The 56,662-nt window shown below is 71.4% G+C and carries 45 protein-coding genes and 3 pseudogenes; 21 read left to right on the top strand and 27 right to left on the bottom strand.

The genetic code is table 11. The features are described from left to right. Positions 1 to 700: 700 nt before the first annotated feature. The 4 genes from AB7J25_RS11605 to AB7J25_RS11590 all read right to left on the bottom strand — a co-directional run bounded on the left by AB7J25_RS11605 (position 701) and on the right by AB7J25_RS11590 (position 4,260). Positions 701 to 1,624: a copper resistance D family protein gene (locus AB7J25_RS11605; protein ID WP_428508031.1), complete on the bottom strand. Its 924-nt coding sequence runs from the start codon at positions 1,622 to 1,624 to the stop codon at positions 701 to 703. Between the two features lie 208 nt (positions 1,625 to 1,832). Beyond that, positions 1,833 to 2,702: a DUF2182 domain-containing protein gene (locus AB7J25_RS11600; protein WP_428508029.1), complete on the bottom strand. Its 870-nt coding sequence runs from the start codon at positions 2,700 to 2,702 to the stop codon at positions 1,833 to 1,835. Positions 2,703 to 2,755: 53 nt separating this feature from the next. Further along, positions 2,756 to 3,559 carry an IclR family transcriptional regulator gene (locus AB7J25_RS11595; RefSeq protein WP_428508027.1) on the bottom strand — a complete coding sequence of 268 codons (804 nt, stop codon included), beginning with the start codon at positions 3,557 to 3,559 and terminating at the stop codon, positions 2,756 to 2,758. A 50-nt stretch (positions 3,560 to 3,609) separates the two neighbouring features. Continuing rightward, entirely contained in the window at positions 3,610 to 4,260 is a 651-nt protein-coding gene (locus tag AB7J25_RS11590; protein ID WP_428508025.1) for a YcnI family protein, read from the bottom strand. Positions 4,261 to 4,616: 356 nt separating this feature from the next. Between AB7J25_RS11590 and AB7J25_RS11585 the strand changes: the two genes are divergently transcribed. From AB7J25_RS11585 to AB7J25_RS11570, 4 genes are read left to right on the top strand one after another with little or no spacing between them, the layout of a single operon-like run. Next, positions 4,617 to 5,408 carry an IclR family transcriptional regulator gene (locus tag AB7J25_RS11585; protein WP_428508023.1) on the top strand — a complete coding sequence of 264 codons (792 nt, stop codon included), beginning with the start codon at positions 4,617 to 4,619 and terminating at the stop codon, positions 5,406 to 5,408. Beyond that, a complete protein-coding gene (locus AB7J25_RS11580; protein WP_428508021.1) occupies positions 5,405 to 6,568 on the top strand; it encodes a CaiB/BaiF CoA transferase family protein in 1,164 nt (387 codons plus the stop codon). The genes AB7J25_RS11585 and AB7J25_RS11580 overlap by 4 nt, the downstream gene beginning before the upstream one ends. Further along, positions 6,565 to 7,272 (top strand): enoyl-CoA hydratase/isomerase family protein, encoded by a 708-nt coding sequence (locus tag AB7J25_RS11575; RefSeq protein WP_428508019.1) that lies wholly within the window; start codon positions 6,565 to 6,567, stop codon positions 7,270 to 7,272. The genes AB7J25_RS11580 and AB7J25_RS11575 overlap by 4 nt, the downstream gene beginning before the upstream one ends. A 13-nt stretch (positions 7,273 to 7,285) precedes the next feature. Beyond that, positions 7,286 to 7,855 carry a hypothetical protein gene (locus tag AB7J25_RS11570; RefSeq protein WP_428508018.1) on the top strand — a complete coding sequence of 190 codons (570 nt, stop codon included), beginning with the start codon at positions 7,286 to 7,288 and terminating at the stop codon, positions 7,853 to 7,855. On the opposite strand, the gene AB7J25_RS11565 is transcribed toward AB7J25_RS11570, so the two are convergent. Then, positions 7,801 to 8,775, bottom strand: a complete 975-nt coding sequence (locus tag AB7J25_RS11565; RefSeq protein WP_428508016.1) for a LysR substrate-binding domain-containing protein — start codon at positions 8,773 to 8,775, stop codon at positions 7,801 to 7,803. The genes AB7J25_RS11570 and AB7J25_RS11565 overlap by 55 nt on opposite strands. A 117-nt stretch (positions 8,776 to 8,892) precedes the next feature. Between AB7J25_RS11565 and AB7J25_RS11560 the strand changes: the two genes are divergently transcribed. Beyond that, positions 8,893 to 9,861 carry a YeiH family protein gene (locus AB7J25_RS11560; protein ID WP_428508033.1) on the top strand — a complete coding sequence of 323 codons (969 nt, stop codon included), beginning with the start codon at positions 8,893 to 8,895 and terminating at the stop codon, positions 9,859 to 9,861. 45 nt (positions 9,862 to 9,906) lie between these two features. Here the strand turns inward: AB7J25_RS11560 and AB7J25_RS11555 are convergent, their stop codons facing one another. The 14 genes from AB7J25_RS11555 to AB7J25_RS11490 form a co-directional block, all read right to left on the bottom strand. Next, positions 9,907 to 10,860, bottom strand: a complete 954-nt coding sequence (locus AB7J25_RS11555; protein ID WP_428508014.1) for a hypothetical protein — start codon at positions 10,858 to 10,860, stop codon at positions 9,907 to 9,909. A gap of 32 nt (positions 10,861 to 10,892) precedes the next feature. Continuing rightward, positions 10,893 to 12,347, bottom strand: coding sequence for a CoA-acylating methylmalonate-semialdehyde dehydrogenase (locus tag AB7J25_RS11550; RefSeq protein WP_428508012.1), 1,455 nt, complete (start codon positions 12,345 to 12,347; stop codon positions 10,893 to 10,895). A 222-nt stretch (positions 12,348 to 12,569) separates the two neighbouring features. After that, a complete protein-coding gene (locus AB7J25_RS11545) occupies positions 12,570 to 13,196 on the bottom strand; it encodes a DUF1326 domain-containing protein (protein WP_428508010.1) in 627 nt (208 codons plus the stop codon). Between the two features lie 55 nt (positions 13,197 to 13,251). Then, positions 13,252 to 13,932 carry a DUF1326 domain-containing protein gene (locus AB7J25_RS11540; protein ID WP_428508008.1) on the bottom strand — a complete coding sequence of 227 codons (681 nt, stop codon included), beginning with the start codon at positions 13,930 to 13,932 and terminating at the stop codon, positions 13,252 to 13,254. Positions 13,933 to 14,140: 208 nt separating this feature from the next. Further along, a complete protein-coding gene (locus AB7J25_RS11535) occupies positions 14,141 to 15,265 on the bottom strand; it encodes a zinc-binding dehydrogenase (RefSeq protein WP_428508006.1) in 1,125 nt (374 codons plus the stop codon). Between the two features lie 179 nt (positions 15,266 to 15,444). After that, positions 15,445 to 17,109: a hypothetical protein gene (locus tag AB7J25_RS11530; RefSeq protein ID WP_428508004.1), complete on the bottom strand. Its 1,665-nt coding sequence runs from the start codon at positions 17,107 to 17,109 to the stop codon at positions 15,445 to 15,447. Between the two features lie 224 nt (positions 17,110 to 17,333). After that, positions 17,334 to 18,218 (bottom strand): LysR family transcriptional regulator, encoded by an 885-nt coding sequence (locus AB7J25_RS11525; protein WP_428508002.1) that lies wholly within the window; start codon positions 18,216 to 18,218, stop codon positions 17,334 to 17,336. Between the two features lie 139 nt (positions 18,219 to 18,357). Then, on the bottom strand, positions 18,358 to 19,890 hold the full coding sequence (gene mmsA, locus AB7J25_RS11520; RefSeq protein ID WP_428508000.1) for a CoA-acylating methylmalonate-semialdehyde dehydrogenase: 1,533 nt from the start codon (positions 19,888 to 19,890) through the stop codon (positions 18,358 to 18,360). A gap of 159 nt (positions 19,891 to 20,049) precedes the next feature. Then, on the bottom strand, positions 20,050 to 21,291 hold the full coding sequence (locus tag AB7J25_RS11515; RefSeq protein WP_428507998.1) for a molybdopterin molybdotransferase MoeA: 1,242 nt from the start codon (positions 21,289 to 21,291) through the stop codon (positions 20,050 to 20,052). A 5-nt stretch (positions 21,292 to 21,296) separates the two neighbouring features. Beyond that, positions 21,297 to 22,358, bottom strand: coding sequence for a GTP 3',8-cyclase MoaA (gene moaA, locus AB7J25_RS11510; RefSeq protein ID WP_428507996.1), 1,062 nt, complete (start codon positions 22,356 to 22,358; stop codon positions 21,297 to 21,299). A gap of 59 nt (positions 22,359 to 22,417) precedes the next feature. After that, the gene (locus AB7J25_RS11505) at positions 22,418 to 23,071 is read right to left on the bottom strand and encodes a GPR1/FUN34/YaaH family transporter (RefSeq protein WP_428507994.1); all 654 of its coding nucleotides are present in this window, start codon (positions 23,069 to 23,071) and stop codon (positions 22,418 to 22,420) included. 86 nt (positions 23,072 to 23,157) lie between these two features. Beyond that, a complete protein-coding gene (locus AB7J25_RS11500; protein ID WP_428507992.1) occupies positions 23,158 to 24,309 on the bottom strand; it encodes a 4Fe-4S binding protein in 1,152 nt (383 codons plus the stop codon). An 88-nt stretch (positions 24,310 to 24,397) separates the two neighbouring features. Beyond that, positions 24,398 to 26,554: a molybdopterin-containing oxidoreductase family protein gene (locus AB7J25_RS11495; RefSeq protein WP_428507990.1), complete on the bottom strand. Its 2,157-nt coding sequence runs from the start codon at positions 26,552 to 26,554 to the stop codon at positions 24,398 to 24,400. A 478-nt stretch (positions 26,555 to 27,032) separates the two neighbouring features. After that, positions 27,033 to 27,824, bottom strand: a complete 792-nt coding sequence (locus AB7J25_RS11490; RefSeq protein WP_428507988.1) for a GntR family transcriptional regulator — start codon at positions 27,822 to 27,824, stop codon at positions 27,033 to 27,035. Positions 27,825 to 28,087: 263 nt separating this feature from the next. Here AB7J25_RS11490 and AB7J25_RS11485 point away from each other — a divergent pair, with 263 nt between their 5' ends. From AB7J25_RS11485 to AB7J25_RS11460, 6 genes are all read left to right on the top strand, one after another. Then, entirely contained in the window at positions 28,088 to 28,366 is a 279-nt protein-coding gene (locus AB7J25_RS11485; RefSeq protein ID WP_428507986.1) for a DUF202 domain-containing protein, read from the top strand. A gap of 398 nt (positions 28,367 to 28,764) precedes the next feature. Beyond that, the gene (locus AB7J25_RS11480; protein WP_428507984.1) at positions 28,765 to 30,312 is read left to right on the top strand and encodes a SulP family inorganic anion transporter; all 1,548 of its coding nucleotides are present in this window, start codon (positions 28,765 to 28,767) and stop codon (positions 30,310 to 30,312) included. A gap of 70 nt (positions 30,313 to 30,382) precedes the next feature. Beyond that, the gene (locus tag AB7J25_RS11475) at positions 30,383 to 30,535 is read left to right on the top strand and encodes a hypothetical protein (protein ID WP_428507982.1); all 153 of its coding nucleotides are present in this window, start codon (positions 30,383 to 30,385) and stop codon (positions 30,533 to 30,535) included. 297 nt (positions 30,536 to 30,832) lie between these two features. Beyond that, a complete protein-coding gene (locus AB7J25_RS11470; protein ID WP_428507980.1) occupies positions 30,833 to 32,362 on the top strand; it encodes a 4Fe-4S dicluster domain-containing protein in 1,530 nt (509 codons plus the stop codon). Between the two features lie 58 nt (positions 32,363 to 32,420). Next, positions 32,421 to 35,321 carry a molybdopterin-dependent oxidoreductase gene (locus AB7J25_RS11465; protein WP_428507978.1) on the top strand — a complete coding sequence of 967 codons (2,901 nt, stop codon included), beginning with the start codon at positions 32,421 to 32,423 and terminating at the stop codon, positions 35,319 to 35,321. Further along, positions 35,318 to 36,454 carry an Mrp/NBP35 family ATP-binding protein gene (locus AB7J25_RS11460; protein ID WP_428507976.1) on the top strand — a complete coding sequence of 379 codons (1,137 nt, stop codon included), beginning with the start codon at positions 35,318 to 35,320 and terminating at the stop codon, positions 36,452 to 36,454. The genes AB7J25_RS11465 and AB7J25_RS11460 overlap by 4 nt, the downstream gene beginning before the upstream one ends. A gap of 94 nt (positions 36,455 to 36,548) precedes the next feature. Here AB7J25_RS11460 and AB7J25_RS11455 read toward each other — a convergent pair whose 3' ends face one another. From AB7J25_RS11455 to AB7J25_RS11425, 7 genes are all read right to left on the bottom strand, one after another. Beyond that, a complete protein-coding gene (locus tag AB7J25_RS11455) occupies positions 36,549 to 36,707 on the bottom strand; it encodes a hypothetical protein (RefSeq protein WP_428507974.1) in 159 nt (52 codons plus the stop codon). A gap of 217 nt (positions 36,708 to 36,924) precedes the next feature. Next, entirely contained in the window at positions 36,925 to 37,242 is a 318-nt protein-coding gene (locus tag AB7J25_RS11450) for a transposase (RefSeq protein WP_428507972.1), read from the bottom strand. A gap of 853 nt (positions 37,243 to 38,095) precedes the next feature. Beyond that, positions 38,096 to 39,316, bottom strand: coding sequence for a tyrosine-type recombinase/integrase (locus AB7J25_RS11445; protein WP_428507970.1), 1,221 nt, complete (start codon positions 39,314 to 39,316; stop codon positions 38,096 to 38,098). Positions 39,317 to 39,401: 85 nt separating this feature from the next. Next, complete coding sequence (locus tag AB7J25_RS11440; protein ID WP_428507968.1) at positions 39,402 to 39,770, bottom strand: hypothetical protein; 369 nt, start codon at positions 39,768 to 39,770, stop codon at positions 39,402 to 39,404. 55 nt (positions 39,771 to 39,825) lie between these two features. Further along, the gene (locus tag AB7J25_RS11435; RefSeq protein WP_428507966.1) at positions 39,826 to 40,011 is read right to left on the bottom strand and encodes a hypothetical protein; all 186 of its coding nucleotides are present in this window, start codon (positions 40,009 to 40,011) and stop codon (positions 39,826 to 39,828) included. A 215-nt stretch (positions 40,012 to 40,226) separates the two neighbouring features. Next, positions 40,227 to 41,129: a DNA methyltransferase gene (locus AB7J25_RS11430; RefSeq protein ID WP_428507964.1), complete on the bottom strand. Its 903-nt coding sequence runs from the start codon at positions 41,127 to 41,129 to the stop codon at positions 40,227 to 40,229. Beyond that, complete coding sequence (locus AB7J25_RS11425) at positions 41,126 to 41,623, bottom strand: hypothetical protein (RefSeq protein ID WP_428507962.1); 498 nt, start codon at positions 41,621 to 41,623, stop codon at positions 41,126 to 41,128. The genes AB7J25_RS11430 and AB7J25_RS11425 overlap by 4 nt, the downstream gene beginning before the upstream one ends. A 768-nt stretch (positions 41,624 to 42,391) precedes the next feature. Between AB7J25_RS11425 and AB7J25_RS11420 the strand changes: the two genes are divergently transcribed. The 8 genes from AB7J25_RS11420 (at position 42,392) to AB7J25_RS11385 (ending at position 53,261) form a co-directional block, all read left to right on the top strand. Further along, positions 42,392 to 43,516 carry a sigma-70 family RNA polymerase sigma factor gene (locus AB7J25_RS11420; protein ID WP_428507960.1) on the top strand — a complete coding sequence of 375 codons (1,125 nt, stop codon included), beginning with the start codon at positions 42,392 to 42,394 and terminating at the stop codon, positions 43,514 to 43,516. Continuing rightward, positions 43,513 to 43,887, top strand: coding sequence for a pilin (locus AB7J25_RS11415; protein ID WP_428507958.1), 375 nt, complete (start codon positions 43,513 to 43,515; stop codon positions 43,885 to 43,887). Before AB7J25_RS11420 ends, AB7J25_RS11415 begins: the two co-directional genes overlap by 4 nt. A gap of 268 nt (positions 43,888 to 44,155) precedes the next feature. After that, complete coding sequence (locus AB7J25_RS11410) at positions 44,156 to 45,868, top strand: hypothetical protein (RefSeq protein ID WP_428507956.1); 1,713 nt, start codon at positions 44,156 to 44,158, stop codon at positions 45,866 to 45,868. After that, the gene (locus AB7J25_RS11405) at positions 45,865 to 46,974 is read left to right on the top strand and encodes a PrgI family protein (RefSeq protein WP_428507954.1); all 1,110 of its coding nucleotides are present in this window, start codon (positions 45,865 to 45,867) and stop codon (positions 46,972 to 46,974) included. Before AB7J25_RS11410 ends, AB7J25_RS11405 begins: the two co-directional genes overlap by 4 nt. Next, complete coding sequence (locus tag AB7J25_RS11400) at positions 46,971 to 48,851, top strand: VirB4 family type IV secretion system protein (protein WP_428507952.1); 1,881 nt, start codon at positions 46,971 to 46,973, stop codon at positions 48,849 to 48,851. Before AB7J25_RS11405 ends, AB7J25_RS11400 begins: the two co-directional genes overlap by 4 nt. Further along, positions 48,848 to 51,172, top strand: coding sequence for a type IV secretory system conjugative DNA transfer family protein (locus tag AB7J25_RS11395; protein ID WP_428507950.1), 2,325 nt, complete (start codon positions 48,848 to 48,850; stop codon positions 51,170 to 51,172). The genes AB7J25_RS11400 and AB7J25_RS11395 overlap by 4 nt, the downstream gene beginning before the upstream one ends. Before the next feature lie 70 nt (positions 51,173 to 51,242). Then, positions 51,243 to 52,238 carry a replication-relaxation family protein gene (locus AB7J25_RS11390; protein WP_428507948.1) on the top strand — a complete coding sequence of 332 codons (996 nt, stop codon included), beginning with the start codon at positions 51,243 to 51,245 and terminating at the stop codon, positions 52,236 to 52,238. Positions 52,239 to 52,355: 117 nt separating this feature from the next. Next, on the top strand, positions 52,356 to 53,261 hold the full coding sequence (locus AB7J25_RS11385) for an NlpC/P60 family protein (protein ID WP_428507946.1): 906 nt from the start codon (positions 52,356 to 52,358) through the stop codon (positions 53,259 to 53,261). Between the two features lie 921 nt (positions 53,262 to 54,182). Here AB7J25_RS11385 and AB7J25_RS11380 read toward each other — a convergent pair. Next, a pseudogene (locus tag AB7J25_RS11380) lies at positions 54,183 to 55,362 on the bottom strand (IS1380 family transposase); the annotation flags it as partial. A 123-nt stretch (positions 55,363 to 55,485) separates the two neighbouring features. Between AB7J25_RS11380 and AB7J25_RS11375 the strand changes: the two are divergent. Next, positions 55,486 to 55,821, top strand: a pseudogene (locus AB7J25_RS11375) (helix-turn-helix domain-containing protein); the annotation flags it as partial. 130 nt (positions 55,822 to 55,951) lie between these two features. Next, positions 55,952 to 56,536 (top strand): annotated as a pseudogene (locus AB7J25_RS11370) (IS1634 family transposase); the annotation flags it as partial. Between the last annotated feature and the right edge of the window lie 126 nt (positions 56,537 to 56,662).

Below are 56,662 nucleotides of genomic sequence, written 5' to 3'. Positions count from 1 at the left end.
TGCCCGCGGCGGCCGGCCGCCCGCGTTCGACCCCGCCGTCTACGCCGGCCGCAACGTCGTGGAGCGCTGCTTCAACCGGCTCAAACAGTTCCGCGGTCTGGCCACCCGCTACGCCAAACGCGCCCGCCACTTCCCCGTCGAGATCATCATCGCCACCACCGTGTCATGGCTACACCGACCTGCAGGACAGGCCCTACCCGCCCGCTATCGGGTGGGTCGCCGTCGTCACCGGAACGGGCGCCATCGTCGCCGGCACCACCAAGTTCCTCGGTCTGGACGTCGTCCCGATGCCGCTGCTGTTCGGGGGATTTCGTCATCCCGTCGATGCTGTGGCTCGTCGTCCTCGGCCTCCTCACCTGGCGGCGGGCCGGCTCGACCGTGCCCACGACGTCGCAGGGGTGAGACCCGACTGCACATCGCCGACGGCGACCCTGGGGTCGAGTGTCCGCCCAACTGCCGCTTCCGACCACGCCTGCCCATTCGCACACCCCGCCAACGATCAAGGTGTTGCGACAAGTACTGGAACCCACGCGCCGCCAAGGGGTCAGTCTGGGCCAGTTCGGTTCACACAGAGCGTCACCCGGCGGCCCTTCACGTGCTCAGCTGCATTGCCGAGGCCGCGGAGCTGCACCACTACCTGGACGCAACCGGATCAACCGTCCGCGAACTCGAGCCACCGGCTCACGGCGAAGCCGCAGCGTCAGAGCGTGGGCGACGCTCCGGCGAGCAGCGCCGCGATGCCGAAGACAGCTCCCATCGCAGCTACCTCGACGAGGATCCAGCGCACCGTTGTCCCCACGCGTCCTTCCCTCAAACCGGGAAGGAAGGTGAAGCGGATTCTCGCCCCTAGCGCGACGACGATCAGCAGTCCGGCGAGCTTCGCCAGCACGAGCAGGCCGTAGGGATCGGTGAGCACTTCGGTCCACGAGGTTTCCGCGCCGGCCTCGGCCGTGAGGATCACCGCGGCGCTTAACGAACCCGTCAGCGCGACGAGCGCCGCACATCCTCCGGCGAACCGCGAGTACCGTGGCAGAGTCCGGGCGAGCGCCGACGGGTAACCGCGCAGCACGGCGGCGAGGACGGTCAGCACACCTACCCAGCACATGGCACCGAGGACGTGCCCGGCCATCGCGAGAACCATGGGTCCCCCGAAGTCGGCCTCCACGTGACTTGCGTGCCCCGACAAGCTGACGGGCAGCACGCCGACGAAGGCGATCATGATTCCGGCCGCCGCGTCTCGCCGGGGAAGGAAGCCACGCCTGCCGGCCAGAATGAGATAGGCGAGGCCTGCCATCGCTGCCGCAACGAGGGCCTTGCCGACGGTGAAGGTCGCCACGTAGCGCAGCACGAGCACCGGTCGGAGGCCAGCTCCGGGCGCGATCTGGTCCACGCGGGCGAGGAGGTGCCCGATGGACGACCCCACCGCGAGCCCGGCCCCAAGAAGCCCCAGCCGGCGGGCGGCGGCCCACACCGGGGCATCGCCCTCGTCCGGTCCGAGCAGCGGCGGCAGGAGGCTGACACCGACCATCACCGCGAAGCCGGTGATGATGCCCGCTCGCGTCACCGGCAGGAGCGCGCCGAGCGCGGGGCCGTCCGGCCCCGCCGAACCCAGCGCGACGCCCACTGCCGACGCCACTGCCAGGGCCACGATCGCGAACAGGCCGCCACCTCGCCCGACGCCGGTCGTCGCATGTCCGGCCCGCGGTCGGGCGAACGCACGTCCCGGCCGAGCGCGCACTCCACGAGGCGCCCCGTCGGGAGACGGGCGTCCGGGATCGGACGACTTCACCGTCATCGACATCTGCCGACCCTCCCGATCGGCGGTTCCGGGCTCACCCGAGGTGTGTGTGAGCGCCGGAGCCGAGGAACAGGACAGTGACCGCAGCCACCGCGAAGGCGATGCCGACGGGACGCACGACCTTTTCGCCCCACGGCATGGCCTTCTCCACGAACATGATCAGCGCCAGGATCCCCATCAGCGCGAGCTGCGCGGCGCCGGAGACGACCATCACCAGCATCAGCGCCCAGCAGCACCCGACGCAGAAGACGCCGTGCCGGATGCCGAGCTGCCATCCGGCGCTGCCACCTCGTCGGTAGTAGCGCAGCAGGAAGGAGACCGGGTGACGGCACTCCTTCAGGCAGGCGTCCTTCAGCGGAGTGAGCTGCCAGATGGCGCCCATGGCCAGAGCGGTGGCCACCACGACCTGCCAGTTGTCGGCGAGCCATGGCCAGGCCTGCGCCAGCGCGTTCACCCCGAGATCGACCCCGAACGCCAGCATCCCGAACCCGACCCAGACGGTGAAGTACCCGAGCAGGAAGTAGCAGAAGGAGAGTCGCCATCCCGGCACCTTCTGCGCGGTGGCCACGAACAGGGTGATCATCGGAACGGAGGAGGGCAGCATCATCGCAGCCGTCATCACGATCCACGCCAGGGCGACGAGGGCCAGCGCCGCGGCGAGCCCGAGCGTGCCGGCGGCGACGTCCACGGCCACGGCGTGGCCGTGCCCGCCGAGTGCCCACAGCGCGGCAACCGCCCTGCCCTGAGCACCGGACGCCAGTACGGAGGCGACGACGGCCACCGCCCAGGCGCCGAGGATGACGGCGAGCAGCCCGGTAAGGACACCGCGCCGACCCTCCAGACCCAGGCGGGCGCGCAAGCGTGCCATCCGGCTCGCGCCGGGGCGATCCACGACCTCCGTCATCACATCCTCCGTCCTTCTCGGGCCCGGGACGGACGCCACCGACCCCACCTTCGTCATGTGCTTCCGGCGAGTGAAGGCTCGTCGCTCGCCTCGCCCCCCACCGTGTGCATCTGCTCCACCGCGGTTCTCAGTGCATCGAGCAGGACTGTCCGTCTGCGCAAGAGCCGGTCGGCAGGCCCTGAGAAGCCGATGGCGGCCGCTGCGCGCCCGCGGGTCGACGGGACCACCACGGCGATGCCGCCGATCCCCGCCCGCCACTCACCGCGGTTCACGGCGAACCCCTGGGATCGGATCCTCTTGAGCTCACGGCGGAGCAGACGAACGTCACACAGGGTGAGAGCGGTATGGCGGACGAGTGGGCGCTCGAGCACCGCCCGCTGCACCCGGTCCGGCTGGTGGGCGAGCAGCACCTTGCCGGTGGCGACGCTGTACGCGGGCGCCCTTGCCCCGACCGCCGTGTACGACGTCAGTGGTGGGACACCGTCGGCCTTGGCGACGTACACGACCTCGCCACGGTCGTACACCGACAAGTGCACGGTCTCCTTGAACCGGGTGGCGAGGGCGTGCACAGCGCCGGCACAGATCTCCGGCAGTGGTGGTTCGTCGCCGGAGCGCATGGCGATCTCCCACAGTCTGCTGGCAAGCCAGTAGGTGTCGTCGTCGGGTTCGCGGCGGACCCAGCCGAGCGCACAGAGCGTGTGCACGAGCCGATAGGTCGTCTGGCGTGGCAGGCGGACCATCTCGGCGATCTCCCGGATGGTGCACGGACCATCGGCCAGGACCTCGACGACCTGCACACCGTTGGCCAGGGTTCCGAGCATGCCCGTGGCGGCGGGCCGGGCCCTATCCTCGCTCATGTCGCCACGCGATCCATTCGGCTGCTCGCACCGACCACCCGGTCTCCCCGTCACGAGCGTGTCTCCGACGGCGTGCGGTCCTCGGCCCGCGCACCGGCGTGTCGCCGCCGCGTGAGGGCGACACCGAGGAGAGCCGATAGAGCCACGACGAGCGCACCCACGCCGAGCCAGCGTGCGACGTTGTCGGAGTTCGGCGCATCCACCGTGCTACCCGTGGTCTGGCCATGGTCGGCCGCGGTCGTCGCGCCGGCCGGCGCGAGCGTCACGGACGGCGCCGGCCGCTCGGGCTCGGCGTTGCCGGGGCCCGGGATCTCGTTCCAGGCGACGACCTCCCCGTCGTCATAGGTCTGGATGGCGGGGAAGACGAGTGAATCCGTGTCGGTCGGCAGCGGACCGACCGAGAGCGGGAAGTCGACGAACTCGCCGGGGCCGATGCGCGTCCCTGGGTCCGCCGTCCATGTCACCGCGCTCACGGCCTCGGTGAAGGACCGTTCGCCGCGCTGCACTGGTGACGGCAGCGTGCTGCGGGTGACGACTGCGGTCCATCCCGGTTGTTGCGTGGTGCGCGCGGAGGTGATCGGGTGCTCGAGCGGCAACGAGATCTCGACCTTGATGGTTCCCGCCGTGTCCGACTCGTTCGGGACCCGGAAATTGATCACCGTGTAGCCGCCCTGCTCCGCGGTGCCCGGCTGCGCGGTCACGTGGGCGGAGGCAGGTGCGACACCCGACAGGGTCAAGGCGGCGACCGCGACTGCGACCGCAACACCGCGGAGGGCAGGACGGAGGGCGGTACTCATCGGGCTCTCCCCATGGCCGGGATGCAGATAGGGAGCACGGCGAGCGCCGAACCCGATCAGTCGCGCCGGGTGCCGGCGACCGGATACAGCTTGTCCTGATATTTAGGACGCGTGCTCAATTAATGATATGGATGACACCAGATCGCCCCATCGGTGTCAAACCTCGGGAGCGGTGCCAGCTGACCGGCGCTCGGTTTGACGATCGGCCGAGTCGCCCATACGCTCGAACTACGGAACAGCGTCACGTATGTTGGGACACGATGGACAGCACACTGCTGAAGGGGCTGCGCGTACTCGAGACGGTGGCGCGCAGCGGCACGCCGCGAGGAGTCAGCGACCTCGCGCGAGAACTCGACCTCACCCGGAGCAACGTCCATCGCACGCTGCAGACGTTGCTCGCGGCCGGGTACGCGCGGCAGTCCCCGGACGGCCGGGGGTACGAGTGCACCCTCAAGCTGTTCGAGCTCGCGAGCGCGATCATGGAACGGGTCGACGTGCGACGATGCTCCGGTCCGCACATCCGCAGGCTGGCCGAGCTGACCGAGGAGTCGGTACACCTGTCGGCCCTCGACGGCACCGATGTGGTCTACCTCGACAAGGTGGAGAGCCCGCAGCCAATCCGTGCGTACTCCTCGGTCGGCGGCCGGGCTCCGGCCCATTGCGTCGCGTCCGGGAAGGCCCTCCTGTCGTGGGCCTCCGAGGAGGTTCTCGCCGAGGTGACGGCGACCCTCATCCCGCACACCAACCGCAGCATCACGGATCCCGATGCGCTGCAGCGCGAGCTGGCGCAGGCCCGCCGGGCCGGATGCGCGATCAACCGCGGAGAGTGGCGGGGCGCTGTCGGAGGCATCGCGGCTCCGGTGTTCAACGCCGCGGGGCACGCGGAGGCGGCGGTCGGCGTGTCCGGCCCCGTCGAACGGATCCTCGAACGCGAAGGCTTCCTTCGCGGTGCGGTGCTCGACACCGCACGGGCGATCTCGTCGGAACTCGGCTGCCGCAGCTACCCGGCCCACGATGTCGGGGAGATACGCGAAGGGACGTCGATCGGATGAAGGCGCCACTGGACGGCCTCCGGGTGATCGAGATCTGCAGCGTGGCCGCGGGCCCGTTCTGCGGGATGCTCCTCGGCGACATGGGTGCCGACGTCGTAAAGGTGGAGAGCCCCCATGGAGGGGACAGCATGCGGGCCTGGCCCCCGCTGACGGGGGGCTACAGCGAGAACTTCGCCTCGCTCAACCGCAACAAGCGCTCCGTCGCTCTCGACCTCAAGTCCCGCGCGGATCACGAGGCGGCGCGCGCCCTGCTGGCCGAGGCGGACGTGCTGATCGAGAACAACCGGCCGGGCGTCATGACCCGGCTCGGCCTGGACTACGCAGCGGTCAGCGAGCTGAACCCGCGGATCGTCTACTGCTCGATCTCGGCCTACGGCCAGACCGGGCCGCGCGCCAGCGAGGGTGGATTCGACCTCACGATCCAGGCGATGAGCGGGATCATGAGCGTCACCGGCGAGCCCGGGCGCTCCCCGGTCAAGTGCGGGGTTCCGATGGCGGACTTCGCCACGGGGTTGTACGCGGCGTTCGCGGTCGCATCGGCGCTACGGGCGACTGCGGGGTCGGGCAAGGGCACACACATCGACGCGTCCATGTTCGGCTGCACGCTGGCCGTGTCCGCCTTGCAGACGAGCGAGTACTTCGGCTTCGGCATCGATCCCGGCAAGCTGGGCTCCGCTCATCCCCGCAACGCCCCCTACGAAGCGTTCCCCGCCGCGGACGGCCACCTTGCGGTCGCCGCGGGCAACGACTCGCTTTTCGCCGCGGCATGCCGGGCCATCGGCAGGCCGTACCTCGCGCACGACGCGCGGTTCGCGACGACGACCCTGCGGGCAAGCAACCAGAAGGCACTGAAGGAGATCTTCGAGAACTTCTGTGCCGAGCGAACGGTCGCCGCTCTGATGGAGGTCTTCGGCGCAGCAGGCGTCCCGTGCGCGCCGGTCAACAGCTACTCCGATGCCCTCGCTGATGCGCAGACCGCCCACATGGGCTGGGTACGGCCCCTGACACTGCCCAACGGCGAGCGGACGAAGACCTTCCTCTCGCCGCTGCGCTTCGACGGGGAGAATCCTGCACTGCGCTGGCCGCCGCCCGGTCTCGGCGAGCACACCGACGAAGTACTGGACGCACTTCCGTTCACCCGGAGGCGAACAGCATCGTGACCGTCCTGCGCTCGCAGCGGCAGGAGGGTGTGCTGACGCTGGATCGGCTGGATCGCTACGACGCGTTTTCGGCCGAGCTCGTGGAGGATCTGCTCGCGACGGTGGACGAGGCCGAACCCGGCACCGCCGACGTCCTCGTGGTGTGCGGGGCAGGCCCCGGGTTCGGTGCGGGTTTCGATCTCGGCGACGCCGACGCTGCGCCCGACGGGGAGGGCGAGCTCCTCCGCCGGTTCGTCCGGATCGAGCAGTCCCTGCGGGCGGTCGACCACGCGCCGTTCGTCACCCTCGCACTCGCCCACGGCGTCGCAGCGGACCTCGTCTGCGCCTGCACCCACCGCGTCGCCGCACCCGGCACCCGGTTCCGGATGCCGGGTCTCCGGTTCGGCGTCGTACTCGGCACCCGCCGGCTTGCCCGGCGCGTGGGCGCCGACGCCGCCCTTGCCATCCACTCCGGCGGCCGGGTGCTCGACGCCGAGGAAGCACTGCGCCTCGGCCTGCTGACCGCGGTCGTTCCTCAGGATGGCTGGGATGCCACCGTCGCCCGCATCACCGCCGAGGTCGCGGGCGCGGAGAGGTCGCGCGCGCAGCGTTCCACCGTCGCTCCCTCACCCCGGACGACCGGGACCAGGACCTGGCCGATCTCGTGCGCTCGGCGACTGCGCCGGGCCTCGCCGCCCGTCTCGCCGCCCACCGCTCGTCCGTGAGGAGGACAGCTCGATGCCAAGTACCGAGTCCACTCAGACCTATGACCTCGACGCCTTCGTCGCTGACCTGGAACGCGTCGTCGCCACCGCCACGACCGAACGTGAGGTCACCGAGCGAGTGGCCGAGCGGCTGCGCGTGCTGCTGACCTCCGGCCTGCAGCTGCCCGAGGAGACGACCACCCCGTTGCCCGACAGGTACGTGATGCGCCCGTTGTATGTCGCCGCCGACGGTCGGTTCTCAATCGCCTGCGCGGTGTGGAACGTCGGGCAACGGACGCCGGTGCACGGGCACGAGACGTGGGGGGTCGTCGGCATCCACTCCGGTGTCGAGCACGAGGTGCCCTACGTCAAGCCCACCCGTCCTGACGAGCCGCTGCGATCGCTGCCCGCACACGATTGGACGCCGGGAGAGGTGACGGTGTGTTGCACCAAGGACGACGACGTGCACATGGTCGCCTGCGGTGGGGACGTCCCTTGTATCGGGATCCACGTCTACGGCGCGGACATCGGAACGCTCTCTCGCCGCACCTACGACCCGGACACCGGAGCCGTGTCCTGGTTCGTCTCGCGCTGGGGTGGCTGACGGTGGACCGGCCTGCGTAGCGGCGCGTTCAACGCCCGGGCTAGAAGCTCCCCGGCGGCACCCGCCGGCCGCGCCCCGGCCCGCCACACCGCTCGCAGCTCTCGAGAGAGTGCGACGCCGTCGGTGGGAACCTCCACCAGAGTTCCGGACGCGAGGTCCGGGGCGACGACCAGCTCGCTCAGCAGGGCGGGGCCGGCCCCCGCGGTCACAGCGCTGCGCACCGCCGTCGACGATCCGAGCTCGAGCAGCGGGGCGGCCGCCGCGACGCCACCCGCAGCACTGATCGCATGATCGGCCGTCTCCCGGGTCCCCGATCCCCGCTCGCGGCTGACGAGCGGTGTGGCGGCCAGCTCCGCAGGGCCGACCGGACTCCTGCGCCGCACCCACGGATGGTCGGGCGCCACCACGAGGACCAGGCGGTCCCTCGCGACCGTCCGCGTGCGGAGCCCGGCCGACCGCCCCGGTGACTCGATGAAACCCAGCTCGACGGTTCCCTGCCGAACCAGCTCCATCACCTGCGCCGAGTTCGTCACCTGCAACCCCACCGGCAGAGCCGGATGACGCCGGCGCAGGTCACCGATCCACGCCGGCAGCAGATGCTCGGCGACGGTCAGGCTCGCGGCCACCGTGAGCTGTGCCGCGTTCTGGCGCCGGAGGGCCTCGACGCCGTCGAGGAGGCCACCGACCTCGTCGAGGACGCGTCGCGCCCAGCCCGACACGAGTCCGCCGGCCTCCGTGAGCGTCGAGCCGCGGCGCGTGCGGTCAATCAGGCGCACACCGAGTGAGCGTTCCAGCGCCGACATGCGCTTGCTGGCCATGGGCTGGCTCACATCCATGGCGGCGGCGGCGAGCGTCAGGCTGCCCTGCTCCTCGACCAGCGTCAACAGCCGGAGAGACTCGAGATCCGGGAGCCGCGTCATTCCGTCAGGTTATGACGCGGTCGTTGATCGACGGGTTCACGGGCCCACCTCGTGGGGATCACGATCGATGACGTGACGAGTACACGAACAGACAGCGCGACCCGCTGGCTTCCGAGGATCCGCGCCCTCGCACCCGGCTTGCTCGCGGTGGGTGTGGGAACCGGTGTCGCCTTCGCGGTCAACCTCGTCGCTCCTGTCATGAGCGCCCTGACCGCCGCCGTTCTGTTCGGTGTGCTCATCGGCGGCGCCTTGCCGGCGAGCGCGCAGGAGGGCACGCGGTGGGCGACGAAGAAGCTCCTTCGCCTGGGCGTCGTACTGCTCGGTCTGCAGCTCGGATTGAGCCAGGTGTTCGGACTCGGGTGGGCGACGGTGCTGGCCGTCGTCGCGACCGTGCTCGTCGCGTTCTGCGGGACGCTGGTCCTCGGCCGGATGCTCGGGGTCTCCCCCGGCCTCCGGCTCATGGTCGCCACCGGATTCTCGATCTGCGGTGCGTCGGCGATAGCGGCGATGGACAGCGTCACCGAGGCTGACAAGGAGGAAGTGGCGACCGGGATCGCGTTGGTGACGCTCTTCGGGAGCCTGGCGATCGCGGTCGTGCCCGCGATTGGCGGGGGGCTCGACATGGAGCCGGAACGCCTCGGCGCATGGGCCGGGTTGAGCGTCCACGAAGTGGCGCAGGTCGTCGCGGCGGCGTCGCCCGCCGGTGCCGCGGCAGTGGCGATCGCGGTCGTCGTCAAGCTCACCCGGGTTGTGCTCCTGGCGCCCATGGTCGCCGCGGTCAGCATCGGCAGGCGCCGCCGCGGCGTGGGCAGCGGCACGCGCCCACCGCTCATCCCCCTCTTCGTCGTGGGTTTCCTCGCGATGATGGGCGTGCGCAGCACCGGGATCGTGCCGCAGAGCATCCTGGCGGCCGGCCAGGTCCTGGCCACGCTCCTGTTCGCCGCCGCGCTCTTCGGCCTCGGAGCGAGCGTGCGGATTGGGGCGCTGCTCCGGACCGGACGGCGCGGCATCGCGCTCGGTGCGCTGTCGACACTGCTCGTCGGTGGAGCCGGCCTGGCGGCGCTGTCCTTCACGAGCTTCGCGTGACGGCCGGTTCCGGGCCGTTGACGACGGCGGGCGCAGCACTGACGCCTACCCGCCTTCGCGGACCGCAGGACAGCCCCCGACGCGCTCAGCGGCGCGCAGCACCGCGAGACGGCCTGCGAGAACGGCCTGCGCCGCCGGCACGCGATCCTCGTTCCCCGCCCATGTGCACAGCGCCTCGGCGAGGATCGACGGACCCGCGCACCAGGTGCCGCGGCGCAGGCCGGACAGATGCAGGGCGGCGGGCGGCTGCCCGTCGAGGGACGGAGCGACGGTCGTCAGGTCGAGAACGACGCCGGCTATCTCGCGCGGCACAGCCACCGCGAGGGCGGCAGAGGCCAGGGCTGCGGAACCCGTGAGGTCGCCGGGAGCTGGACCGATGAAGCACGCCGGCAGGTCCGACGCCAGGACGACCGAGCGCGGATCGACTCCGGCGAGCTTCAACTCCTGCACGGTGACCACCAGCGCGGCGACTGCGGCGTCCGGGGCGGTGTTGGGAGCCTCGTCCCCCGGATCGGTCGTGACGACCTCGATCACGGGAACCAGTCCGGCCGCCTGGCACATGAGCGCGGAGCTCGCCGCGACGCGCGCAGTTCCACGGGCAGCGCCGGGGCCCGGCGCCCGGCACCGGGCGAACAGCGCACCTCGCGCGCGACAGCCGCGCAGCCGGTCGGCGAGGATTCGCTCGACCGTCGGCCGCACTGCGAACCCGGGAAGAATCCGTTGGGCCCCGGCCGTAAACGCCGGAGACGTCCCGTCCTGATGCCCGTCGAACGCAGCAGCATCCAGTATGGCAGCGGCCACCGTCCGCGGGAGCCCCGGCGTCGACAGCACCCACCGGCGCACGCTCTGCTTGGCGGCCAGGCTCGGCAGCACGTCGGCGACGAGTAGCCGTGACGACAGCGCCCCGTCCACGTCGGAGAGGTCGAGAAGACCCCGACCCGGCGCGACGAGCCGCCGCGCCAGCACGAGCAGCGGTGGCGGAAGTGCCCCGTCCGGCATGCGCTACGCCCGGTGGACGAGGTGCTCGCCCGTCACCATCGGGCGGTCACGACCTTCTGGCGGGTGAAGAAGCGCACCCCGTCCGGTCCGTACATGTGTGAGTCGCCGAACAGCGAGGACTTCCACCCGCCGAAGGAGAACCACCCGACCGGCACGGGGATCGGCACGTTCACGCCGACCATGCCGATCTTGGATTCCCGCTCGAAGCGCCGGGCGGCTCTGCCGTCGCGCGTGAAGATCGCTGTCCCGTTCCCGTACGGGTTCTCGTTGACCATGCGAAGCGCGTCGTTCAGCGTCTCGACACGCAGCACCGAGAGGACGGGGCCGAAGATCTCGTCCTGGTACGGCGTCATCCCGGTCGTGACCCGGTCGAGCAGGCTGGGGCCGAGGAAAAAGCCGGGTCCGTCGCAGACCGGGTGGGTCCGGCCATCCACCACGATCTCCGCGCCCTGCTCGTGCGCGAGGTCGAGGTAGGAGGCCACTCGGGCGCGGTGTGCGGCGGTGACGAGCGGGCCGTAGTCGACCTCCTCGGTGCCGGGTCCGACCCGGAGCCGTCCGAGCCGCTCGGCGAGGGCCGCGACGAGCCCGTCCGCGGCGGGTCCGACCGCGACGACGGCGGAGACCGCCATGCAGCGCTCGCCCGCGGCGCCGTAGGCCGCGCCGATCGCCGCATCGGCCGCGGCAGCGAGGTCGGCGTCGGGCAGGACCACCATGTGGTTCTTCGCCCCGCCGAGTGCCTGGACCCGCTTACCGGCCGCGCTCGCGCGCGTGTAGATGCTGGAGGCGACCGGCGTGGACCCGACGAAGCTGATCGCGTCGATCGACGTGTGATCGAGGATCCGGTCGACGGCCGACTTGTCCCCGTTGACCACGTTGAGGACCCCGCGGGGCAGGCCCGCCCCCTCCATCAGCTCCACCAACCGCAGTGGCGCCGACGGGGCCCGTTCGGAGGGCTTGAACACGACTGCGTTGCCCACCGACAGCGCGTTGGCGAGCATCCACAGCGGAACCATGACCGGGAAGTTGAACGGCGTGATGCAGCCGACCACCCCGAGCGGCTCCCGCAGGGAGTGCACGTCGACACCCGACGCGACCGAGGTGCTGTGGGTGCCGGCCGTGTTGGCAGCCAGACCACAGGCGAACTCGACGGACTCCAGGCCGCGGCGCACCTCGCCGAGGGCGTCGGCCAAGGTCTTGCCGTTCTCCCGGGTGATCAGTTCGGCCAGCTCGCCGATGCCGCGGCGCAGGGCGGCCCGCACCTCGAACATCACCTCGGTCCGCTGGGCGAGCGGCGCCCGCGCCCAGCCCGGCGCAGCCCCGACCGCGACATCGACGGCCCGGTCGACCTCCTCCGTCGACGCCAGCGCGACCTGGCAGACCACCTCACCACGTGCGGGGTCGAACACCGGCGCGCTCCGGCCGGAAGTCCCCGCGACCCGGCGACCAGCGATGTGGTGCCCCACTGTGTCCCGGCTCTTCTCCCGCACGGTCGTACCGCTCCCGCAGGTGCACGCACCGGCGCTGCACGAGCAACGCGATCCACATCCGCACCCGCTCCGGCTGCGGTCGACGACGGGCAACTCCTGTCCCATGACGTGTCCTCCGCCTGCTCGTCCGTCGCGTCCGGCTCAAGATGCATGGCCGGACACGGCCGGGGACGCGTTGGCGAACGCGCCCCCGGACCGTCAGCTCGGTGACCCGGCCCAGGGTCAGTGCTCGAACCGGAACGTGCCCTGGATCGCGTTGCGGCCCTCGAACTCCCACACCAGGTCGTGCTCCGGGATGTTGACCTTGTGCACGGTCGCCTTGCTAACCCAGGCCGGCCCGCCGGGAATCGTCGAGAAGACGGTGTCGTGCAGCGTGGTGGTCTCCCCGTAAGCGCTCTTGAAGGGCGTCATATAGCTCTCGAGACGCCCAGGGATCACCAAACTGCCCTCGCCGTTAACGACCTTGTGCTCGATCGGGGCGTCGTAGACGCCGCGCACCTCACCGATCAAGCCGGCCAGGTCGCAGAGCGGTCCGCCGAGCGCACCGTTGAACAGGGCGAGGAGCTTCTCCTTCTGCTCCGCCGTCGCACGTTCGTCGACGAAGTACACGCAGATCCAGCTCTTCTCCTTGAGGACGTTCCCGGGAATGCGGGCGATCTTGACGATGTTCAGCCCCGAGACGTCCACGCCGTCGATCTGACCGTTCTCGATCGCATAGGCGTTGAAGCTGTCGCAGTTGCCATTGTCGGGGTTCTCCCCGATCCAGCAGGGGCACAGGACACCGCACTCGCAGGCCTCGAGCAGAGTGCCCTCGAGCATGTACGTGTGCTTGACCTCAGTACTGGTCATGTGTGGAACTCCTTCCGGGTCGTCGGTTGTCTGCGGACGAGGTCGGCTGCCGGTGTCAGACCGCGGCTGCCGCCATTCCGGCCTCGTCGGTCGCGGGCGGCTCGCTGGACCACGTGAACTTGGTGCGGCCCGCGTGCACGCCCGACCACGCCTTCATGTCCGGGTCCCGCCACTCGGTCCCCGCGCCCCTGCTGATCTCGAACCGTTGCACGGACAACGGTGTGAGCAGCGGCGGCTCCATCAGCAGCGCCTTCTCCCCCCGATGGTCGACCACCGGCTCGGCCACGATCTGCCCGAAGTCACCCACCGTGACGGTGCGGGTCGTCTCGCCGTCCTCCACCGTGATCGGGGCGTACTTCGTCTCCAACCACTCCTTGACGATGCCCGCCAGCACCTCCCACACCCCCCCACGCTTGCCGTGGAAGATCGGCTCCAATGCCTCGCGCTGTTCCTGCGACGCACCGTCGTGGATGTACAGCCGCGCCATCGCGTTCCCCGCCGTGAACGCACCGGGCAGGTTCACCGTCCACACGACCGGGATTCCGCCGACATCCACGCCGTCCACCTGGCCCGAAGTGATGTGGAAACAGAACGCAACGTCACAGTTGCCGTACGTCGGATCCTCGTTCAGATTGCACGGACAGGTGATGCTGCAGGTGCAGGACTCGGTCCACACCCCGTCGAGGTTCCAGCCCATCTCCACTACCTCCTCGTAGCCGAACGCATGATTGATCACGCCCATCGTGATCGCTTCGCAAACGCCGCGGGACCGGCGGGCGTTGATCCGGTCGCGAGGCCCACCGAGCCGTAACCTCGGGTATTGAGAAAATTGTTTGGGAGCCGCCGGGGTAGGTCAAGGCGCTCATCGATATGTGTAATCGCATCTGCGACGCTCCGGCTCCGGCCTTCGGGAGCAGGGAACACGCCGCGTTTGGCCCGTCGTGTCAGGAGCCGTCGTCGGACAGGTCGACGACGGCCCTGCCGACGATCTGCCCCTGTTCGAGAGCATCCAACGAGTCGTTCAGGTCTTCGAGAGCGACCCTGCGCGTGACGACGTCGTGCGACCTCACAGCGCCTGACCCGAGCAGTCGCAGGAGTGCGGGCATGTCGGTCCGCGTGCGCGCGCCGTAGGAGCCGAGTACGGCCACGCGGCTCCGGACCACTCGGTTGATCGGGACCTGAGCGGACTCCGTCGAGAGCCCGACAGACACCATGCGGCCGCCGTCGCGTACGAGCGAGATGGCCTCGGTGAACGTGGCCGGGTGGCCGAGTGCCTCGAAGGCGACGTCGACGCCCAATCCACCGGTGAGGTCCCGCACCGCTGCCTCGGCACCGACCTCCCGGGAGTTCACGACATCCGTCGCACCGAGGCGCCGGGCAGCCGCCAGTTTGTCGTCGCCGACGTCCACCGCGATGACGCGCGAGGCGCCGAACGCCCGGGCGAGCTGGACGATGTTGGATCCGACACCGCCTGCGGCGACCACGGCGACGGTCTCACCGACCCGCAGGTCGGCCGTGCGTCGCACGGCGCCGTACGCGGTGAACATCGCACACCCGACCACGGCCGACTCGACCAGGGGCAGGGCTGGTGGGAGTGTGAAGACGCTCGAGGCCGGGATGACGGCATACTCGGCCATGCCGGACATCGAGAACATCCACAACGCAGTGCCATCGGCACGCCGGAGGCGCGACGTGCCGTCGTAGAGGACGCCCAGGGCCCGGTTCTCCGCGAAGAACCGGCGGCAGAGGTCGTCCCTTCCGGCCGCGCATTCGACGCACGTGCTGCACGGCAGGACGAATGCGCTGGTGACCATGTCGCCCACGGCGGGAGCGGCGTCGTGGACCCCCGGGCCGTGCTCGGCGACGACTCCTGACACCTCGTGCCCGGGCACGCACGGACGCCGCACCGGGATGTGTCCCCGGACGACCGACAGGTCACTCCGACAGATCCCGCATCCGGCTACCTTCAGCAACACCTCGCCGCGCCCCGGCTTGGGCCGCGGCACCTCTTCGATCTTCACGGAGTCGGCGCCCTCTTCGAGGATCGCGGCCTTCATCGTGGGAGTCATGAGCCCCTCTCGTGATCTCGTCCGGCCCGGGGCGTCGACATCAGGTACCGACGACCCGGCTGCCAGGTCCCCGCGATCGCCGGTCCCGGCCGTGGTGGTTGGCTGCTCGCCGTCAGCTGAGAACGTGCTCCCCGCCGGTCCGCACCGGTTCAGCCCGGACCGACGGAGATCGACGGTGGCTAACGTCCGGCGCAGAAGCACGACGCACGGGTCGCCGAGATCGAACGGTCTGCCCTGGCGAGCGCGAAGTCGAGCGAGGGCCTGATCATGTTCGCCTCGGTCGTCCGGCCCAGGCGGACGTAGCACTCGTGCAGACCCAGCAGAGCCCACACGTTGTTCGGGTGCCGGTTCGCCCGGATCACCGAGTCATTGAGCCCGAGGTCGGCTTCGTATGCCTCGCACGCCTCCTCCACGTGACCCTGCTCGAGCAACAGCGCACCGAGGGCGTGGCGGCTCGGCATCATCCAGCCCCATGGCTCGTCGTACGCAAGCGCGTCCTCGAGAGCCACCGCTCGCCGCAGCCGGTCGAACGCGACCTCATGATTGCCCTTCTGGTACTCGATCTCACCGGCCAGCATCTCGCTCCCGACGGCCAGGATCGGCAGGCACTGCACCACGTGCAGGTGCCGTGTCGGTGGCACCTTGGCCACCGCCTCCTCGTAGAGGCGCTGAGCCTCCGCGGCCTCGGCGTGCTGCTTGAGCGCGGCATGGGCGACACCCTTACCGTAGTAGTTCATCGCCGTGGTCACGCAGTACAGGTCGACGTCCTCGGGAAGGGGATCGTCGATGAGCTCCTGCCATCGGCCGAAGCGCACGAGCACGTGCGTCCTGACCGACATGTAGGCTTCGATCCAGTCCGCCATGGGTGGGCTCTGCACCCGGACGAGCTCGTCGGGAATGGTCTCGAGCATCGTGCGCGCGGCTTCCATGGCGGGCTCGAACTGCCCGAGGAACATCGCCCCGTACATCTTGAAGTGGTAGTTGTGGACCCGGTACATCGAGTAGAAGTTGAGGGCGCCCGCATACTCCCAGTACTTGACGTCCTTCTCGATGCCGATGTGGTTCCAGTCCACGACGTCCTGGTAGTTGCCGCAGAGCACGTCGATGTGCGTGGGCATGTGAGGCAGATGTCCGGAGTCGGGGACGAGGCGACGGAGCTCGTCGCCGACCTTGAGGGCGGCCTCGGGTGTCGAGGACATCTCCATGAGGTGCACGTAGAGGTGCCACAGGCCGGGATGAGCCGGCTCGCCGCGATCCCGGACCTGCTGGATGGCGGTCTCGAGAACCTCGCGGGCCTCGGTGCTGTTTGCGCCTTCCGTCGGCTCGCCAGTCCGCACGTCCCACATGTTCCACGGCGTGCGGTTCATCATCGCCTCGGCGAAGAGCACTGCGACGTCCGGGTGTTCGGGGAACTTCTTGTAGACCTCGCGCATCGCGTTCGCGTACGCGTCGCTCCACACGTAGAGGTTGGGGACCGGGTCCTCAGACTGGTAGCGGTGGTCCAGCGCCTCGATCAGCGCCTGCTCGACCTCGTTGGCACCCGCCATCCGGCTGCGAGCGGCGGCGTTGGACTCCCGGGATCGACGGAGCGTCTCGGCGATCTCGCGCTCGTCGAACAGCTCCCACGGCTTGTTGTAGTTCGGTCCGATCACGTAGGCGATCCCCCACAGCGCCATCGCGCAGTCGGGATCGTGCTCGAGCGCCTTCTGGAAGCAGGCGTCGGCTTCCTCGTGGTTGTAAGCGAAGATCCAGTTGAGGCCGCGGTCGAACCACGTCTGAGCCTCCGGGGAGGACGTGGTGATCGGGCGGCTGTAGGGGCCCAGGTCGAAGGGGTAGTCGCCCATCGTTCTCCTCATGCAGGTCGGCAAGACCGGTCCCGGCGGGACCGTCACCACCGCTGATCCGGTGCGCGGTGCCGATTCGGACATTAGGAGCGTCGTGGAGCATCAACAACGACCAGTTCAGCGCAGTGATGTGCAGGAATGCAGAGCCGAATCGCAGTCGTCTGCTCCGGAATGCACGGGCGACGAGAACGCGCGACGTTTGGCGGTCGTCGTGGGCGGCGGGCTCAGCCCAGCAGATCCAGACGCCGGTCGGCGATCATCCAGTCGATCATCTCGATCAGGGCGTTGACGCGGGCCAGCCTCATGTGCTCCTTGGGCAGGACCAACCAGTATCCACCCTCGAACTCGACCTGGTCGAGAACCCGCACGAGGCGCGGGTCCCCGTTTGCAATGAACTTCGGCAACGGTGCGACGCCCACGCCGGTGGCCGCGGCCTGCCAGTGCGCGATGAGGTTCGTCGATTGGATCGGGGCGGGTCCGGGGAGCACGTCGTGGATCCGGCGGAGCGGTGCGACGTCGAGCAGCTGGTCGACGTACCAGATGAGCGTGTGCCGTGCCAGGTCGTCGATCGAAGTGATCGGTTCGTGACTGGCGAGATACGCCTCGGTCGCGTAGAGGCCGAGTTTGTAGGCGGTCAGGAAGCGTCGTTTGACCCGGTGTGAGGTGGGTTCCTCGAGGGTCACGGCGAGATCGAACGTCCGCACGCTCTGCGCCAGGTGCACGGTGGCCGTGACGATCTCGACGGTGAGATCGGGGTGGAGGCTGCGCAGGCGCGACAGGGCGGGTGCGAGCAGGAAGGCTCCGAAGCCGTCGGGGACGAGCAGGCGCACGTTCCCGCGCAGCCGCGAGCCGCGACCGCCGAGCAGCTCGTGGGCCGACAGGACGGCCGCTGCGACGCGTTCGGCGGGTTCGACGAGCAGTTGGCCGGGCTCGGTCAGGACCCAGCCGCCGGGCTTGCGGTCGAACAGCCGCTGCCCGAGGGCCCGTTCGAGCGTGGTCAGCCGGCGCCCGACCGTCGTGTGGTCGACCTTCAGTTCCTCGGCTGCCCGCACCAACCGACCGTGCCGAGCGACCGCGAGGAAGTAGCTCAGGTCGTCGGCCGAGATCATCCGTGCATCATTGCACCTCTCTCGACGTGCGATCGCGCCTCTTCGTGCAAACTTGCACGGTTGAGGCGAGGGTGCCGTCGGGGCCGGCGCTGGACGGCGCCCGGTGCCGGCCCCGGATCGGCGAGCGCGTGCCGTCCGATTAAGCCCAGCGTGACGTTACGACCCGCTGCCTGGTGAAGAAGCGGACGCCGTCGTCGCCGTACATGTGCGAGTCGCCGAACAGCGATGCCTTCCAGCCGCCGAAGGAGAACCACCCGACGGGCACCGGGATCGGCACGTTAACGCCGATCATCCCGATATTGGTCGAGGTCTGGAACTCCCGAGCCTCCCGGCCGTCGCGGGTGAAAATCGCCGCCCCGTTGCCGTACGGGTTGTCGTTCACCAGCCCGATCGCCTCGTCGAGGGTCCGGACGCGCACGACGGCGAGCACCGGTCCGAAGATCTCGTCGGTGTAGACCGACATCTCCGGCCTCACCCGGTCCACGAGGGACGGGCCGATGAAGTAGCCGTCCCTGGTGTACAGCGGGTGGCTGCGCCCGTCGACGACGATCTCCGCCCCGGCCTCCGTACCGGCGTCGAGGTAGGAGGCGACGCGATCGCGGTGCTCGAGGGTGATGAGTGGTCCGAAGTCGACACCCGCCTCGTTGCCCGGGCCCACACTGACGCCGTCGGCGAGCGTGCGGATGCGCCCGACCAGGCCGTCGGCCACCTCGTCGCCGACCGCCACCAGCACGGACACGGCCATACAGCGCTCGCCACCGGCGCCGTAGGCCGCCCCGACCGCGGCCCTCGCGGCGGCGTCGAGGTCGGCGGCCTCCGTGACGACCATGTGGTTCTTCGCCCCGCCGAGCGCCTGGACCCGCTTGCCGGTGGCCGTGCCGTTCTCGTATACGTGTCGTGCGATCGGGGTCGACCCGACGAAGCTCACACCGGCGACGCCGGGGTGCGCGAGCAGCGCGTTCACCGCGGCAGCCTCGCCGTTCACCACGTTGAGGACGCCAGCGGGGACGCCGGCGTTGGTGAGGATGCGGGCCAGCATGACGGTCGGGCCCGGGTCCTTCTCCGACGGCTTGACGATCGCCGCGTTGCCGCACGCCAGGGCGTTCGCAAGCATCCACAGCGGCACCATGACCGGGAAGTTGAACGGCGTGATGCAACCGACGACCCCGATGGGCTCGCGCGTCGAGTGCACGTCCACGCCGCGGGCGACCTCAGCGCTGTAGCCACCCTGCAGGTTGGTGGGGAGACCACATGCGTACTCGATCGACTCCAGGCCGCGCTTGATCTCACCGCGGGCGTCCTCGAAGGTCTTGCCGTTCTCCTCGACAACGACGGCCGCGAGGTCGTCCAGGTGACGGCGGAGCGCATCGCGCACGTCGTACATCACCGCGGCTCGTCCGGCCAGAGAGGTCGCCGCCCATTCCCGCTGCGCGGATCTGGCGGCGGCGACCGCCGCGTCGACGTCGTCCGCGTCCGACAGCACGACATCGCGGACCCGCTTGCCGGTGGCAGGGTTGGTGACGGGGAGGACCCGCCCTTCGGCGGGAACGACCTCCGCACCGCCGACGAAGTTGGCGATGACGTCGCCCGGGGCGAAGGCGGTCTGAGACCGTGCGCCTGCTTCCGTCGTAGCGGTGACGTCCCGGTCGACGATGTTCATCTCGAGTGCCATGCACTTCTCCTCACATGCCGGCCCGGGCGGCACGGCGCCTCACCGGCGAAGGTCCTGGTGGTGTCACCCGACGCTAGGTATGCACCAATCCACGGACAATGACGAAAGCTCCCCGCGGCGGTGCGGAAATGCACAGCGCTCGCGGTGCTCCGCCGAGGGTCACACCACCCGCCGGACCGGCACGACGTCCCCCGCCGCGATCGCTACGCCGGTCGCGTCCAGCTCGACGAAGCAGTCCGCCGCGGACAGAGCCCGGAAGGAGTGCGACCCCACGGTGCGCACCGGGCTCACCACGCCGGCTGCGACGTCGAGCGTCGACGGCACGACGGTGACCCTGCCGGGAGCTGCCCTCAGTGCGACGGAGGACCGGGCGGTCAACCGCGGCCGGCCCGGCACGCCGCAGAGGGCGCTGATTGCCGGCCGCACGAAGAGCTCGAACCCGACCCAGCACGCGAGCGGGTTGCCGGGCAGCGCGATGACCGGGATGCCATGGTAGCGACCGACTCCCTGGGCACCACCGGGCTTCAGCCCTACGGCGGTGAAGTCGACGCCGCCGGGAGCGAGGACCTCGCGGACGACCTCGTGATCGCCCGCACTGATCCCGCCGGAGGTGACGAGCAGGTCGAAGTGGTCGAGGCGGCGCGCGAGCAGCGCGGCCAGGTCCTCGGGCCGGTCCGTGACCAGCGGCAGCGGCTCGACGTCGACCCCACACCCGCCCAGGGCCGCGACCAGCAGCGTGCCGTTGCTGTCGTAGGTCTGGCCGGGCCGAACGTCCTCGCCCACACCCACGAGCTCCGAGCCCGCGGACAGGACTGCGACCCGCAGCGGCCGGCGGACGTGCAGCTCGCCCACCCCGCACGCCGCCGCCGCTGCCAGGTGCTGGGGGCCGAGGCGGATTCCCGCGGACAGCACCGTCTCGCCTGCGCGGACGTCCTCGCCGCGGCGACGGATGTGACGGCCGGCCTCGATCGGACCGTCGACGCGCACGTGCCGGCGGCCGTTGTCGGTGAGCTCGACCGGGACGACGGTGTCCGCGCCGGCGGGCAGCGGGGCACCGGTCATGATGCGCTGTGCCGTCCCCGGAACGAGCGTGCCGAGCGGCGCTCCGGCCGGGATGTGCCCGGCGACCGGCAGTCCCGTGGGGCCGAGATCAGTGAAGCGCAGGGCGTAGCCGTCCATCGCGGAGTTGTCGAACGCCGGCATGTCCCTGCGCGCGCGGACCGGTGCGACCAGCTGCCGGCCGAGGCAGGCGCGCAGCGGCACGGTCAACCCCTCCGGCGGCGCGAGCAGCGCGGCCGCGAGCGCGGCGTGCTCGGCGACGCGGCGCGCGGAGCGGCCGCCGCATCGGTGGCCTGTCGGACGGACGGTGTCACCGGCCGCGGCCACATCGACGACGGTCATCTCGATCAGCCTCCGACGTAGGACATCTCGATCCGGTCCGGACCGCTGACCGAGCGGTGACCGCGCAACTCCGAGTAGCGGTCGTCCCGGCCGTTCCACCACTTCCTGATCAGGCTCTCCAGCTGGTCGTCTCCGAGCCCGGACCGCAGCGGGCCTCGCAGGTCCGTACCGAACGCGGCGAACAGACACGCGTAGAGCTGCCCGTCGGCGGCCAGCCGGGCACGGGTGCAGTCCCCGCAAAACGGCCGGGTCACCGAGCCGATCATGCCGACCTCTCCCGCGCCGTCCCGGTAGCGGTAGCGCCCTGCCACCTCGCCGGGGTAGGCGGCGTCGACCGGCTCCAGGCCGAAGCGGTCATCGAGGGCACCGACGATCTCGGCCGCCGGCACGACTTCCTCGCCCGCCCAACCGTTGGTGGCACCGACGTCCATGTACTCGATGAAACGGACGATCTGGCCGGTACCCCGGAAGTGGTCGGCCAGCGCGAGGAACCCGCCGGGACCCGGCTGGTCGTTGAGTCCGCGACGCACCACAGTGTTGATCTTGATCGGTCCCAGCCCTGCCTTGGTGGCAGCAGCGATCCCCCGGAGGACGTCCGAGACACTGAAGGGCGAGTCGGTCATCACCCGGAACACGTCGTCGTCGAGCGAGTCGAGGCTGACCGTCACCCGGGTCAGCCCCGCCGCAGCCAGCGCGGGGGCGAGTGCCCGCAGAAGTGTCCCGTTCGTCGTGAGGGCGAGGTCCAGGGCGGGATCGAGCGAGCGCAGTCGTGCCACCAGATCGGGCAGGCCGCGGCGGAGCAGCGGTTCACCGCCGGTGAGCCGGATCTTCCGGACACCCAGCTCGACGAACACCCGCGCGATCCTGACGATCTCGTCGAACTCGAGCAACGCGCTGCGGGGAAGGAAAGCGTGCTCGCGCCCGAACCGCTCCCGGGGCATGCAGTAGGTGCAGCGAAAGTTGCACCGGTCGGTGACCGACAGCCGCAGGTCACGCAGGGCGCGCCCGCGCAGGTCGCAGGCCGCACCGGCTGCCGGATGGATGATGGCGACAGTGGTGGTGGTCATGACGCTTCCCTCGGGAACGGGCGTGGCCGCGCCGGCGGACGGGCGCGGCCCTGCGCCGGTCAGCTCTTGAGCGGCCGGCCGAGCGGGAGCCCGTCGCCGCCCGTCTCCCGCGACATCGCGTCGACGTAGAGATAGATGGCAGTGCCCAGGAAGATCGCGACACAGGCGGCGCCGGCTCGGATGATCCCCGTCGAGCCGAGCACGGTGCCGAGCAGCAGCACGAGCAGCGCGAGCTCGACGGCCGCGATGATGAACGTGAAGGCGAACGGCAGACGCAGGCTCGTCAGGGTCATCACGGCGAAGAGGACGCTGAAGCACACGAGCCAGGTCGTGATCGCGGCGGTCCCGCTGTCCGGCGTCTCCCCGAACCAGTTGTGCTGGAGGCCGATGACCAGCGCCGTGTAGCTGGCGTAGAAGCCGAAGAAGGCCCCGTAGATGCTGGCAGCCGGGTTCTGCGCGAGGGCTGCGCTCCAGATGGTCGCGATGAGCATGCCGATGCTCGTGCAGGCGAACAGGATCGACAGAGTCCCCGCCAGCGCGCCGTCGGGGAACCAGCCCGCGTTCACGAGCACGAGCCCGGTGGCCCCGGAGATCGCGACGGGAAGCCCGACCATGCCCGGGTTCCCGGCGAGTGGGTTGGCGGCGGGCGCCGGCTCCGGCGCCGGATCGGCGACGATGGCGGCGGCTTGGTTGGGCGTGTCCAAGGTGGTCATGAGGATGCTCCTTCGTCGTGAGCGGCGGGCCGCGACGGCTGCGCAGGTCGGGACGAGCGGACGGAGGCCGGCGGGTCAGGTCGGCATCAGGCGTGGAGGGACGCCCGCAGCGTCTGAGGGATCGGGTCGTGGTCCGGCGAGATGGCGTCGGTCGGACACGCCTCGACACAGGCGTAGCAGCGGATGCACTTCTCGGGGTCGATGAGAAGGGTGTTGTAGTAGACCCCCGAAGTCTCCGCCGGTCGCACCGGTTGATACCCGACCGATTCCGAGTCGGGCGCGACCATCAGCTCGGACACCTCGACGATGCAGCCTTCCACGGGCTTGACGAGGAGGCACTCGTCGCAGAGCACACAGGACAGGTTGTTGATGACCGGCGCGGGCGACGTCGCGTCCTCGAACTTGTCGTACCGGATGTGTTCCGCCGACACACCGGCGGCGCCGAGGACCGCCACACCGGCGTCAACCATCGGCGGGGGACCGCAGAACAGAACCGTGACGTCGTCCGCCCGCAGCTTCCCGTTTCGCAGGTAGTGCTCGTTCAGATGGTCCGTCACAAAGCCGGTCGGACCGTCCCAGGTGGATCCCGCCGGCTCGTCCGACAACACCATGACGCTCTCGAACGTGTGGTCCGGATGCCAGGACCTCCGGATCTCCTCGATCTCGTCCTGGCAGTACAGGTCCCCCTGTGTGCGCGCTCCGTAGAGGAACACGCAGTCGCGCGCCACCTTCCTCGTGGTGGCATCCTCGAGGAGCGCCTTGATCGCGCTCATCCCGCTGCCGCCGGCGATGGCGACGATCGTCCGGTCGCTGTCGTCGAGGCCGAACTTGCCGAGCGGACCGGCGATGGCAAGCGTGGCACCGGTCCGGTCCTGCTCGAAGAGCCATCCCGAGAAGGCTCCACCCGGCACCAGTCGGACGAAGAAGGTGTACTCGCCTGCTGCCTCCTGCGACGGCGCCTTGGCGAACGAGTACGAGCGCGGCTTGTCGAGGTCGGAGGTGTGGAGGGTCGCGTACTGGCCGGCCAGATGGTGGAGCGGTTGCGACCCCGGCTCGCAGGTGACGGTCAGTTCGAGCGTGTCGTGGGTGAGGCTACGGATGCGCTTCAAGACGCCCGTGTTGCGCTTGACCCGGCTGCCGTGCAGCGTCCCGTCGGGACGCGGCAGTTCCTGTAGCCCGGTGATGGCAGGGGGGTGACTGCAGGATGTGGTGGAAGATGGGTACGCCGAAACGCTCATTGTGCCCCTCGCCGGTTACGGTCTCGATCCGATTCGAATGTGTCGGGTCGTCCCCACGCTTCGACGGGCGACCCGGACGTGCATCACGTCACGCGTTGTTGACCTTCTCGATCTCGACGAGAACGGAGTAGAAGGACGGGCTCTGCCCGAAGTCGGTGACCATCTCGGTGTTCAGCGCATTGATGTTGCGACCGCCCTTGGTGTGGCTGCCGTTCATCTGCTTCTGGGTCCCGCAGACGCCCGGGATCAGGCCCTGGACGACGACCGCGTGACAGTAGGTCTCGCCCTGGTCGTTGTACAGCCGGACCAGGTCGCCGTCGGTGATACCGCGGGCTTCGGCGTCCTCGGAATTGAGCTCCACGGTGGGACGCGATTGCATGGCGTGCAACCTCGGAACGTGCTGGAAGGAGCTCCCGATGAACTGGTGTACCGCGCTCGACAGGACCTGGATGGGGTACTTGGCCCGGAGCGGGTCCTCCTGGCCGAAGATCTCGGGCACGTAGGTCGGCAGCGGATCCTGGTCGGGGTAGTCCCGCACCAGCGCCTCGCACCAGATCTCGATCTTGCCGCTGGGTGTCGGCCACCCGTTCTTCACGTAGTTCCGTCGCTCTGAGTCGACGTTGGCCGCGACCCAGCCGTTCTCCTCGAGCTGTTCGAACGTGATGCCTTCCATGAGCGGGTTGTTCGTGTCGTCGACGAGTTCCCGCACCATGTCCTCGTCGGTCTGGGTGAACGCATTGTCCGTGCCGTCGATGTAGCCCATCCGCTGCGCCAGGAGGCGGAACAGCTCGGTGTTCCGCACGCTCTCCCCGAGTGGTTCGATGGCCGGCCGGTTGAAGGAGAAGTAGTAGTTGCCGTAGGCGGCACCCATGTCGGTGCGCTCGAGCTGGGTGTCCGCGGGCAGCACGATGTCCGCGTACTGGCAGCTGTCCGTCCAGAAGGTGTCGTGCACCGCGACGAACAGGTCGTCGCGCATGAAGCCCTTACGGACGTTGTTCGAGTTCGGGCAAGCGTTCACCGGATCGGCGTTGTAGACGAAGATCGACTTGATGGGCGGGTCGAGCGGTCTCCCATCGATCCCCATGTTGTCCGCGAGCGCTCGGCCGATCTGGATCATATTGATCACGCGGGACTCGCTGCGGCTCCCGAGGTCGGGCCGCTGCAGCTTGTCCATGGGCAGCTGCATCCACATCTCTTCGAGGTTGCCGAAGCCCGCCCCGCCGCACTTCTCCCGCCACGCGCCCGTGAGGGCAGGCAGGACGAGGATCGCGCGCGACATCTGGCCACCGTTCTGGTGACGCTGCAACCCGTAGTTCGCCCGGATGAAGCTCTTCTTCGTCGATGCGTACGTCATCGCCAGCCGGACGATCGTCTCCTCGGGCACACCGGTGATCTCCGCGACCCGCTCGACCGGATAGTCCGGGAGCCTCTTCTCGATGAGCTCTCGCCAGCCGATCGTCTGCTCCTCGAGGAAGTCCTCGTCGTGCAAATCGGCGTCGACGATGGCCCTCATCATCCCCAGGGCGAGTGCGCCGTCCGTACCGGGCCGGGGCTGGATGTGCCAGTCGGCCATCTTGGTGGTGCGGGTGACGCGCGGGTCAATCGCGATGATCTTCGCGCCGCGCTTCTGCGCATCCAGGATGAACGGGATGCTGTGCACGCTGGTCGTCACGAGGTTCGCACCCCAGAGGATGACGACCTCGGCTCCGTCCTTGCAGGCCTGGTCGATACCGGGCGGGTTGGCCAACCCGTAGGTGTAGAGCCCCGCCCACATCGCCGCATAGATGCAGATCGTCTGCTCCAGACGAGCCGCGTTCATCTTGTTCCAGAACCTCTGGTCCATTCCCCAGAACCCGATCATGCCCATGGTCCCGGAATAGGAGAACGGCTGCACCGCTTCGGGGCCGTACTCCGCGATCGTTTTCTTGAAATTTGTCGTGATCGTGTCGAGGGCTTCGTCCCAGGAGATCCGCTCGAACCTGGCGCCGGAACCCTTCGGCCCGATCCGCTTGTGCGGATACAGGACGCGATTGTCGTTGTAGACGAACTCCAGGTAGTGGTTGACCTTGTTGCACAGGAATCCCTGGGTCACCGGATGGGTGGGGTCGCCCTGGAGCGCAACCGCCTTCCCGGTGCGGTCGTCGCGGGTGACGAGCATCGAGCACGTGTCCGGGCAGTCATGGGGACACAGGACGTGGTGCAGCGAGTGTCCCTCCGGAACCGGAATCTTGTTGCTGAGCGTCATGATTCTCCTCCGCGCCCTTGTTGCCCGACTCACGTGCGAGTGCCGAGTACTGCAGTCTGTACTGATATGACCGAGGAATGCGCTGCGGGGTCGATTTCCGCGCGCATCGGCCACCGCCCGGACCGCCTAGCGATGCCTGTCGACGGAGGGTCGCCAGCAGAGGACGGATCCGGTTTCGACGAGGATGTGCCTGCGTCGGCGTCCCCGATCCGGCCGGAACCGACGCATGATCGCCAGGGATGCCATCACCGCCCCGCTGCACCGCCGGAGAGTGCCGGCCCGCTGGCGGGCGTCGGCACCCGTTCTGTCCCGGAAAAGCTAAGTCCGGCGGAGAACGGTGAACAATGGGTAATACTCCCCGTCGCCGTGCAGAACTGCACCGCGGCCTGCGGTTACCGCTCCGGGCCGCGCCGGATTACTCCCATCGGATACAAAAGGCTCGGCGAACGGCGGCACGTGGCCGTGGCGGAGGACTCGGCTACCCGGACGAGCGTCCGCCCAGGCCGCTGCTCACGCCCATCCGGAGGCCCTCGTGGGGGGACCACCGGGCCGTGACGCAGAACCGGTCTCCCCGCACGACGGTCTCCCGCCATTCGACCGGCTGGTTGCGCAGGCAACCCCGGCGATGCACCTCGAATGCTGCCATCCCGGTGGGCATCTTCAGCAACCGCCGGTTCGCGGCGGACAGCACGACCGCGGTGATCGTCTCGGAACCGCCTGTCAGCCGCGTTCCGGTCAGATTCGCGAGCTCGTCGTACAGGCCGGAGTGGGTGAAGTCGGCCTCCACCAGCGGCCCGGCGATCGCACGCGGGAGCCATGCCCGATCGAGGGCGAGCGGCTCACCGTCGGCAAGGCGCACGCGCTCGAGATACACGAACTCGGTGTCGGCAGGTCTGTCCAGTCGAGCGGCCGCGGATTCGTCCACCCGGATGTCCAGTGCGCGCACGACGCTGCGCTGCTCGAGCCCCTGCGCCTCGACCGAACGGAAGAGCGAGTAGAGCGCTCCGAGGGGCTGCTCGATGCGCTGCTTACGCAACCACGTGCCGCGTCCGCGGCTGGACTCGACGATCCCGTCCTCGCGCAGTCGGCGCATCGCGTCCCGAACGGTGTGGCGGCTGACCTGGTAGTCCGCGACCAGCTCGTGCTCTCCGGGGAAGTGATCCTCGAACGCGCCGGCACGCAGACGCCGCAACAGGTCCGCCTGCAGCTGCGCCCACAGCGGAAGCGGGTTGCTGCGGTCCAGCGGCCGAGCCTTGGTCCCGCGCGCCATCATTCCCTCGATACATTCTCACGAATTGTCCTGTTGGCCGTACTAGCGTAGCGCTGATGCAGTGTCCAGTGCGGCCGCCCTGCCGCGATCTTCATGTTGCAGTCACGGCCGATGACCGGCGTCGCGTCTCGCCGATGGAAGACGAACGTCGCCGATTCCGGGACGGCTCCCGATGAGACCGCGCAGGGCGCCGCTGCGTGAGGTGGGCCACGACCCGGACTACCGGTTCACCCTGGCCAACGAGCGCACACTCCTGGCCTAGTTTGCGGACGGGTCTGGCCCTGGTCGCGGGCGCGGTGGCGTTGCAGAGCCTCGCTTCCCGGTTGGGGCCCGAGCCGGTGCGTATCGGCCTGACCGTCGTCCCCCTCGCGCTGGCGACGATCGTCACCACCGGGGCCTACCGTCGGTGGGACCGCGCCGAACGGGCATTGCGCCACGACCAGCCGCTCCCCATCGGCGCATTGCCGGGCATCCTCACGACCGGGGCGTCGATCGTGATCGTCGGAGCCGCGCTGCTCATCCTGCTTGCCAACTCCCGATGAGGGCGCGGCCTGGACTCCTCACCGACGCCGGTGCCCAGGCGGAGCGGACCGCTCTGGCTTGGCGGCGAACAGGCCTCGCGGCGGTCACGCTCGGCGCGCTCCTCACCCACGCGGCCACGACTCTCTGGGAGGGCGCTCTGGTCCTGACGGCCGGACCCACCGCCACCACCGTCGTCGCGCCCTTGCGCTGTGCAACGATCCTCCGCACGCTGAGGGACCACCGGAACCCTGTCTCACCACGGCTGGTGACCGCCGCCGCCGGAACGGTCGCGGCTGCTGTGCTGCTCGCACTCCTCGCCGTCGTGGCTGCCCGGTAGCTGCCCTCGATCGGAGCTGTTCGTCCGCCCGGGTGTCGAGGCACAATATCCGGACAAGTTGGTCGGACATTTGGGTGAGCGATGGCTGCACGAGACGTGGACGACGCGCGGAGCGCGCCGCTACGCGCGCTCGCGGGCGACATGCTCGCCGGTCTCAGCGTCGCGCTCGTGCTCATCCCGCAGTCACTCGCCTACGCCGACCTCGCCGGCATGCCGCCCGTGGTCGGCCTGTACGCGAGCGCGGCGCCGCCGATCCTCGCCGCGGCGTTCGCGTCCTCGCCGTACCTGCAGACGGGGCCGGTGGCGATCACAGCCCTGCTCACCTTCGGCGCCCTGTCGTCGATCGCGCCTCCCGGTAGTCCGAGATACGTGGAGCTCGGCCTGGCGCTGGCGCTCATCGTCGGAGTGGTCCGGATCGCCCTTGGCTTGCTGCGTGCGGGCTGGCTCGCCTACCTCATGTCGCAACCCATGCTGCTCGGATTCGTCCCCGCCGCGGCGGTGCTTATCGCGAGCTCGCAGACCGCCAAGGCTCTCGGGGTTCCGGCGCCTCCCTTCACCAGTGAGATCGCCGACGCCGCCTGGGCTCTCGCCCACCCGGCTGCATGGCACCCGGCCGCGGTGGCGATGTCGGCGACGACCGCGCTGGTAATCCTCGGCGGACGCCGGCTGCACGCGCTGTTCCCCGGGGTCCTCGTCGCGGCGGCGATCGGCATCGCGGTGTCGTTGTCCGGCGTCTACTCCGCGCCCGTCGTCGCGAGCATCCCGGCCGGATTCCCCCCGTTCACCAGTTCGACCGTCGCCTGGACCGAGATCCCGGCGCTGCTCTTGCCTGGATCGCTGATCGCATTGATCGGGTTCACGGAAGCCGCGTCGATCTCCCGCCGGTTCGCCTCGGAAGACCGCACCCGATGGAGCGCCAACCGCGAGTTCGTGAGCCAGGGCGTGGCGAACATCGCCGCAGCGTTCACCGGCGGGATGCCCTGCGGCGGCTCGTTCTCGCGCAGCTCGGTCAACCGGCTCTCCGGTGCACGAAGCCGGCTCTCGGGCGCCGTCACAGGATGCGCTGTGCTCGCCTTCCTCCCGCTAGCCGCGGTGCTCGAGCCGCTCCCCCTCGCCGTACTCGGAGCGATTGTGGTCGTGGCGGTCCTCAACCTGCTGCGGTTCCGTCCTCTGGTGCGGATCTGGCAGGTCTCCGTACCACAAGCCCTCATCGCGTGGGGAACGTTCGTCGCTACTGTCCTGCTCGCCCCGCGGCTCGACCTCGCGGTCCTGATCGGGATTGGCCTGTCGATCGCCGTCTTCCTGTGGCGTTCGCTGCAGATGGAGATCGACCTGGGAGTCGACGGGTCCGATCTCACCATCACCCCGCGCGGCGTCCTCTGGTTCGGCACCGCCCAGCGCCTCGACACGGCGCTGCTGGACGCGGTCGCGACCCACCCGGCCGCCCGGCGACTCGTGGTCGACCTCGCCCGGCTCGGCAGGATCGACATGACTGGTGCGCTCGTCCTGCGCAGCGTGCTCGACCAGGCCCGGCTCGCCGGCCTCACGACCGAGGTCACCGGTGTCCCTCCCCAGTCCCGGGCGTTGACCGCCCGCGTCCTCGACTCCGAGGACGATCCTATCGGCTGACTAGTTGTACGATCATTAGTACAAGAGATACCGTGTTTCGCCCTGCGTCGACTCGGGCGGGAGGTCCACGATGCTCATGATCGACGATGCGGAGCCGCAGGAGGAACCGCGGCCGAATGCGGACGGTGCCGGGCAGGGCGACGACGACGCGCTGCCGGCGTCGCTCATCTCGACGATCGCCGAGCTCGCCGGTGCGGCACTGCGTCTCGGCGTACCTCTCTGAGGACCAGCGGGCCGAACGCCTGCATCCGACGGGGCAGAGCCAGGCGCCACCGCAAGCCGCGTCATCCCGGGGAGCGCGGCGGGGCCGGCACGACGATTCCGGCGTGGCTTCGCCGGCAACGCCGCTCCTCGGATGCCGAACAGGCGCATCCCGGCGACACGAGTTCGACGGGCCCACCTCGTCCGTTCGCAGCAAAGCGTATCAATATTCGGACACCTTGTCCGAACATTAGGATGGATGCAAGACTCCTCCCATTCCGTCCCGGCGAACGGCGTCGGCCCACAGGGAGGTGTGGCCGTGAGGTACGGCTTCGCGATCGACCAGCGCACCTGCATCGGGTGCCACGCGTGCACCGTGGCGTGCAAGACCGAGCACCAGGTACCGGTCGGTCAGTTCCGGACCTGGGTCAAGTACGTCGACCAGGGAAGGTTCCCGAACTCGACACGTGACTTCGGTGTCATGCGCTGCAACCACTGCACCGATGCGCCGTGCGTGCGGATCTGCCCGACCGGCGCGCTCTGGAAACGCACGGACGGGATCGTCGACTTCGACCGCGACCGCTGCATCGGGTGCAAGAGCTGCATGCAGGGCTGCCCGTACGACGCGATCTACATCGACGCCGTCACGAACACGGCGGCGAAGTGCAACTTCTGCGCCCATCGGGTGGACGCCGATCTGGAGCCCGCCTGTGTCGTGGTCTGCCCGACGCATTCGATCTGGGTTGGCGATCTGGACGACCCGGCCAGCGGGATCTCGCAGCTGGTGAACTCGAACCCCGTCAGTGTGCGCGCCCCGGAGCAGAACACCGGTCCCAACGTCTTCTACCTGGGCGCGGACCGCGCCGTACTCGACCCGCTCGGCGCGCCCGTCGACGACACGTACGTCTTCTCCACCCCGGACCAGCACCGCCTCGACGTCGGCGGTGACCTGCCCGTCGATCCCGTCAGCGGCGCCCGCACCACCCTCAATACGCCGCACCCGCGACCGTGGGGCTGGCGGGTCACCACCTACCTCTGGACGAAGGGACTGGGCGGCGGGGCACTGCTCGTGGCCGCGCTCGCCGTGCTGCTGGGGGTCGACCTCGGGTTGATCAGCACGATCGTGGCACCCGCCCTAGGGGTGGCCGGGACGGCCGCCACGGGACTACTCCTGGTGACCGACCTGAAGCGGCCCGAGCGGTTCCTCTACATCGTCACCAGGTCCAACTTCCGGTCGTGGCTCGTCCTCGGCGCCTACGCGCTGGGCGCGTTCGCGCTGGTGTCCGGCCTCTGGCTGCTCTACGGGATCGGTGTGGCGACAGGGCTGGCCGCCCCCTCGGACGCGGTCCGGAGCGTGCTCGCCGTCGCCGCACTGCCGACCGGGGTGATGGTCGCCGGCTACACCGCGTTCCTATTCGGACAGGCCGAGGGCCGCGACCTGTGGCAGTCGCCGCTGCTGTTCTGGCACCTGACCGTCCAGGCGGTGATGGTCGGTGCCGGGGCCCTCGCCGTCGCGGCCACCATCGCGGGCAGCGACGGCGTTTTCGTCACCCGCGCGCTCGTCGTCGCCACGGCCCTGCACGTGCTGATGCTGCTGCTGGAGTACGGCGGCAGGCACGCGAGCCGCCACGCTGCGGCGGCCGCACACATGGTGACCCACGGTCGCTACGCGCGGACGTTCTGGCTGGGCGCGGTACTGCTCGCCGGGCTGGCCGCCGTGCTCGCCGCGCCCGGCTGGGACGGCGGCGCACCGGTGCTCACGGTCGTCGGCGGGCTCGCGGTGCAGGTCGCCCTCCTCGCCTACGAGTCGGTCTTCGTTCGCGCGGGCCAGGACGTGCCGCTCTCCTGAGTCGCGATCGACCCGATCCCGCCCTAACCCGCGCCTACCACGCCGGAAGGTCCCCCTCATGACCGCGACTGTTCCCCCCGCCGCAGGCGAGTCCGCCACACCGACCGCCCCGGCGCCGGTCGCCGCGCCGCCAGCGGTCGGGCACCCGCTCCCCGGGGCACGCACCCACGAGCACCTGCGCAACTTCCCGCCGGTGTCGGAGTGGGACCACCACGTGGGGTACGACGCGAAGGCACACCCACGCAGGGTGCCGCGGTCCTACATGCTGGTGCCGACGACGTGCTTCAACTGCGAATCGGCGTGCGGGCTGCTGGCCTACGTCGACAAGGACGACCTGTCGATTCGCAAGGTCGAGGGCAATCCCGCCCATCCCGGCTCGCGCGGGCGGAACTGCGCCAAGGGCCCGGCCACCGTCAACCAGCTCACCGACCCCGAGCGGATCCTGCACCCGCTGCGCCGCACCGGGGAGCGTGGTGGCGGACGGTGGGAGCGGGTCTCCTGGGACACGGCGCTCGACGACATCGCCGGCCGGATCCGGACCGCGATCCTCGAGGGCCGCCGTAACGAGGTTATGTACCACGTCGGACGCCCCGGCGAGGACGGTTTCGCCGAGCGCGTGCTGCAGGCCTGGGGCTGCGACGGGCACAACTCACACACCCAGGTCTGCTCGTCCGGCGCGCGGCTCGGACAGACGCTCTGGGGCGGCTACGACCGCCCCTCCCCCGACCACGCCCACGCCAAGGTCATCCTCCTCTTCTCGTCACACCTCGAGACCGGGCACTACTTCAACCCGCACGCCCAGCGGATCATGGAGGGCAAACAGGGCGGCGCGAAACTGGTGGTCGTCGACCCGCGGATGTCGAACACCGCGAGCCATGCCGACGTCTGGCTCGCCCCGTGGCCGGGAAGTGAGGCGGCGATCCTGCTGTCGATCGCGTCGTACCTGCTGCGCACCCGGCAGCTCGACGAGCCGTTCCTGCGCCGCTGGCTCAACTGGGACGTCTACCTCGACGAGCTGCACCCGGACGCACCCCGCACCTTCGAGGCGTTCCTCGGCGCGCTGGAGGACGACTACACCCGCTACACCTTCGCGTTCGCCGCGCAGGAGGCGCAGGTCCCGGTGGCGCGGATCGAGGAGATCGCCCGCCTCGTCGCCGACTGCGACCACCGGCTCTCCGCCCACGTCTGGCGCTCCGCGGCGGCCGGCAACCTGGGCGGCTGGCAGGTGTCCCGCGCGCTGTGGTTCGTCCTCGCGCTCACCGGCTCGATCGGCACCAAGGGCGGGACCAGCCCAAACGGCTGGAACAAGTTCATCCCGCACGGTCCCGACGTGCCCGCCCACGCCGACTGGAACCCCCTCGGCTGGCCCGCGGAGTACCCGCTGGCCTGCAACGAGATGTCCATCCTGCTGCCGCACTTCCTGGAAGAAGGTCGCGGCCGCGTCGAGGTCTACTTCTCACGGGTCTTCAACCCGGTCTGGACCTACCCGGACGGGTTCACTTGGATGCGCGCGCTGTCGGACCCGGACAAGATCGGGCTACACGTCGCGCTCACGCCGACCTGGTCCGAGACCGCCGAGTTCGCCGACTACATCCTGCCGATGGGCCACTCCACCGAGCGCCACGACACCCATTCCTACGAGACGCACTCGGCACGATGGCTCGGCTTCCGCCAGCCGGTGAAGCGCGTGGCGATGGAGAAGCTCGGCCGCCCGGTGGGCGACACGCGGGATGCCAACCCCGGCGAGGTGTGGGAGGAGAACGAGCTCTGGTTCGAGCTGTCCTGGCGGATCGACCCGGACGGCTCGCTCGGCATCCGACGTCACTTCGAGTCGCCCTACCGTCAGGGAGAGAAGGTCACCGTCGACGAGTACTACCGGTGGATCTTCGAGAACCGGGTGCCCGGCCTGGCCGAGAAGGCCGACGCCGAGGGCCTCACCCCGCTGGCCTACATGCGCCGCTACGGCGTCGTCGAGGTCGCCGACGACCTCTACCGCCAGGACGAGCGCCCGCTCACCCCGGCCGAGCTGGACGGTGCCGCGCCGGACGAGCACGGCGTGCTGCGCAAACCCACCGACCTCGACTCCGTCCCCCCGCTGATCGGCGAGGCCGGGGCGGTCGGGCTGCGCCACGAGGACGGCTCGGTCACCGCCGGCTGGCTTACCCCGTCGCGCAAGCTGGAGGTGTATTCCCCCACGATGCGCGACTGGGGCTGGCCCGAGCACACCACCCCGGGCTACATCCGCTCACACGTCGCCCGCTCGGAGATCGACCTCGACGCCGGCGACCTCGTCCTGGTCCCGACCTTCCGGCTTCCGACGCTGATCCACACCCGATCCGGCAACGCCAAGTACCTCAACGAAATCTCCAACTCCCACCCGCTGTGGGTCAACACCCTCGATGCGACCCGCCACGGCGTCGCGACCGGAGACCTGGTCCGGCTCTCCACTGCGATCGGTCACCTGGTCGCCCGCGTCTGGGTCACCGAGGGCATCCGGCCGGGCGTCTGCGCGCTCTCGCACCACATGGGCCGCTGGCGGCTGCACGGCAACGAGGGCAGCCGCTGGGTGCAGGGCCTCGTCGACATCGCCCACCCGGACGGGCCGGACTCGTGGCTACTGCGCTACCGGGGCGGGATCGAGCCGTTCGAGTCCGACGACCCCGACTCGCGGCGGATCTGGTGGACGGACCCGGGCGTGCACCAGAACCTCGCTTTCGGCGTGCAACCCGACCCGCATTCCGGCATGCACTGCTGGCTGCAGAAGGTGCGCATGGCGAAGGCCCACGCCGGCGACCGCTACGGGGACGTCTACGTCGACGCCCGACGCTCCCGCGAGGTCTACCGGGCGTGGCTGGGGAAGACCCGCGCGACGCTCGGGCCGGGTGGGCTGCGCAGGCCCGAGTTCCTGATGCGGCCAGTCAAGCCGCGCCGTCGCGCGTTCCGGGTGGCGGGGTCGTGAGCCGCCTGACGTCTCGCAGGCCCGTCGTCGACCTCGCGGCGGTCCGCGCCGCCGTCGGGGCTGTGCACGATCCCGAGCTGGGGATGACCCTCGCCGAGGCGGGACTGGTCGGCGACATCACCGTGAGCCGCAGCGGCCACGTCCGGGTGCAGCTTCGCCTGACCACACAGGGCTGCCCGCTGGAAAGCGAGCTGACCGCCGCCAGCCATCGGGCGGCCGTAGCCGTCGCGAGCGTGACAACGGTGGACGTCGCCGTCGCGACGCTGTCGGCGCGCGAGCGCGCGGAGCTCGCCGACCGAGTCGCCGCCTCCTCTGCCCCGCTCACCGGCGGCCTCGGCGCTCCCGCGCCCCGGATCCTCGCCGTAGCCAGCGGCAAGGGCGGTGTCGGCAAGAGCACCGTCACCGCGAACCTCGCCGCCGCACTCGCCGCATCCGGTGAGCGGGTCGGCGTCCTCGACGCCGATGTGTGGGGCTACTCCATCCCACAGCTGTTCGGGATGCGGCGCAGCCCCGTCGTGCTCGGGGAGAAGATGCTGCCCGTCCCCGCACACGGTGTCGCGCTGATGTCGATCGGGTTCTTCGTCGCCGACGACCAGCCGGTCGTCTGGCGCGGACCGATGCTGCACAAGGCACTGAGCCAGTTCGTCACCGATACCGCATGGGGCGCGCTCGACAGCCTGCTCGTCGATCTCCCACCCGGCACCGGCGATGCCACCCTGTCTGTGCTAAACCTGCTGCCGGACGCCACGCTGCTGGTCATCACCACACCGCAGGCGACGGCCCGGACCGTGGCCACCCGAGTGGCCCGCATGGCCGCGGAAAGCGGGCGATGCGTCACGGGGGTCGTGGAGAACATGTCGGCCTCGGTGTGTGGGAGCTGCGGCGAGCACACGGCGCTCTTCGGCACCGGCGGCGGCCGGCAGCTCGCCGACGATGTAGGCGCGCCACTGCTCGGCCGCGTTCCGCTCGACGTCGAGCTGCGCGAAGCGGGCGACCGCGGCGTCCCGGTCGTCCTCGCCACACCGCAGAGTGCGTCCGCCCGCGAGCTCACACGGATCGCCTCGGCGCTGCCCGCAGCATCCCGACGGTCGCTGGCCGGCCGAGCACTGCCCCTGTCCGTCGTCACCCGCTGACCCGACGCGTCGTTCGTAGCCCAGATGCCCGGTCGGGTCGGCGGCCAGACCGCGTTCGAGCACCGCTTTGAGCATCTCGGGGAGGAAGCCGCCCTCACCGGTCAGCGCGAGCCGGTCGGCATCGGCAGTCCAGCACCTCGTCGAGCAGGCCTGCATCGAGCATCCGATTGATCGTCTCGCGGGCCGAGCCCGGTTGGTCGGCCTTGCCCGCACCGAGCGGATGGCCGTCGGATGGTTCCTCGGTCATGGTCATCTGCGTACTCCTCACTCGAGAGGATCGGCCTCGGCCAGGGCGAGCTCGACCGCGTGTCTGCGCGCCGCGTCACGAACACGCTCTCGGGCCGGCCGCGGCCATGGACCCTTGGTCGGCGCACCGACTCGGGCGCGGGCCTGCCAGCGCCGCCAGGTGCATTCGGGCATGCCGATCACGGCGCAGAACCTCGTGGTCGGCATGCCCGCCGACACCCGGATCACCTCGAGGTCCGCGAAGGGCCCAAACGGCCCTCGGTGGAACGCTTCCAGACCCAGATCTCGACCGCGGCCTCACCCAACGCGTGGGTCAGATCGGCGACCTCGGCCTGCAACTGCTGCTCACGCGTCGACGGGCCGGACTTCCCCGCGGCCAGCCCAGCCCGACCGGCCTCCAGGAACTGCCGCTTCCAGGTCCCGACCGACTGCTCGGACACCTTCACCCGCCGTGCGGCCTCCGCGACGGTGATCTCACCGGCCAGGATCGACAGCACGATCCGGGTCTTCTCCTCGGCCGGCAGCGCCGACGGTCTCGCCATGACGATCAGGTTCCTCCATGGTCAGACCGCAAGAAACGGGCCCTGCCAAGAAGTCTGACGCGAGACAGCACGACTCAAGGATGGGTGCGAGCCACTGGGTCGTGGAGCGCACGTCGCGGTGGGTGACGCCTTGAGCGGCTCCCTACCGCAACGGATGTCGCGCCGACATGGACCTCGGCCGGCTCCAACACGCGTGCACCTGATCGCCAACACGGGTTCGCAAGGTATCCGTAGGGGTTCTGAAGACCGGCCGGTTCCATGCTGGTGCGGCCGGCGCGTGCGCACTGCCGCCGCGCCGTCAGAGCCGACGCAACCCGTAGACGAGAGCTATCGTCGATGCGCCGAGGACGATGAGACCCGTAAACACCGCATCCGCGGCCAGGAGCATCGCCCCAAGTGGCAGCCCAACGACAGCGCCAACCAGCAACCCGGCTCCCCGTCCCACTTGTACAGCGTGCCCGACGACATCGCCGGCCGCGGACGTGATCCGGCTCGCCGGACCGGCACAGGCGGACTGGGTCCTGCACATGTCCAGCCCTCGCCGTGCCCAACTTCCCGGCCGCCGTCATGCGGCGCCTGCCGGACGAGCCCGGCACTTGCGGTCGGCATAGCGGCGAGCGCGGCCGCGGTTCGTCGCGATCGCCATCTCCAGCCACCGGTCGGCCGGGTCGTGCTCGGTCAGGATCTCCAACAGCCGTGCCCAGACCCGCGGCGTCGTTGCCGATGCGCTCGGCGCACACCACTGCGCTGTGCTGGTCGACGACGGCGACGGTGAGAACGGGCTCGACTAGGAAGAGTTTGCTGCTGCCCCCGGGTACCGGCTGCGGGCCGGCCGAGCGATCTCTGGGGCCGCTCAGGCCGGTCGGCGGCGTGCGGCGGGCAGGGCATGCGTCGACGCGACCGCAGCGGACCAGTTCGGTGCGGCGAGGGCGGCCAGCGCCGTCGTCCAGCGCCGCTGCAGGGTGTCGAGCACGCGTGCTTCGAGTTCGGGGGCGACGTGGCTGTAGATGTGCTGGATCTTGTCGGGGATGCGGTGGCCGAGGCGGCGGGCTTGGGCGACCTCGGGGATCTGGTCGGCGATCAGCCAGGTCTTGTGGCTGTGCCGCAGCCCGTGGAAGGTCAGCCCGGGCGCTGCGGGTGCGGCGGCCACCGGTGGCTGTGCCCGGATGGTGGTGCCGTCGGCGGCGGGCCGCATGGCGCGGCGGGCGAAGTTGGAGCGGCGCAGGAAGCTGCCGTCGGCGTTGACGAACACGTGCGGATGCGGGTGGGTGCTCAGGTGGTGGCGCAGCACCTCGACCAGGAACGGCGGCAGTGTGATGGGGCGGGCGGACTCGGCGGTCTTGGGCGGGCCGAGGTAGAGCATGGTGTCGACCTCGTGCAGCGCCCCGACGTGGGGGTCGATCACGATCCGGCCGACACCGTCGGAGGTCAGGGTGAGGTTGTCGCGGTGCAGCCCGGTCAGCTCGCCCCAGCGGGCGCCGGTCCAGGCCGCGGTGAGTAGCAGGATCCCGGCGGTGGGCCCGGCGAGGCGGGCGGCGTTGACCGCGACGGCCAACGCCTGGGCCGGGGTGGCCCAGACCGGCTCGGTCACGGGCTCGTGGCGGCGGCGGCCGCGGCGTCGGGGGCGGATGGGGTTGGCGGGGATGAGGCGTTCGTCGGCGGCGTCGGCGAGCATCATGCTGAAGATCTTCAGGATGGTGGCGACGGTGGCGGCGGCGTAGCCCTCGGCGCGCAGCTTCTTGGCCCAGGCGGCGACGGCGATGCCGCTGATGTCGCCCAGCGGGGTGGTACCCCAACGGGGCCGGATGTGGTTGCGGGTGATGCTGCGGTACTGGGAGGTCGTGGCCGGGGAGACGTCGAGGGCGTCGAACCAGGTGATGATCCAGGTGTCGAGGGTGATGCGGCCGGCGTGCGGGTCGAGGAAGTCGCCGCGGCCGCGGTCGGTGTCGATCTCCCGGGCCTTGGCCTCGGCGGCCTTGCGGGTGGGGAATCCGGAGATCGAGCCGTGGGTGCCGTCGTCGCGCCAGTAGCGCACCCGCCAGGTGCGCTTGCCGGATCTCTCGACGAACGACATCGCTGCTCCCTGCTGGACGGACGGTCGGCTGATGGATATGGACGCTCGATACGACGCAGAGAGCCAGTCCCTCGTCGGCTCGGTGTCACCGCGGGTGTCGGCGACGGGTTGCCGCGGGTCCGGTGAGGGCCGGTCGGGCCGCGGCCGCGGCGATCGCTGCGAGGTCGGCGGCGGAGAACCGCAGGTGCTTGCCCAGGAACGTGCACGGCACTGCGCGTGCGGCGGCCTTGCGGCGCAGCCATGACTCCCGCACGGTCAGCAGGCCGGCGGCTTCGGCGGGGGTGTAGAGCTGCGGCGGCGCGGGCTCGGCGCTGCCGGTCGCGTGTCGTTCGGGAAGGGCCGGTTCGGCAGCCGGGACATCCACCGCCTGCGGTGCGCCGTCGGCGCTCGGGCATCCCCGGTCGCCGGCGTGGTGGTGGCGCCGCACGCCTCGCGGGCCGGTCCGGTGGGTCATCGGGACGCACCGTGCCGGGCCGGCGACCCGTACTGCCGGCCGGCTGGCCGTGTCGCTACCCGCAGGGCGACATCACGACGACCGTGACCGCCGTCGCGGCCAGCAGCATCGTGACCGCGATGGCGGCCAGCACGGCGGCCGCGGACGCCCGGCGTCGCCGGTGTGGCCGCGGCGGCCAGGTCTGGGCGTGTGGCCGCCGGCCGCGGCGGTGTCCGCGCCGGGGCGGGGAGGGATGGTGCATGGCCGGGCTCCTGACGCGAGCGGGGTCCGGTCAGGGCTCGGGTCGGCGGGGATGCGCCGGTCCGAGCCCGTGTCCGGTGAGGCTGGCGGCCGAGGCCCCCGCCCGCGGCTGCCGGGTGGGGACGTGACCGACGGGATCCATGGACGCTCGGTTGACGGCAGAGAGCCAGTCGGCCGCCGCCCTCGCCGACGTCCCGGCGGGCGCGGGCGGGGGATCTATCCGGCATCGACCAGCGTCTGGTCCGGTTCGAGCGCGCCGACGCCGGCCGGGCGCTGCAGGACGACGACGTCCTCGTGGGCGATCAGGTGTAGGGGCAGGCCGCGGTCGCGTTGGCGGCGGATGAAGTCGCGTTGGAAGAACGAGCCGCGCGCTATGTAGCCGCCGTCGTCGGTGACCCGGCCGAGCAGGGCGACGCAGCGTTCGACGACGGTCAGGCCGGCGTGGCGGCCGCAGGCCTGGATCTGGGCGGGCAGGTCGATGAGCTCGGCGTGCTCCCGCCAGGGCCGGATGGTGATCACGACGTGGCCGCCGGGGCGCAGGTAGCCGGCGGCGAGGGTGAGGATGCGGGTGAACCCGGCCAGCAGCCGGTGGTGGCCGATGTTGGCGAGGTTGCCGCGGTCGAGCGGGTCGCCGTAGCGGTGGTCGCGCTTGTGCACCCCGCCCGTGCCGGTGGAGACCTGGCCGTGGGTGGACGGGCCGTAGGGCGGGGAGGTGACGATCAGGGCAACCTGGCTGCGCAGCTCGTCGGGCAGCAGCCAGTCAAGGTGGCGGGCGTCGCCGGTGTGGACGCGCCCGAGGCTGCGGCGCAGCGGGCCCGCTTGGGCGAGGTTGTCCCGGGCGATCTCCGCCCAGCGGATCTCGTACTCCACCCCGACGGCGCGCCGGTCGAGGTGCACGGCCTCGACCAGGGTGGTGCCGATCCCGCACATCGGGTCGAGGACGATCTCACCCGGCGTGGTGTAGGCGGCGATCGCGTGCGCGGCGACGGCGGGCAGCATCTTCGCCGGGTGCGCCACAGAGCCGGGCACGTACCGGTCGCCGCGCTGCACGGCCGGGCTCCGCTGCGCGGTCGCCCACACCGACCCCATCCCCTCGCCGCCGATCATCGAGCCGGTCATCGGGTCGCCTCAGCCGCCGTGTCGGGAGCCGGGCCAGGGTGCCCGCTGCGGGCGAACAGCAGCAGATCCGCGTGGGCGCTGTGGTGAGCCGACGCGGCCGTGCGGTCCGCGGATGGCGGCGGTGCCTGCCCGTGCGGCGGCGGGGTGAGCGGTGCGAGCGGGATCACAATGTGCTGGAGGTAGAGCAGGTCGGCGTTCTGCGCGGACGCGACGACCATCCCGGTCGGGTCGAGCAGTTCCGCCGGTGCCGTGTCGGTGTGCCGGCAGCGGGTGAGGACGGCCAGGACGCCGCCGGGTCGCAGGGCGCGCGCGGCCAGCATGCCGAGCCGGTCGTCGACGGCGCTGTCGCCGAGGTCGACGAACACGACCGCCACCTCGCCGTCGTCGTCGTCGCGACTGTGCGCGGCGGGCCCGCGGTCGCGGGGCGGCGCGGGGAACCGCTCGCGGCTGCGCCCGAGGCCCGCGTCGGCGACCAGCGGTGCCCAGAACGGCACAACCCGCACCCCCGCCGGACGGCGGCCGGGTTCCCCGCCGGCTGCGGTTGCGGGGTCGGTCGGTCGGAGCCGGGGGGTGAGATCGAGCCACCGGCCGTTGGCCGGCAGGAACGCGTGGCGGACCGCAGCGAGCACCCAGGTCCGCCAGGCCTGCCCGACCGCGTAAGGGGGTGGTGCCCACACCGTCGCAGGAACCCCCTCGCGGGATCGGCGGGCTCGGCCCGGGCCGCCGCGAGGCCGATCGAGCGAGGGCCGTCCGACCGGCCGGGGCGTCGCCATGCGGCCGTGTCCGATGGCCGGGCCCGTCGCGGCCGGACAGCTCGGTTCGTCGGCGGGTTCGTGGTGTCGCTGGGTGTCGTCGATGGGCATGCGCATCTCCTTGTCGCGTTCGCGTCCCCCACCCGGCCCCGTCACTACATTTCGGTCGGAGGGATTCCGGGTGCGCGACAAAGTCCGCCATGACTCCGGTTACCACCTGCGCACAGCACGATTGCAGCGACGGAGAAAATCGGCCTGCAACACCTGCCGCAGTGCTGTAACCGCACGTAGACACGGTGCATCCGGCGGATGACCTCTGCATGGCCATGCGGGAAATCGTCTGGCGCAATCCCTGTGATTCGCACGCCGGGCGGTGTCGCAACGCCCGGGACGAGCCTATTGCGGTGTTGCGGAGTGATTGTGCAATCCCCGTGCAATCAGCGGTGTGTCCTCCTGTTTTCCGTCGGCATCAGCTCTGGAGTCACCGTGGAAAGCAGGTCGAGAACCGTGATGAACCATCGCCACATCCCGGCGGCGCCCGTCGACGGCGCGCCGCTGGAGCAGGCCCGGGCCGCGTTCGAGTGGCTGGTGAGCGGGCCCAGCCCGCTGAGCGTGGACGGTCGGGCGCTTCGTGGTCTGCCCGGTCGCGCCATCCGCATCGACGCGCTGCGCGCGCACCTGGGTCACCCGTCGACGCCGGCCGCGACCCGCGACGTGGCCTGGGCGCACCTGGTGCGGCGGTCCCGCGCCCGGGGCGGCGCCTGGACGGTCGCCTGTGTCGGGGTGGCGCTGCCGGCGCTCGTCGCGACCGGCAGGCGGCTGTGTCGGGACCTGCGGCCGGCACGTCACGGCGACACGGCCGGCCCGCGGGGGCGCCGCGGCATGGCCGGTGCCGTGGCGGACATCGAGTCGGCGGTGCTGTCCGGGTTCCTGGCCGAGCTCGCCATGGTCGACCTGCGCCGCCCGAACATCCCGGCCCGGCTGTCCGCCGCCGCACACGATGCCGGGCGGGCAGCGCGACGCGAGATCCACCGGGCACCGATTCCCCGCGCGACCCTGTTCGCATCGTCCCCGCCGCCGGCGCCCGCCCGCCACCCCGACCTCGTTCTCGCCCGCGCGGTCGCCGCCGGGGCGCTCAGCCACCCGGAGGCCGTGCTGATCGGCTCGACTCGGCTGGAGCCGCACACGCTCGCCGAGCTCGCCCGCGCCCGCGGCCACACCCTGGCCGCGACCCGCGCCGCACGGGTACGTGCCGAACGCAAACTCGCCGAGTTCCTCCGCACCGCCGACCCCGACAGCACCGCCAGCACCGACACGCCGCTGCGCACCGCCACCACCCACGGCCCCGCCCGCCACCCGGCACGTCCGCGGCGCCCGTCGGCCGGCACCGGGAACAACCCCGCCGAACCGGGCCGACCGGTCCGGCGCACCGCCCGTCTCGACCCGGCCACCGCCGCGCCGGGGCAGCGACGCGTCCCCGCCCCCGACACCAATGAGGACCCCGCAACCCCCGAGCCAGCCGGCGAGGCCGCACCAGCGCATCGCCGATGTCGCCGGACACGCCGTCGCCCGACCGCACACGGTGGCCACCGCACCGGCGCTGGCCGCCCCACCCGGGACGGGGACCGGACATGACGGTCCCCGTCCGGGGGTGGCCTCGTCGGCACCGGGCGCTCGGCCGTGCGGCGGCGGCCCTCGTACTGGCTGCTCTGCTCACCGCAGTGGCCGCCGCGCCCGCGTCCGCGCGAGAAACCGTCACCGTGCTGGCCGCGCCCGCATCGATCGACCAGGTGCTCACCAACATCAGGAACTGGATCGTCGGGATCCTCGCCGCGCTGGCCACCGTGTTCCTCACCATCGGCGGCGCCCGCTACGTCATGGCCGGCGGCGACCCCGGCGAGGTCGAACGGGCCCGGGCGGCGCTGCGTTCGGCGGCGTTCGGCTACGGCCTGGCCGTGCTCGCACCGCTGATCGTGCAGGTCCTCCAGGGAATCGTCGGGGGCTGAGGTGATCCACCGTCGGCGACCATGTCCCCGCCGCACAGCGAGGAGGAGTGTCCGGCTGCTGCCCTGCGTCGCGATCGCCGTCGCGGTCGCCGCTTCCGGTCCACCCGATCCGAGCGCCGACCGGGTCGTCCCCGCAGCCGCCGCGCACAGCGTGGCGGCCCAGCCGCCCGCGCCGGCCCCCTGCGACAGCCCTGGATGCCCGCCCGACGACGCTCCCGGCCGGGTCCCGGGCGCCGCCCCACCAGCGCCGAGCGGCGGTGCGGGTGAGGTGCCCCCATCGGCGTGCGGGGTGTTCGACCCGGGCGCGTGCGTCTCCGAATCCGTCACCCGATTCCTGCGCTCGGTGGTGTCCGACGCGCTCAACCCGATGATCGCGCTGCTCGGTGACACCCTGCTCGCCACCCCGAACCCGACCGACCTGCCCCGGCTCACCGCGCTGTGGGAGGGGTCGTGGCGGATCCTGCTGGCCTGCTACGGCCTGCTCGTCCTGGCCGCCGGGATCGTGCTCATGGGGTACGAGACCATCCAGGCCCGCCACACGCTGCGCGAGATCGCCCCCCGCCTGGTGATCGGGTTCGTGGCCGGGGCCGTCTCGCTGAGCCTGGCCGACACAGCGATCGAGGCCGCCAACGCGCTCAGCAGCGCGGTGCTGGCCACCGGCGTCGAGGAAACCGGCGCCGCGGCCGCCCTGCGCGAGCTGATCGAGTCGGCGCTCCACAGCGCCAACGGCGCGACCTTCCTACTGATCATGGGCCTGGGGGTCGTGGTCGCGCTGCTCGCGCTGCTGCTCACCTACATCGTCCGGGTCGCGCTCACCGTCGTCCTCGTCGCCGCCGCCCCGATCGCGTTGATGTTCCACGCCCTGCCCCACACCGAAGGGATCGCCCACTGGTGGTGGCGCAGCTTCGGCGCGTGCCTCGCGATCCAGGTCGTGCAGAGCCTCACCCTGGTCATCGCGCTGAACGTGCTGCTCACCCCGGGCGGCGGATTCGGGTTCGAGGGTGCGGACGTCGGCAACGGGTTCGTCACCCTGCTCGTCGTCCTCGCCCTGCTCTACGTCCTATTCAAGATCCCGTTCTGGCTGCTGTCGGCCGGCCGGATCAGCGGCGGGCGGTCGCTGCTCGGCTCCCTCGTACGCGGGTTCATCGCCTACAAGACCTTCGGCCTGCTCGGCGGTCTGGGACGGACGAGCCCCGGCGGCCGCGGCAACGGCCGACCCGGTGGCCGACCCGGTGGCGGTGGGCACGGCGGCGGCCCGGGCAGGGGCCCGAGACCGGGCCCGACCGACCCGTACGCCCGGACCCGAGCCACCCGGGACGGACAGCTGATGCTGCCCCTGGAGGGCCTCGCCCGACGGCGCCCCCGCCCGGCCGCGCCCCCCGCCGAGCCGGCCGGCCGGCCGCCGACGACCGGCCGCCAGCTGGCCCTGCCGCTCACCGAGGGCGAGTGGCCGGAGAACCGGCCGGTCCTGGGCCGCGACGGGCAGTACCGCCTCCCGATCACGGTCACCCGCGCCCGCCCGACGGCCGGGCCCGCACCCCCCATGCCGAGGCGGCGATCCCCGCGTGCCCGGCAGCTGGCCCTGCCGCTTACCGAAGGGGACTGGCCCGAGCACCGCCCGGTCCTCGGCCCGGACGGCCAGTACCGCCTTCCGATCAGCGTCACCCGCGTCCGGCCCGCTACCGCGGCGCCCGCTGCAGCACCCGCTCCGGCACCCGCCGGCCCACCGGCGCGACGCGTCGGGCGGCAGATGTCGCTGCCGTTCGATCCCCGCCAGGCCAGCCCGGCACTGCGTGCCGGGCGGTATCCGGTCCCGACCGAAGGCGCCGCCCGCCGGCCCGCGGCCACCCCGCCGACCCCGGCCCGCCGGTCGCGGCCCGGCCGAGCGGCCCGCACCGGTACCGCCGCAGCCGCCCCGTCCGATACCGCGTCCTCGACCCCGCGTCGGCGACGCCCCGGCCCACCCGGAGACCTCTCATGACCCGGCCCACTCGCATCCCCTCCGATGTCAACCGCCCCGACCGGATCCTCGGCCCGTTCACCGCGCGGCAGGTCGCGATCCTCGCGGTCACCGCCGCCATGCTCTACCTCGCCTGGACCGCGTTGCGCGGCGTGGTCGCATTGCCCGTGTTCTTGTTCGCCGCGCTCCCGGTGGGCGCGTTCGCGTTCGTGATCGCGGTCGGGCACCGCGACGGGCTCCCGCTCGACCGGCACCTGTTCGCCGCGGTGCGCCACCGCATTCGTCCGCGACACCGACCCCGGCCCGCGCGCGACGCGGTCCCCGCCTGGCTCACCCCAGCCAACGCAGACACCGACCGACCCGAACACCCCGGTCGACGACCCACCACCTTCCCCGCCCGCACGGTCACCGACACCGGCCCGCCCGGCGACCCCGGCGTGGCGGTGGTCGACCTCGGCCCGGACGGGCTGGTCGCGATCGCCGAGCTGTCGACGGTGAACCTGGCCCTGCGCACCCCCGCCGAGCAGGACGGCCTCGTCGACGGGTTCGCCCGCTACCTGCACGCCCTGGCCGGGCCGACCCAGATCCTCGTCCACGCCCTGCCGCTGGACCTGTCCGACCACCTGCACGACCTACACTCCCGAGCCCGCCAACTCCCCCATCCCGCACTCGCCGCCGCGGCCGACGCACATCGCGCCCACCTCGCCCGGCTGGCCACCGCCGGCGGCGAGCACGAGCTGCTCACCCGCCAGGTCCTGCTGGTGCTGCGCGAACCCGCCGGCCGCGGCGGCGCCGAGCACCGGCTGCTGCGCCGCCTCAACGACGCCACCCGGCTGCTCGCCCCGCTCGACGTCACCGTCACCCCGCTGTCCGCCGCGGAAACCACCGTCCTGCTCACCAGGATCTGCAACCCCGACCACGAACCACGTCGATCCGGGCAGCCGGACGTCGTGCGGCGCCACCCACCGACCGGTCACGACCGGGCCTCCCAGGAAGCGGACGACGGCCGGGACGAACCGAACCGGGCGGACCCCGACCACGGCCCGGACACCGAAGAGGACGACGGCTGGGGACCCGACCCCTGGACCACGAACCCCGACCCCCGGACCGCCCGGAGGACCCGGTGACCCGCCGCCCCGCGCGTCCGGGCGACCGCGTCGCACCGTTCGTGCCCCGGGCGTTGTCCGTGCACGCCCGCCACGTCCAGCTCGGCCACGCCCACCACGCCGCGACCCTCGTGGTCACCGGCTACCCCCGCGACGTGCACGCCGGCTGGCTCGAACCGCTCACCAGCTACCCCGGCCGCGTCGACGTCTCCCTGCACATCGGCCCGATCGACCCGGCCACCGCCACCACCCGGCTGCGCCGCCAGCTCGCCCGCCTCGAATCCGGGCGCCGCGCCGACGCCGACCACGGCCGCCTGCTCGACCCGCACGCCGAGGCCGCCACCGAGGACGCCTACACCCTCGCCGACCGGATCGCCCGCGGCGAAGGCCGCCTGTTCACCGTCGGGCTGACCCTGACCGTGCACGCCCCCACACCCGAGCAGCTCACCCAGCGCGTCGACGAGGTCCGGGCGTTGGCCGCGAGCCTGCTCATCGACGCCCGCCCCACCACCTACCGCGCCCTGCCCGGCTGGGTCACCGGCCTGCCCCTCGGCCTCGACCGGCTCGCCCAGACCCGCACCTTCGACACCGACGCGCTCGCCGCCGCGTTCCCCCTCGCCTCCGCCGACCTCCCCACCCACGGCGCGGCAGGTGGCCCCGGCGGGGTGCTGTACGGGCACAACCTCGGCACCCGCAACCTCGTGTTCTGGGACCGCTTCGGCTGCGACAACTACAACTGCGTCATCCTCGGCCGCTCCGGGGCCGGCAAGTCCTACCTCGTCAAGCTCGAGCTGCTGCGCTCGCTCTACCGCGGCATCGACGCCCACGTCATCGACCCCGAGGACGAGTACACCCGGCTCGCCGCCGTCGTCGGCGGCGTGGTCGTCCGCCCCGGCGCCCCCGGCGTGCACCTCAACCCCCTCGACCTGCCCATCACCACCCGCGCCGACGGCCGGCGCACCGCCCCCCGCGACGCGCTGACCCGCCGCGCCCTGTTCCTGCACACCTTCCTCGCCGTCCTGCTCGACGAACCCCTGTCCGCGATCGACCGCGCCGTGCTCGACACCGCGATCACCGCCACCTACCGGGCGGCCGGGATCACCGACGACCCCACCACCTGGACTCGGCCCGCGCCCCTGCTCGCCGACCTGCGCGCCACCCTCACCGCCCACGCCGAACCCGACCCTGCTGCTAGCGGGGACGGGCCGTGCACCGACGCCACCAGCGCCGGCGAGTCGGAGCGGCAGGCCGCGGCACGGCTCGCGGCCATGCTGCACCCGTTCACCGACGGCGCGTTCAACCAGCTCTTCACCGGCCCGACCACCACCCGCCCCGACTCACATCTCATCGTCTGGGCGCTGCGCGACCTGCCCGAGCAGCTCCGCCCGGTCGGCACGCTGCTCGCCCTCGAGACCATCTGGACCCAGGTCAGCGACCCCTCCGACCGCTGGCCCCGGCTCGTCGTCGTCGACGAGGCCTGGCTGCTCATGCAGCAACCCGCCGGCGCCCAGTTCCTGCTCCGCGCCGCCAAGGCCGGCCGCAAGCACTGGGCCGGGCTCACCATCGCCACCCAGGACACCGCCGACGTCCTCGGCACGGACCTCGGCCGGGCCGTCGTCACCAACGCCGCCACCCAGATCCTGCTCCGCCAGGCCCCACAGGCCATCGACGCCGTCACCACCACGTTCGACCTCTCCGCCGGCGAGCGCTCGTTCCTGCTCTCCGCCGAACGCGGCCAGGCGCTGCTGTCCGCGGGCCGGCACCGCGTCGCCTTCCACGCGCTGGCCGCCGACGCCGAACACGACCTGATCACCACCGACCCGCGTGAACGCGCCCACCACGCCGACGAGCACGACGATCACCTCGTCCTGATCGACGCCGACCAGGATGGGCCGTGATCGACCGGGTGCTCCCCCACCTCACGGGACACGCACCCGCGGCCGTCGCCGTCGTCCTCACCGCCGCCACAGTCACCACCGCGGCCGCGGCGGTCCACGCCGTGATCGCACGGGCGCGGCTGCGGCGCCTGCACACCGGTGCACGCCTGGTGATGGTGCTGGCGCCGCGACGGCTCGCCGACGACGGCGCGCAGGCGCTGTGGGGCAACCTCGCCGGGTTGCTGCGCCCGCGCTGGCGGCGCCTGCTGTTCGGCCAACCGCACCTCGCGTTCGAGTACCGGGTCACCGCGGAGAAGGCGACGATCCAGCTGTGGGTGCCCGGGCCCGTCCCGCCCGGGCTGGTCGAGCGCGCCGTCACCGCCGCCTGGCCCGGCACCACCACCCGCACCACCCCCGCACCAGCCCGGGCCCGCGCTGACGCGTCCGCGGCGGTGGTCACCGGCGGCACGTTGCGGCTCGCCCGAGGCGCCGATCTCCCGATCAACGACACCGTCCCCGGCGACCCCGTCACCGCCTTGCTCACCGCGGCCGGTGAGCTGCCCGCCGGCCCCCGCGGCGAGGTCGTCGTGCAGGTCCTCGCCCGGCCCACGCCGTCGAGACCCGCCGCCGGGGGCACTCGATGCGATGGACGGCTCGTCGTCGCCGCGAGCGGCGCTGTCGGGTGGGCCGCCCGCGAGGTGCTCACCCTGCTCGCCCCGGGCCCGGTCAGTACCGGCCGCAGACCGCACACGCAGGCGATCCACGACCCGCGGACACGGTTGGAACGCTTCGCCGCGGACCGGGCCGCGGTTAGCAAGGCGCGCGCCGCGACGTTCGAGACCCTCGTGCGCTACGCGGTCAGCATCGAACCTCCACCGGGCGGCGACCCCGAGCAGGCCCGGCGCGCCGCGCGCGGGCGCGCACACGCGGTTGCCGCGGTGTTCGCCTCGTTCACCGGTCACAACTTCTACCGCCGCCGCCACCTCCGCCGCCCCGCCCAGGCCATCGCCGCCCGGCGGATGCGCCGCGGGGACCTGCTGTCGGCCGCCGAGCTCGCCGCGATCGCCACCCTGCCCGCCGGGCACGCCCCCAACCTGGAACGCGCTGGCGCCCGCACGGTCGCCCCACCCCCGGGCATCCCGTCGCCGGGCCCCGAGGTCAAGCCGCTCGGCGACACCACCGCCGGCACCGCCCGCCCGGTCGGCCTGCGCGTCCCGGACGCCCGCCACCACCTGCACGTCATCGGCGCCACCGGCTCCGGCAAGTCCACCCTGCTCGTCCAGCTGATCCTCGCCGACGCCCGAGCCCGCCGCGGCGTGGTCGTCATCGACCCCAAGGGCGACCTCGTCACCGACGTCCTCGCCCGCCTCCCCCCACCGGCCCGCGGCCGCGTCGTGCTGCTCGACCCCGACCGGTCCGGCCCCCCACCCAGCCTCAACCCGCTGCCCACCGCCGACACCCCGCCCAACGAGCGGGCACTGGCCGTGGAGAACCTCGTCGCGATCTGCCGCAACGTGTTCTCCGCCTACTGGGGCCCCCGCAGCGACGACGTCCTGCGCGCCGCGTGTCTCACCCTCGCCGCCCAACCCACCCCGCGCTCGCTGGTCGACCTCCCCGCCCTGCTCACCGACCCCGCCGTGCGCGCCCGGGCGCTGCGCACCGTCACCGACCCGGTCCTGCGGGGGTTCTGGACCGGCTACGAGCGCCTCTCCGACGGCGCCCGCGCCCAGGTCACCGCCCCGCTGATGAACAAGGTCCGCGCCCTGCTGCTGCGCCCGTTCACCCGCGCCGTCCTCACCACCGCCCGCCCCGACACCCCCGCGGTCGACCTACCCCGGATCCTCGACGGCGGGATCCTGCTCGCCCGCATCCCCAAGGGCAGCCTCGGCGAGGAGGGCACCCGCCTCGTCGGCTCCATCGTCGTCGCCCACACCTGGGCCGCCACCACCGCCCGCGCCCGCCAACCCCAACCGCAGCGCCGCGACGCCGCGCTGGTCATCGACGAGTGCCACAACTTCCTCACCCTCCCCCACGGCATCGACGACCTGCTCGCCGAGGCCCGCGGCCTGCGCCTCTCCCTCACCCTGGCCCACCAGAATCTCGCCCAGCTCCCCCGGCCGCTGCGCGACGGCATCGCCACCAACGCCCGCAACAAGATCTTCTTCACCGTCGGGCCCGACGACGCCCGCGACCTCGCCCGCCACACCACCCCGCACCTGGACGAGCACGACCTCGCCCACCTCGACGCGTTCCACGCCGCCGCCCGGCTCGTCCACCACGACGCCGAGACCCCCGCCTTCACCCTGCGCACCCGGCCCCTGCCCCCGCCCACCCGGCCCTGAACGGCGCCGACGCGACACCCGGCCGACATCGCCGCGCAGCCCGTCCCCCGTCCCGCACCGAGGAGAACCCGTGCCCTCATCCCCGCCGCCATCGCCGTTGCAGCGCGCGCACCGCGCCCCGGTCACCCCGTTCCGCCGGCACGCGGCCCTGTCCCCCGCCCACCACGCCCGCCTCGCCGCCCGGCTCACCCCACGCGACCGCTGGCTCATCGCGATGCTGCACGAGCACCGCGTCCTCACCACCCACGCCATCGCGACGATGGCGTTCCCGTCCGGGCGCGCCGCCCGGATGCGGCTGCTGCAGCTCTACCAGTGGGACGTCATCGACCGCTTCCAACCCCTCCTGCGCGTCGGCGCCGCCCCGATGCACTACGTCCTCGCCGGCGCCGGCGCCGCCGTCCTCGCCGCACAAGCCGGCGTCACCCTCAAACAGCTCGGCTACCGCCGCGACGACGCCCTCGCCCTCGCCCACCACCACACCCTCGCGCACACCGTCGCGATCAACGACCTGTTCGCCCGGCTCGTCGCGCGCAGCGCCAGCGGCCCGGTCCGGCTCGACACCTGGTGGTCCGAAACCCGCTGCCGCCGCCTCATCGGCGACATCGTCCGCCCCGACGCCTACGGCCGCGTCACCCTCGCCCGCACCCACACCGGCACCCACACCGGCCGCCGCAGCGGCTTCGAGTGGTTCCTCGAACTCGACAACGCCACCACCACCCTCGCCACCCTCGCCGCGAAGATCGACCGCTACGCCGAGCTCGCCGCGACCACCCACACCGCCACCCCACTGCTCGTCCGCTTCCCCACCCCGCGCCGCGAAACCGGCGCCCGCGAACACCTCGCCCGCGCCCTACGCGCCCTCGACAACCCCGCCCTCATCCCCCTCGCCACCGCCGCGACCGACGGCACTGACGCCGGCGACGCGGCATGGCTACCGCTCGACCCCACCACCGGCACCCGACCACCGCAGCGGCTCACCCTCACCGACCTCGCCACCCGCTGGCCAGCCCCACCCCGCGGCAACCCCGCCCTCAACCACCCCGCAGGCCTCGACGAAAGCCCATAACAGGACGCAGCCCCCCCCAAACCCACCCCAACCCGCCAGCTACAACCCCGCCGCCGCGACCCACCACCGCTGATGCGCGCCGCCCTCGCCGCACTCGTAGCGCTCATCGCCATACCGGTGCTCATCACAGCGCTCGCCGCCACCGTCCTCACCAGCACCGTCCTCACCAGCACCGGCCCCACCCAGCCGAGCGCCGCCGCCACCGCCGACATCCCACCCGACTACCTGCGCCTCTACCGCGCCGCCACAACCTGCCCCGGCCTGGACTGGGCCGTCCTCGCCGCCATCGGCAAGATCGAAACCGACCACGGCCGCTCCACCCTCCCCGGCGTCCACGCCGGCGAGAACCCCGCCGGAGCCGCCGGCCCCATGCAGTTCCTCGCCCCGACCTTCACCGCCGTCACCGCCCGCCACCCACCACCGCCAGGCGGCTCCACCCCACCATCGCGCTACAACCCCCACGACGCCATCCACGCCGCCGCCGCCTACCTCTGCGACTCCGGCGCACCCGCCCGCCTCGCCGACGCGATCCACGCCTACAACCCCTCCCGCGCCTACGTCACCGCCGTCCTCGCCCAAGCCGCCCGCTACCGTGGCACCGCCCCCACCAACGGTGCCGCCGCGGCCCGGACCGCCCTGGAATACGCCCGCGCCCAGCTCGGCCTGCCCTACCTCTGGGGCGGCGACGGCCCCGCCAACGGCGAACCCGGCTTCGACTGCTCCGGCCTCACCACCGCCGCCTACGCCGCCGCCGGCATCACCCTCCCCCGCACAGCCCACACCCAGTACCTCGCCGGCCCCCTGCTCCTACCCGGCACTCTGCTAAAACCAGGCGACCTGCTCTTCTTCGGTACCCGCGAACGCGTCCACCACGTCGGCATCGCCACCGGGCATGGCACCCTCATGATCAACGCGCCCCACCGCGGCGCCATCGTCAGCATCCAAGACGCCGCGCACTCTCCCGACTTCCTCGCTGCCTCCCGCCCGACGCTCCGGCGGACCGCGGTGCGCGCGACGCGATGACCACAGCGGTCGCCTTGAGGTAGTCCTCGACCCCCGGCGGAGCTGTGCCCACATGGCGCAGCTCCGTCGGCAACGCCTGGCGAGCGGGATGTCGATCTTGGATGGGTCACAGGCGTTCGATGAGCGAGCCTCAATTCGCCGCGAACTGTCGGGGTGGCCTGCTCTACTTGGCCTGCTCATGAAACCACTCGACGATCGTAGGGGGCCAGCGGGTGGCAAACCGAACGGCGGAGCAGCTCCTGCACGAGTTCTTGGGCAACACCGGCGCAGATGTGACGATGTCGTTGCTGCGTTCCCCGAACGCCCCATTGCACCTGGCGCTTATGGCCGCCCTGACCTTCCCCCGCTGCTCCGGACTCGTGGGGTGTGGGGTGTGGGGTTCAAGCCGCGTCAGCGGCCGAGGTGTGGGTTCGTTCGTAGTCGATGGGTGAGAGGTAGTCCAGCCGGGAGTGGCGCCGGACGGGTAGTAGAACGCCTAATGGCAACCGAGCGGACGCCTGTACCAGCAGTCGGCCATCGAGCCTGGTGATCGAGAGCGGCGCCCCTTGTACGGTGTCGCTGCGGAAGCAGATGCCTGTAGAAGCCGTCGGGCTCGACCCTGGTGATGGAGAGGGGCGCTGCGCCTGGCGGCGGCACCGCGCGGCGAGGATGGCCCTGTTCATGATCGACAGGGTTGAGTCCGACGTCGTCGACAGCCCTCGAGTCTTCATGCGAGCTGGGGCGCCTGCCGATCCGCGGGGCGAGACGGCTCGTGAGATGTCGCGCCCAGAGCACTGTCCATTAGCCCCGGTGATTCACGGCGCTAGTAGTTGATCTTCTGTTGATGCGGGCGAGGCCATTTCGGGCGGTGGGCGTGGGTGGTCGTCCGGCTTGCTGTTCTGCCGGGTGCTCCACTGTGATCGCTGGGTCGAGGTGTCGGGTTCAGCCGGCGGGGACGGGCAGGGTGTGTAGGCGGGAGAAGGCTCGGGCGAGGTCGATCGCCCAGGGCCAGGACTGCTCGATGCGGACCCAGGTGCGGCGCTGGCCGCGGGTGATGCGGGCGGCGGTGTGCAGCAGCCGATACCGCAAGGTCTTCGGTTCGGCCTTCGCGAGCGCGCCGTCCAGGAGCAGGTGTCGGGTCCAGGTGAGCAGGTCGACCGCGAGCATGACCACGGTCAACCATGCGGCGTTGATGGCGAAGGATCGCGGCTGGGGAAGTGGTCCAGGCCGGTGTCCTTGCCGCAGCGGATGCGGTCCTCGACGCGGGCGTGGGCGCGGTGGCGGGCGTCGACGAAGGCGAGCCGACCGGCGCGGGTGTCGGTGGCGAAGCAGGTGTAGCGCCACCCGTCGCGTTCCTCCATGAGATCCAGTTGGGCGCCGGGATGTGGGCGTTCGCGGCGCACGATCACCCGCGTCCCGGCCGGGTAGCCCTGCAACGCCGCGGCCGGGAGCAAGCCGGTGATCTCGGCCAGGCCAGCGCCGTCGCGGTGTCCGCCGTCGGCGTCGACCGCGTCGGCCCACGCCCGTCTCGGTACCAGCCCGATGGCGGTGCGTTCGCGGTCGGTGATCGACCAGCCGACGGAGAACTCGCAGGCCACGGCCTGCTCTTGCAGGGAGCGGAGGTGGGCAAGAAAGGCTTTCGAGCAGCCGGCGCTGTCGGTGCGGACCAGGATCGGGCGGCCGTGGCGGTCGGCGTCGGGGATCTGCGCCAACGCTTGGTCGAGCACGCTGATGTGGTCAGCGGCGGTGTTCGCGCTGGCGTTCCCGCGGCGCAACTGGGCGGCGAGGAACTCGCCGGTGTTGTCGCAGAACGCCAGCATCGGGTGATACCCAAAGGTGCGCTTGAACGTCGGCGCCGCGTGCTCCTTCTCGCTGTGGGCGACCACGATCGTCGCGTCCAGGTCGATGACCAGCACATCCACCTCACGGCCGGCCACCCGCGCGGACGGCACCGACCGACCACGGGTCTCGGCGTGCTTCGCCCAGACGACTCCCGTGCCCCAGCCCGAGCCGCCGCCACCCGCGCGAGCAGGCGGTCGTCGAGTTGGTCGAGCAGGCGCCAGCACGTCGAGTCCGACGCGACCGTCCCGAACAGTGCTGCCTGGTCGGCCAGCACGGCAATGAGCCCTTTCCATCCTGGTCGGAAGCTGGCGTGAGCTGCGGCGGCGTGGCGTCAGTGGAATGAGTGAAGCCCCTGGTAGACGGGCGATTGACTAGATCAACACGTCCTGACCAGGAGCTTTGGTTGCCTTCCTACCCTGCGGGGTTGTCCGTGTCCAACCACGCCCTCATCACGGTCTCCGATGCCGTACGGCATCGCCGCGCTGCGCTCGGAACCCGCTGGCGTCGGCTGACCGTCGGCGAGCAGGCGCTGCTCGTGGTGGCGCATCTGCGCAAGGGCGAGACCCACGCCGATCTCGCCGCCGGGTATGGGATCGGCACGACCACGGTGTTCCGCTACATCCGCGAGGCGATCGAGGTCGTCGCCGCCCTCGCCCCAGGACTGCAGGCGGCGGTCCGAGTGGCCGCGCGCAAGGCGTTCGTCATCCTCGACGGCACCCTGCTGCGCATGGACCGGGTCGGGATGGGCTCGGGTCGTCCCGACTTGGGCCATGTTCCCGCACTGATCGACAGTGCAGGTGGCTGACCTGCAGGTTTGTGTCTTGGGTGCGGGGGGTGTGTGCACTAATCGGGTTCGTAGTGTGCTGTGGGTGGCCTATGTCCGCACGGTGAAGACGGCCTCGGGAGCGCGGGCGGTGCAGATCGTGCACGGCTCGCGGCGGGGCTCTCGGGACATCGAGCATCTGGGCTCGGCGCACGACGAGGAGGAGTTGGAGGCGCTCAAGGCGGTGGCCCGCCAGCGGATCGCGGCCGGGCAGGCCGAGCTTGATCTGGGGCTGGAGGTGGCCGCGGCCGCTGCCGCGGGTGGGGCGTTGGAGATCGTCTCGTCGCGGATGGGGCATCTGTGGGAGGCGCTGTGTCGCGCCTACGCGGTGCTCGGGTTCGCCGAGGCCGCAGGCGGGGACGAGGTCTTCCGGGACCTGGTGTTGGCGCGGATCATCGAGCCGACCAGCAAGCAGGACAGCCTGCGGGTGCTGGCCGAGACCGGCGTCGAGGCGGTGTCGTATCGCACGATCACGCGTCGGCTGCCGGTCTATGCCGATCCCGGGTGGCGCCGGCGGCTGGCCGCGGCCTGCGCCGCGCACACCGCGCTGGGCCCGGCGTCCCTGGTGCTGTTCGACGTGTCCACGTTGTATTTCGAGACCGACACCGGCGACGGGTTCCGCGAGCCGGGGGAGCCTGTCAAGTTGTCTGTGTAAGTTGATCTCGGGTTGTTCAGAGGTAGGGGTCGAGGCGGTCGGGATAGGTCAGGGCGAGGGCGCCGAGGGCGGCTTTCCAGCCCTGGACGGTGGCGCCCTCGA

This window comes from Pseudonocardia sp. (assembly GCF_050246655.1).
Lineage (GTDB): Bacteria > Actinomycetota > Actinomycetes > Mycobacteriales > Pseudonocardiaceae > Pseudonocardia.
The sequence above is the reverse complement of the archived record's forward strand: the minus strand, read 5'-3'. Positions and strand labels throughout refer to the sequence as shown.

Bases quoted from the DNA above. Each gene is read 5' to 3' on its own strand.
- AB7J25_RS11580 (WP_428508021.1), top strand. From the start codon at position 5,405: ATGAAGGCGCCACTGGACGGCCTCCGGGTGATCGAGATCTGCAGCGTG.
- AB7J25_RS11570 (WP_428508018.1), top strand. From the start codon at position 7,286: ATGCCAAGTACCGAGTCCACTCAGACCTATGACCTCGACGCCTTCGTC.
- AB7J25_RS11440 (WP_428507968.1), bottom strand. From the start codon at position 39,770: ATGACCCACCGGACCGGCCCGCGAGGCGTGCGGCGCCACCACCACGCC.
- AB7J25_RS11450 (WP_428507972.1), bottom strand. From the start codon at position 37,242: ATGGCGAGACCGTCGGCGCTGCCGGCCGAGGAGAAGACCCGGATCGTG.
- AB7J25_RS11515 (WP_428507998.1), bottom strand. From the start codon at position 21,291: ATGACCGTCGTCGATGTGGCCGCGGCCGGTGACACCGTCCGTCCGACA.
- AB7J25_RS11475 (WP_428507982.1), top strand. From the start codon at position 30,383: ATGCTCATGATCGACGATGCGGAGCCGCAGGAGGAACCGCGGCCGAAT.
- AB7J25_RS11600 (WP_428508029.1), bottom strand. From the start codon at position 2,702: ATGACGGAGGTCGTGGATCGCCCCGGCGCGAGCCGGATGGCACGCTTG.
- AB7J25_RS11555 (WP_428508014.1), bottom strand. From the start codon at position 10,860: ATGCCGGACGGGGCACTTCCGCCACCGCTGCTCGTGCTGGCGCGGCGG.
- AB7J25_RS11420 (WP_428507960.1), top strand. From the start codon at position 42,392: ATGAACCATCGCCACATCCCGGCGGCGCCCGTCGACGGCGCGCCGCTG.
- AB7J25_RS11545 (WP_428508010.1), bottom strand. From the start codon at position 13,196: ATGACCAGTACTGAGGTCAAGCACACGTACATGCTCGAGGGCACTCTG.
- AB7J25_RS11490 (WP_428507988.1), bottom strand. From the start codon at position 27,824: ATGGCGCGCGGGACCAAGGCTCGGCCGCTGGACCGCAGCAACCCGCTT.
- AB7J25_RS11480 (WP_428507984.1), top strand. From the start codon at position 28,765: ATGGCTGCACGAGACGTGGACGACGCGCGGAGCGCGCCGCTACGCGCG.
- AB7J25_RS11565 (WP_428508016.1), bottom strand. From the start codon at position 8,775: ATGACGCGGCTCCCGGATCTCGAGTCTCTCCGGCTGTTGACGCTGGTC.
- mmsA (WP_428508000.1), bottom strand. From the start codon at position 19,890: ATGGCACTCGAGATGAACATCGTCGACCGGGACGTCACCGCTACGACG.
- AB7J25_RS11530 (WP_428508004.1), bottom strand. From the start codon at position 17,109: ATGGGCGACTACCCCTTCGACCTGGGCCCCTACAGCCGCCCGATCACC.
- AB7J25_RS11435 (WP_428507966.1), bottom strand. From the start codon at position 40,011: ATGCACCATCCCTCCCCGCCCCGGCGCGGACACCGCCGCGGCCGGCGG.
- AB7J25_RS11505 (WP_428507994.1), bottom strand. From the start codon at position 23,071: ATGACCACCTTGGACACGCCCAACCAAGCCGCCGCCATCGTCGCCGAT.
- AB7J25_RS11445 (WP_428507970.1), bottom strand. From the start codon at position 39,316: ATGTCGTTCGTCGAGAGATCCGGCAAGCGCACCTGGCGGGTGCGCTAC.
- AB7J25_RS11595 (WP_428508027.1), bottom strand. From the start codon at position 3,559: ATGAGCGAGGATAGGGCCCGGCCCGCCGCCACGGGCATGCTCGGAACC.
- AB7J25_RS11405 (WP_428507954.1), top strand. From the start codon at position 45,865: ATGACCCGGCCCACTCGCATCCCCTCCGATGTCAACCGCCCCGACCGG.
- AB7J25_RS11525 (WP_428508002.1), bottom strand. From the start codon at position 18,218: ATGATCTCGGCCGACGACCTGAGCTACTTCCTCGCGGTCGCTCGGCAC.
- AB7J25_RS11430 (WP_428507964.1), bottom strand. From the start codon at position 41,129: ATGACCGGCTCGATGATCGGCGGCGAGGGGATGGGGTCGGTGTGGGCG.
- AB7J25_RS11500 (WP_428507992.1), bottom strand. From the start codon at position 24,309: ATGAGCGTTTCGGCGTACCCATCTTCCACCACATCCTGCAGTCACCCC.
- AB7J25_RS11585 (WP_428508023.1), top strand. From the start codon at position 4,617: ATGGACAGCACACTGCTGAAGGGGCTGCGCGTACTCGAGACGGTGGCG.
- AB7J25_RS11455 (WP_428507974.1), bottom strand. From the start codon at position 36,707: ATGACCATGACCGAGGAACCATCCGACGGCCATCCGCTCGGTGCGGGC.
- AB7J25_RS11535 (WP_428508006.1), bottom strand. From the start codon at position 15,265: ATGACTCCCACGATGAAGGCCGCGATCCTCGAAGAGGGCGCCGACTCC.
- AB7J25_RS11495 (WP_428507990.1), bottom strand. From the start codon at position 26,554: ATGACGCTCAGCAACAAGATTCCGGTTCCGGAGGGACACTCGCTGCAC.
- AB7J25_RS11465 (WP_428507978.1), top strand. From the start codon at position 32,421: ATGACCGCGACTGTTCCCCCCGCCGCAGGCGAGTCCGCCACACCGACC.
- AB7J25_RS11415 (WP_428507958.1), top strand. From the start codon at position 43,513: ATGACGGTCCCCGTCCGGGGGTGGCCTCGTCGGCACCGGGCGCTCGGC.
- moaA (WP_428507996.1), bottom strand. From the start codon at position 22,358: ATGACCACCACCACTGTCGCCATCATCCATCCGGCAGCCGGTGCGGCC.